This is a genomic window from Christiangramia aquimixticola (assembly GCF_048285835.1).
GTDB classification, from domain to species: Bacteria; Bacteroidota; Bacteroidia; order Flavobacteriales; family Flavobacteriaceae; genus Christiangramia; species Christiangramia aquimixticola.
Genome location: NZ_JBLVTL010000001.1, coordinates 739,510 through 780,723 on the forward strand (window position 1 = coordinate 739,510; position 41,214 = coordinate 780,723).

Here is a 41,214-nt window from a genome sequence, read left to right on the forward strand (position 1 = left end):
CAAGTATGATCCTTTTGAGATCTTCCAACAGTTTTGTCCTGGAAAGGGTATGAACCACATTGGAGTTAAAAGCATACGGATGCACCTTTAAAGGTGTGGTAACTTCCATATTAATGTCATAAAACAAAAACGGGCTACTGGTACCTGCTCTAAAACCAATCACATCTGGATAACCCATGGAATGGTCATTATTAATCTCGAGCTCGATAAGGTTATTATACTGGTCCGGTAAACGCAAGTTATATTTATGGTTCATCGCATGCTCTACAGAGCTGTGAATAACATCCTCCATTCTTAATTTTTCCTTTCTCAGGTCTTTTATATCATCCATAGCATAATAACCCAGCAATAAGCCCACTTTCGCATAATCTGCCACAGATTTTATTACTGCTCTATGCGGAATTCTGTTATGACTTATATTGCGATCATACTTAGAAAAATCACTCAACTGGAACATAAAAAGCATATATAATTTATGCTTTTTTATCAATTGAATAAGGTCTTCAAAAGTATCATGGGGATCCTGTTTTACCCGTATCCATACCTGTAACCTATCCAATACTTTCCCCAGGTTGAGCTGAAAAAGATCTGATAAAAGACCTATAAGGCTTCTAAGAAAGCCTTTATTTTTAAACATAAAAGTATGCTCCGCAGCTATAATGGTTCCGGTTTTATATTCCCTTTCACCGTGTTCAAAATTTGGGAACCTTTCGAGTAAAATTTTCCGGAATTTATACGCCCAGATATCTACAACCGGCTTGTGCAGGAAACTTTCCTGATACCCCAAACTTTCTGCAGCCGGAAATCTCCCATACTCATCTTTTACATGTGGAAGGTATTCCTCATATCTGCTTAATAAATAAAATGAAGCGGAAAAAATGTCAAACGGGAGATCGCTGCCTTCTGAAAGTGGAAAGAAACAAATGGTATCATCCCAGGGCTGCACTTTTATATCAATTTCTGAAAACCCCTGTTCCAGTAGGAGATCTGCCATTTGAATAAAAAATTCATTTCCCAGCGCCTGTTTTCCGTAGCTAAGTTTAGCTCCATCGTGCGCTATGAATTCTTCAATTTTAGATGTAAATTTTATGGAAATCCCCAGTAAATGAGTGCAAATATGCTTGAAAACATACGTTATTCTGGGAGTAATTTTTTGAGTATAGATCAATAACATTCAAGGGGAGTCTTAGAGCATTCCTTCATCAGCAAAGCTAAGGTATGACTTTTCAGTAACAATAATATGATCCAGAATTTTGATGTCAAGGCTTTCTGCTGCCGTTTGGAGTTTTTTGGTAAGCTGTTTATCGGCTTCACTGGCCTTTAAATTACCTGAAGGATGATTATGAGCAAGGATAAGCGATACCGCGCCTAATTCCAATGCTTTTTTCAGGGTAAGTCTTACATCTACCAGAGTTCCGGTAATTCCGCCTTTACTAACCTGATATTGTTCGACTACCTTATTACTGTTGTTCAAATAAAGGATCCAGAATTCTTCATGTTCCAGCTCTCCAATGATTGGTTGCATGATCTCATAAACTGAAGCACTTGAGGTTATTTTAATGCTTTCCAATGCTTCCTCCAACCTACGACGCCTACCAAGTTCCAAAGCTGCAGTAATTACCACTGCTTTGGCTGTTCCTATCCCTTTAAATTTGCATAGCTGACTAACAGAAAGCTTCCCCAACTTATTCAGGTTATTCCCTGAAGCTGAAAGGATACGTTTTGAAAGCTCCACTGCCGATTCGTTCTTGCTCCCGGAGCCAATGAGAATAGCCAGTAATTCAGAATCACTTAAAGCCTGTTTCCCCTTTAAAAGAAGCTTCTCCCGTGGGCGATCATCTTCTGCCCAATGTTTAATACTAAGATTTGTTCCCTGCTCCATATAAGTTTTAAAGATATATAATCAATTTAAAATTATGGAGGGTAATTTTTCGCTAAAGCAAAGATTTTAAATGATTTAAATCCAATCCGCCGTAATTCCCGCTACTCATCATTAATAACACCGAATTTGACAAATCGATGCTTTCCAATTCTAATTTGAATTCATCCGGATTTACAAAAACGCGAAGTCCCTCTTTTTGAAATGCCTCCTGCACCTGTTCTGTTGAAACCGATTCCAGTTTTTTGATGGCAACAGCATCTGGTGAATAGAACACAAGCGCGGTATCTGCTTTATCAAGCGTATTTTTATATCCTTTTAAAAATTCAGCATTCAGGCTTGAATACGTATGTAACTCCAGGCATGCGATTACTTTTTTATCTGCAAATTGTTCTTTTACCGCCGCAGTAGTAGCGGCTACTTTTGAAGGACTATGGGCGAAATCTTTAAATATTATGGAAGAATTAATTTCAGCGATTTTTTCAAGTCGTTTGGAAGCACCTTTAAAACTGGCAATAGCTTCATAAAAATCATCTTCATCTACACCCATGTGCTGGCAAACCCATTTCGCCCCGGCAAGATTATTTAGGTTATGTTTTCCAAAAATCTCCAAAGGCATCTCTCCTTCCGGTACGTCAAGAATAGTTGTATCCCCTTCGGTATGATAATCTGGTGTTTTATATGGATGTTTTCTTATAGGATTCTGACTTTCTTCAGCAAGCTTTTTTAATTCGGCATCTTCCTCATTATAAACCAGGATTCCTCCATTTACTATTGAATCAATAAAAATCCTGAATTGTTCCAGGTAATTTTCATAGGTAGGAAAAACATTGATATGATCCCACGCGATTCCGCTTAAAAGCGCAATATTTGGCTGATACAAATGAAACTTAGGTCTAGGATCTAAGGCTGAAGACAGGTATTCGTCCCCTTCAATTACAATAAAATCATTTTCTTCGGTAAGATGCACTGGATTGTCCAATCCTTCCAGAGTAGCCCCAACCATATAATCTATATCCCGGTCATGATAATTCATTACATGAAGTATCATAGAAGTAATACTGGTCTTTCCATGAGACCCGCCAATCACTACCCGGGTTTTATCCTTTGCCTGTTCGAATAGAAATTCAGGATAGGAGTAAATCTTTAAATCTAATTCCTTCGCCCTTTTAAGCTCGGGATTATCTTCCCTGGCATGCATCCCCAAAATCACAGCATCAAGCTGAGGAGTTATTTTTTCAGGGAACCATCCCATTTCGTGGGGAAGGATATTCATTTCATCTAAACGGCTTTTTGAAGGCTCGAAGATTGCATCATCACTACCTGATATTTCATAACCTTTTTGTTTAAGTGCGATTGCCAGACTGTGCATGGCGCTTCCACCAATTGCGATAAAGTGAATTTTCATAAAAAGAATTTGTACAAATATAAATTTTAAAGGTGGCTAGAAAGTTCTAAAGACGCTGGATTTTTTGTTTTTCTATAAGTGCCTTATCAAACCCGGGATCTATTTGAAGTGATTTGGTAATATGTTTTAAAGCAATCTCCTTATTATTAAGCTGTCTTTCAATTTGAGCCAGTCTAAGATAGGCCCATGCCGGTGTTTTAATATCCTTATAACCATAACTTTTGATATATTGCAGAAGAAATTTCTTCCCTTGCTCCATATGAATTTCGTAATTCGCAGAAACCTCTCCCAGTTCATACCGAAGGTAGTTTCTGGTAATTAAATCTGGTTTTTCAATAGCCAATCGGAGAGCTTCTTCATATTTCATCTTTGCCAATTCTTTATAATCATTAATTTTATAGATGTAAGCGTCAGCTAACAAAGCATCTATTCTATTAATATTTTTCAGATCTGAGGCATAACTTTCAGCAATGGTTTGACTCCCTCCTAAAAATCCCGGGATTTGCATATAGAGTTCTACCAGTGCCCTTCTGGCTTCCGCATGGTTGGGGTCAATCTCAGCTGCTTTTTTAAGGTAATCCTTTATGTCTCCAATCAGAAGTGCGGCTTGGAACTTAGAGCCATAATAGGCTTTCATCCCCATTGCTCCTCCCAGTTTGAAATTATTCATAGCGTTGTCCGGCTCCTGTTTTACCAAATTCTGGTAGTGATTTATTGCCTGATCCCAATTCTTTCTAAAACTTGCAATATCACCTAAGTATTCTATGGCTGATTTATGGTTTTCATATTTGAGGAATATCTTTTCGGCCTCATTTATCTCACCTTCATTTAATAAGATTTCGGCTCTTCTAATTTCCGATTGCCCAAAGCAAACGACCGTTAAAAGATAAAAAAAGCCGAGCAATGGTTTTAAATTTGTTAACATAGGTAAAATTTTTATACATTAGAGATGCTCAATGAGCTGTGATTCAGCATCATTAGGAGGCTTTTCTTTTAAATGTTAAGATGTTTCTTAATTTGCCTAAGCATATTAAAAATTATTTTAATATTTGTGCAACTTTTATTGAGTTTTTAACCGAATAATAATTTTTGAATTTAACACCTAGCCTATGCAAAATTTTACTACCGGGAGGAGGGGAATAAATTGGTTCCTTTTCACCTTTATTCTATTTGTTGGGAATTTGACCAGTTACGGTCAAACAGACTGCCCTTCTTCAGGGGATATCCCAGCATCACAGAGCTTTTGCTATCTGGAAACTATCAGCGACATTAATACTGGCGCCAAGAAATATCCAGTTTACCAAACAGATGACAATGCGACCGATACTCAGCCAATACCAGGTAATGAAGTTTTAACTGATGGTACTACTTATTATGTAGGTGGGACCTCAGCAACTTGCGACCGTGTTCCGGTTACTGTTAACGTGACAGCAACAAATACTCCAGATAATACACTTTTCCCTGAAAGAGATAATTTTACATTATCACCTTGTATTTCTTCTGATTATACTGTAGGGCAATTGAAAGGACTTTTTACTCCAAATTCAGGATTCACAATTAAAGTATACGAATCTGAATTTGGCGATGATGAATTGACAAACAATAACCAAAAATTAGTCCCTAACGCAAGTTATTATGTGGGACAAACAGCATCGGGAGAATGCCCTTCTACAAGAGCTGCAGTAGGTTATGACCCTGTAAAAGCTCCGGCACCGAATGCAGAGAACGAACAAACATTTTGTGAAGGTGCTACTGTCGCCGATCTAGAGGCTCAGGGCACTGAACCTAACACACAGTCAATTAGATTTTACAGATCTGCCACTGCTCCTTCACCATTAGCTTCAGACACCGAGTTAATTCATGATAGAACTTATTATGCAACTCAGGTTGTTAACAACCGAAACAGCAAATTCCCTCCATGTGAGAGTGAAGACAGAACCCCTATTAAGGTGACGGTAATTCCTTTTGATGCCGGTGCGGATGTTTCAGCAACATATTGCCAGCAGGAGATTGAAGATTTGCTTACTGGAGGACAAACTCCGGGGGAGATCTTTATTAGCATTTTCGAAGGAAGACCATTACCTGCTAATGTAACCTTTAATCCAAGTTTGGATCAAATTACTGCAGATTTCAATAATGATCCAACCCAGACCTTCAACACCGTTGCAACTTTCACAACAGAAGATGGTTGCCAGGATGATGCAGGAATCTCTTTAACGGTTACAGAAAATCCTGATGCCGGAGAGAATGGATCGGTTACGTTAAATTCAAACGATGCTCCAATCGATTTAATCGATTTCTTAAATGGAACTCCAGCTGCTGGGGGAACCTGGACGCCTGGAGATGGCACTTTTGACCCTGCTATAGATACTGCTGGCGACTTTAAATATGAAGTAACAGCAGGCAACTGCTCTGACAGTGCTATAGTAACTGTAATTGTTAACAAATGTGATCCTCCAAATGCAGGGAATGATGGCACAGGAATCGTTTGTTACCCTGATTGGAAGAGCACTTTCCCAAATGAAGACGCACTCAAAAATTATCTTTACACCCTACTTGATGATGGTGTTCCAACAGATGGTACTTTTGATCCAACTATCAGTGAACTTAATGACATGTATGAGGATGATGCAGATGGATTAGGAGACTTCTCTACTACCTACACTTTGGGAACAGATGGTTGCACAAATAGTACCCTTTTAACCATAAGCGTTGTAGAAAAAGACAAAGCTGAAGCAGGATCTTTCAAGAACATTAAAGATGTATGTTCCAATGACGAAATGATCGATCTTACTAAACTTGAAAACAATGATCCAGATGCTTCTAAAGGAGGCACATTTAGCGGGACAGGTGTTGATAATAATATGTTTAACCCTTCAATAGGAAACGGTGAATACACTATTACTTATACTGTAGATGGAGATACTCCGTGTGTTACAGGACAGGATGAAACTACATTTACTATTTCAGTAAATGATGCAGTAGTAGATACAAGCGTTAACAGAAATCTTTGTATCACTGAAGCTCAGGATTTAATTTCTAATCCAGCTGGAGGCTATGCTTATATCACCAGCCTTCTTGCTGAAGGTGGAGTTACTACAGTAGATCCTGATAATTTTGAAGACGGAACTATGGCTGAAGCAACAAGACTTGCTAATTATATCAACAGTCCAGATTCCAATAGTGAAAACTTCGAATTTAAATACACAAACGACTCCGGTAACATTTGTGAAGGAGGAACAGTTACAATTTCTATAACTATTACTACTGTTCAAGACGCTGAGGCTGGAACTATCCAGGACCAGACGGTTTGTACCAGTGATGGAATGATCGATCTTAATAATTATTTAGGTGACGATTCTACTCCGGGAGGAACTTTTACAGGACCGGGTGTTACAAATAACGAGTTCGATCCAACTATTGGAGCTAGTACAGATGGTTATGAGATCACTTACACTGTTGACGATTCTGCCGACTGTGTAACTCCTGGAACTTCAGATTCTACTACATTCAAGATTTTTGTAAATCAGGGAATAGAAGCTGGAAATTCTAACACTGTTGATCTTTGTCGTGAGGATGTAGATAGAATGTTCCCAACACTAGGAGCCGTTAAGAAATTCTTTTTGAACTTATTGGATAAAGATGTTAATCGTAACGGAACATTTAATCCTACTATGCAGGAACTTATTACAGATTATAATGAGAATCCAGATAAAGATGTTTTCACTACGACATACACTTTAACCAATGGAACTTGTACAGATACTGCTGTATTGACAGTAAATGTATATGAAGGTCTACCGGCAGAAACGGGAACTATCGAAAATCCTGCACCTGTATGTAAAAATGCAGATGACATTGATTTGTTCTCTTTACTTTCTGATGATGCAAATCCAAATGGGGAATTCGAAGGATATGAAGATGGAATTTTTAGCCCTGGAATGATGAGCGCAGGTGATTTTGTAATTACTTACACCCTTACCGAAGACTCTCCTTGTACTACAGGAAATGCTTCTACTTCTTTCACAATTACCGTTCTTGATTCGGCTTACGCTGGAACTGATATGGAATTAAGTGTTTGTGGAGATGCTGAAGTTCAAAATCTTTACGATTTCCTTTCAGTTGATGCTGATACAAATGGAGAATTTACTCTTGATGGCGAGATCATCGTAGATGGTATGATGGATCCAACAATGTATGACGCTGATGTTTATTCAGTAATCTATACTGTACCTGCAAGCAATGATTGTGGAGATGATACAGCTACTTTTGAGGTAACTATCCTTCAAGCTTCTGAAGCTCCGGCATTTGATGATGTTAACATCTGTGCTGTACTGGAACCAACCGGTGCCGATCTAATGGCAGGGAATGAAGACCTAACTTTCTATTCAGATGCAGACCTTACTATGATGGTTACTGAAGGTGAAGATCTGGTTTCAGGCTCTTACTATGCTACGCAGAGAAATGATTCAGGATGTGAGTCTATGGCTACTGAGTTTACAGTAACTCTGACCGATCCTGGAACTCCAACGATCGATAATATCAATCAGACTTTCTGTGAATTTGATGAACCAAGAATTTCAGATCTAAACGATGTAATTGACCAGACTTCAAATGTTACCTGGTTTGCTACAGAAGACAGTACAGATCCATTAAACACCGGAATTGCTTTACAAACCGGAACTTACTATGCTTCACTATACGATCCGGCAACAGATTGTGACAGTGCTGCAAGACTTGCTGTAAACGTAACTATTGAACGTTGCCCACTTGTATTCCCGGAAGGAATTTCACCAAACGGAGACGGCTTAAACGATACGTTTGACATTAAGAACATAGAGAAAGAATATCCTAGATATACAATTGAGTTCTTCAATAGATGGGGAGATTCCGTATACAAAGGAAATGCGAACACTCCAGACTGGGATGGTACCAGTAACCAAGGTTCTCTAGGCGGTGATTTATTACCGGTAGGAACTTATTTCTACTACTTGAACTTCAACGATGGTAGCACAGAACCAAGGAGAGGAACAGTATACTTAAGTAGATAATAGGATAAACACGAAAAGAAATGAAAAAAACAATAACAAAATACTTACTATTCGCAGGCATTATCCTTTTTTCTATAAAAGGTATGTCGCAACAAGATCCGCTCTTCACTCAGTACATGTATAACATGAGTGTAGTGAATCCTGCATATGCTACAGATGATCCGGGAATGTTAAATCTTGGAGGTATCTATAGAATGCAATGGACAGATGTTGACGGTGCACCACGCACCCTCAACTTCTTCGCCCACACTCCGGTGAGTGAAAGAGTAGAACTGGGTCTTACCGTAGTTCATGACGAAATTGGAAATGTTGAGAAATCAAACAACATTACTGCAGATTTCGCCTATGTAATTCCTACCAGCGATAACACTAAACTTTCTTTTGGCGCTAAGGCAGGTCTTACAACATTTGATGCAAACCTTTCTAGGCTTACTCTTAACGATCCTAATGATCCGGCATTCGAAAATATCAGTGAAATTTTTCCTGTATTTGGAGTTGGAGCATTTTGGTTTGGTGAAAAGCATTACTTAGGACTTTCTGCTCCTAACCTGCTTACTTCAAAACACCTTGACAACAGTCAATCTTTAAGAGACCGTGGAGCTGAAGAGGTTCATTATTATCTTACTGGAGGATATGTATTCGACCTGGGAGAGAACGTGAAGTTAAAACCTTCTACCATGCTTAGAGGCGTTGAAGGAGCACCTTTATCTGTAGATGTAAATGCCAACGTTCTTTTATACGACAGGTTGGAAGCTGGTGTTGGTTATAGATTCGATGAGTCTATTACCGGATTGGTTAATTTCAAAGTTACACCAGGACTACGAATTGGATATGCATATGATTATCCAAATTATGATCTTAGTAATGATGGCTCTCATGAGATAATGTTACTTTTTGATCTTGACCTATTCGGTCTTAAAAAAGGATACGATAAATCACCGAGATTCTTCTAAAATCAGATAAATATGAAAAATATATATAGTACACTTTTAATAATACTCGTAAGCATCTCTGCTTTCGCTCAAAAGTCTGAAGTTCGGGAAGGGAATAAACTCTTCGCTCAGGCGGCTTATATTGATGCGGCCGATGCTTATGAAAACGTTAATGAAAAATCTCAGGAGGTTTTACAAAATCTTGGAGATTCTTACTTCTACACTAACCAGATGGAAAATGCTGTAGAAGTATATGAATTGTTATTCCTAAGACATTCCGGAGCAATTGAGCCTCAATATCAGTTTAGATATGCTCATGCCCTAATGTCTCAGGGCAACTATGTAAAAGCAGATGAACTTATGAACGAATTAACCGGTGAAAACTGGGATCATAAAGAGTTCGCAAGCACCCTTGACACAATTGTACCACACAAATTCAAGTACGACCAGATTTTGAACAACGCTTCATCATCAGATTTCGGAATTGGCTTCTATGGTGACCGTGTTGCTTTTGCATCTACAAGAAATCAGGAGCGTCCAATTTACCCATGGAACAAATTACCTGCTTTAGACCTTTACAGCGCTAAGATGGATAAGGATGGTAAAATGGAAGACATCGTTCTTTTCCCTTCTGTGATCAATACAGATGAGCACGAAAGCTCTGCTACTTTTAGTAAGGATGGAAAAGTTATTTTCTTTGACAGAACAAATGAGAACCGTGTTAAGAATGAAAATGATGTTCGTGTAGCTCATATTAGTCTTTATCGTGCTGAAATGGTAGATGGAAACTGGACAAATGTCACCAAACTTCCTTTTAGCAGTGAAACTTATTCTGTAGAGCACCCAAGCTTAAGTGCCGATGGTAAAAAACTTTACTTTTCAAGTGACATGCCAGGTGGTAGCGGATCGTTCGATATCTATGTAGTAGACATCAACGAAGACGGAACTTATGGAACACCGAAAAATTTAGGCCCTGGTGTAAACACACCACATAGAGAGCAATTCCCTTTTATTAGTGATGAGAATATACTTTATTTCACATCTGATGGTCATCAGGGATTTGGTAATCTTGACATCTTCCGTTCTGAAGGAGACTTTTCAACTTCAGAAAACCTTGGAGGATCGATCAATAGCGGTCATGATGATTTCGCTTATGTGATCAAAGAAAATGAGGAGACTGGATTCTTTGCTTCAAACCGAAGAGGAACAGACAACCTTTACCGTTTCACACGTGAGGAAAATGAAATTATTGAGGCTCCAACTGTAACCGATGAAACAAGCGGACAGGACCTAATTCCTATCGACGGAAGTAAAATTTACTTCGATTTCGATAAGGCTACCATTAAGCCAAAATCTGAAGTAGTGCTTGACTCTGTTGTAACTTATATGAACGACTATCCTAACATCAAGGTTAAAGTTGAATCTCATGCAGATGCAAGAGGATCTGATAGCTATAACATGGCACTTTCTAAAAGAAGAGCAGCTGCAACTGTAGATTACCTTGTTAAGAAAGGAATAGACAGAGCCAGATTAACTTCTGAAGGATTTGGTGAGAGCAGACCAGTTAATGACTGTACGAAGCCTAATATGTGTACTGAAGCGCAATATGCTAAGAACCGTAGAAGTGCTTTTGTTGTAAGCAATAGAAAGAATTCATCTGATAAATCTTCTGAATCCCTGGATAAGGATAAGATGAAAGAAGTGATGGATGAAAATGAAGAGAACTAAGTTCTCTTTGAACTAACCAACCAATCTTAATAAAAAAGCCCTTGCAATTGCAAGGGCTTTTTTTATTGGAAGACTCCATATTTATTTACCGGGTGGATAATTATCAAGAGCTTTTCTCACAATCTTATCTAACTGTTGCTGCCTGTTCTCTGGTGATGATTTTAGGTTAAATGGACTTTCCACGATTGCCTGCCATACCAGCACATCTTTTTCCACATCAATAAAATCGAAGGTTAATTTGAGGTAAGTATCCATCTGCCCAACCGGGATCCCTCCGGAAACTCCTACCCCCACATTACCTCCTCCACCACCAATACCAAGTCCAACGCGACTACGATTGTCTCGCTCAAAACTTGTGGAATAAACATTTACATAGATATCAGGCTCTTCGGTTTTACTAAAACCCTTATTGATCATTTGACTATTCAAACTATTGAGTAATCGGCTCTGATTCAATTGACTCAAACCGGTTTGGAGTTCCGGGTATACTGAGTAAGTGGAATATTGTTGGAATTCTACATTTTGATCATAATCAATTACAGCGCGTGGAGAATTACAGGCCGTGATCAAAAGTAAAAGAATGGATATTTTAAAAAGTCGCATAACTGATTTTTACTAAAATTAGCAAAAATCAGTTGGAGCAACTTGCTGTTTAACAGGAATTAAACAGGCTTCTTATTAAGCATCTGCCATAATTTATCTTTCAATTCCTGCAAACCACTTTGGGCAACAGAGGAAATGAATAAATATGGCAATTTGAGTTCACGATCCAGCTCTGAGGCCAGTTCAGCTTTTAATTCATCATCCAGGAGATCACTTTTTGAGATAGCGATCAATCTGTCCTTATCTACAAGTTCAGGATTATACCTGCGCAATTCGTCCAGTAAGATATTATACTGCTCTTTGATATTTTTAGCATCTGCAGGAATAAGGAACAATAAAGTAGAATTTCTCTCTATATGCCTTAAAAACCGGTGACCCAGTCCTTTTCCTTCCGCAGCACCTTCAATAATTCCTGGAATATCAGCAATTACAAAGGTTTTAAAATCCCGGTATTTTACGATTCCAAGATTTGGTTTTAGAGTTGTAAACTCATAATCTGCGATTTTTGGTTTCGCAGCAGTAACCACCGAAAGTAAAGTTGATTTCCCGGCATTTGGAAAACCTACAAGACCAACATCTGCCAAAATCTTAAGCTCAAGAGTGACATCTATTTGCTGCCCGTCGATCCCTGGTTGAGCATATCTTGGAGTCTGATTGGTAGAACTTTTGAAGTGCCAGTTCCCTTTACCTCCCATTCCACCTTCAGCCACGATAAATTCCTCCCCATGTTCTGTGATCTCTTTTAAGATCTCATTGGTTTCGGTATCTCTAATTACGGTTCCTAATGGAACTTCAACATACTCATCTGCACCCTGCGCACCGGAGCTACGTTGCTTTCCACCATTTTCTCCGTGCTCAGCCTTTACGTGTCTTTTAAACTTCAGGTGATATAATGTCCAGAGATTCTCATTTCCCTTAATGATCACATGGCCACCACGACCTCCATCCCCTCCGTCAGGACCTCCTTTTGCGATATATTTTTCCCGGTGAAGGTGAGCAGAACCCTTTCCTCCTTTTCCGGAAAATACATGCATTTTTACGTAATCAACAAAATTCCCTTCAGTCATAGTTTCTTATTTCATTAAGTCATCAATCACACCGCTTAAACGCTCTGTGATCTCATGGATACTTCCAACGCCATCCACACCAAAATATTTATCCTGCTTCTGATAGTAATTTTTCAGAATCGCAGTCTCCTTATAATAAATGCTAATTCGGTTTCTAATAACCGCTTCATCTGCATCATCTGGTCTTCCCGATGTTTTTCCACGCTCCAGAAGTCTTTCAACCAGAATTTCATCTTCCACTTCCAGCGCAATCATTGCATGAACCTCTGTTCCTTTTGATTCAAGATAAGCGCTTAAAGCAACTGCCTGAGCTTCGGTTCTTGGAAAGCCGTCAAATATAAATCCATTCGCACCCTCATTTCTTTCCACCTCAGCATTCAGCATATTGATCGTTACTTCATCCGGAACCAATTGCCCTTTATCCATAAAAGATTTTGCACTAATTCCCAGCTCAGTATTGTTTTTAATATTAAATCTAAAAACATCACCGGTAGAAATATGAATCAGGTCATATTTATCTTTTAAAATTGTTGCTTGTGTTCCTTTGCCTGCACCCGGAGGGCCAAACAGCACGAGATTTGTCATTTTGGTTTCTTTGCGTTTATATACTTGAGTAAGATTACGTCCCAGACCATCATAATCCAGACCATAACCCACAATAAATTTATTAGGAATTTCTATACCTTTAATATGAACAGGTACATTTTTTTTATAGGCTTCCGGTTTAAAGAACAAAGTCGCCACTTTATAGCTGCGAACTTCTGCCTTTTTTAATATCTTATCAATTTCAACCAGAGTATTCCCCGTATCCACGATATCTTCCAGAAGAATCACATCTCTTCCTTTAAGATCCTGATTTAAGCCTAAGAGAGTATTTACATTACCGGTAGATTCAGTTCCTTCGTAGGAACCCATTTTCACAAAACTAATTTCACAATCCCCTTTAAATCTTTTAATCACTTCTGAAGCGAACATAAAAGATCCATTTAGCACCCCAATAAATACTGGTTTTTTATCCAGATATTCGGAGTTTAAAGAGTCTGAAATTTTATCTATAGCCCCGTTGATCTCTTCTTCATCAATGAAAGGTTCGAACTCAAGGTCATGTAGTTTTATCAAAATTTGGAAATTTTAAGTGGCAAAGATAATGAATCTTAGGAAGCCTGCCCTCCCGAATTCTTATGGAATATATATGGCAGGTATTAGGAATAAGTTATTTTTGCGAAAACCCGATTGAACTTATGGTAAATTATTTTTCTTCAGACTTTAAATTAGGAATTTTAGGGGGAGGGCAACTCGGAAAAATGATGTTATATGAAACCAGAAGATATGACATTCAAACCCTGGTTCTGGATCCCAGTGCAGAAGCACCTTCAAAGATCTCCTGCAATTATTTTGAAATGGGAGATTTGATGGATTATGATACTGTTCTGAATTTTGGAAGAAAGGCAGATGTTATCACTTTTGAAATTGAAGGAATTAATATCGAAGCCTTAAAACAGCTGGAAAAAGAAGGAAAAAAAACATATCCCTCTGCCGCAACCCTGGAAAAGATCCAGAATAAAGCCATTCAAAAGGAATTTTATATAGACAACAATTTACCAACTGCGCCCTTTAAAAGATTTGACGATCTTGATTCCTTAAAGGAAAGCATAAAAGCTGGTATGGTAGAACTGCCATTTGTATGGAAAAGTGCCACCGGAGGTTATGACGGGAAAGGAGTTTCAGTAATTAGAAAACAGGAAGATCTCAACGAACTTTCATCTGGCGAATGTATAGCAGAAAATCTGGTTCCATTTAAAAATGAACTGGCTGTTATAGTTGCAAGAAATCCTTCGGGGGAAACAAAAACATACCCGGTTGTGGAAATGGAATTTCACCCAACCGCCAATCAGGTGGAGTATGTAATTTGCCCGGCAAGGATCGATGATCATATAGCTGACAAGGCAAGAAAAACCGCTGAACTGGTTTCCGAAGCATTTGAACATGTAGGACTACTGGCCGTTGAAATGTTTTTAACTGAAGATGATGAAATCCTTATTAATGAAGTAGCCCCAAGGCCTCATAATAGCGGACATTACAGTATCGAAGCTTCTTACACTAATCAGTTTGAACAGCAAATAAGGGCAATCCTGGATTTACCTCTTGGTAATACCGATAGTAAAGTTGGAGGTATTATGGTAAATCTTGTAGGAGCTGAAGGTCATGAAGGGGAAGTTCAATATGAAAATATTGAAAAAATCATGAAAATGGATGGTGTGACTCCGCACATCTACGGTAAGAAGATCACTCGTCCTTTCCGAAAGATGGGCCACGTTACTATTGTGGATAAGGACCTGAATAAGGCCAGAGAAACAGCAGAAAAAGTAAAGAACAGCATTAGAGTAATCAGTAAAAAATAACAAATGGGAAAAGTTGCAATAATTATGGGTAGTACCAGCGATATGCCGGTAATGCAGGAAGCCATCGATATTTTAAAAGGTTTTGATATTGAAGTGGAAGTTGATATTGTATCTGCGCACAGAACTCCTGAAAAATTATTTGAATTTGGAAAGACTGCTCATGAAAGAGGAATCAAAGTGATAATTGCAGGTGCCGGTGGAGCCGCTCATTTACCCGGAATGGTCGCTTCCCTATCTCCGCTTCCTGTAATAGGCGTACCCGTTAAATCACGAAATTCCATTGACGGCTGGGACTCAGTGCTATCCATTTTACAAATGCCGGGCGGTGTGCCCGTCGCCACAGTAGCTCTGGATGGCGCAAAGAATGCAGGTATCCTGGCTGCCCAAATTATCGGGGTTGCAGATAAATGCATGCTGGATAAAATTATGGTTTATAAAGAGGGCTTAAAGCAAAAAGTAATAGAAGGAGCCGAAAGCCTGAAGAAATAGGAAACGTCTAAAAATGAGAAAGACCGCGTTAGCGGTCTTTCATCAAGTAGACTTCGTAATCTGTACTAATTATTTATTAACCATTCTAAATATTAAACCAGAACTCTGAAAACTACAAGGCTTTTCTAATCCATTAAGAATTAGTCAAGCGACGAATTTAAGAAAATTTCTTAAAATTAGCAATAACATCAATTTTATTTATCAATAGCGTTAAAAATCAGCCTTTATGAGCTCCAATAATATACTCCTCTCCAAATTTGAATATGCACCTTTTTCGAAAATATCAGATTCAGATTATAAACCCGCGATTACACAGGCAATAGAGTGGGCCAGAAAAGAAATAAATGAAATTGCAAATTCTAAAGAGGAGCCAACATTTGAAAATACTATTGAGGCTTTGGAATATTCAGGAAAGCCACTTGATAGAATTACAAGTATCTTTTTTAATATCAACTCAGCAGAGACTAATGAAGAAATTCAGAAAATAGCACAGGAAGTCTCCCCTCTTTTATCTGAATTTAAGAATGATATTATTCTGAACAAAGAACTTTTCCAGCGTGTAAAAAAGGTTTTTGAGACCAAAGAAAGTTTAAAACTCACTCCGGAACAAGATACTTTGCTCGATAAAAAATATAAAGCTTTCACCCGCAACGGAGCAAACCTACCTGAAGACAAACAAATTGAGCTTAGGGAAATAGATAAGGAACTTTCCAAACTCAAACTTCAGTTTGGGCAGAATGTACTTGCTGAAACCAATAAATATGAGCTTCAGGTTACCGACGAATCCAGATTAAAAGGTTTACCTGATAGTTTTAAGGATGAAGCCAGAGAAATAGCAAAAGAAAAGGGGAAAGAAGGCTGGATTTTCACACTTGATTACCCTAGCTACATTCCGTTTATGAAATACGCCGAAGACCGTGAGCTTCGAAAAGAACTCGCTATCGCCTTTGGATCTAAAGCATTTCATAATGATGAACTGGACAACCAGGAGAATGTACTACAAATTGCGAGATTGAGATATAAACGAGCAAAGTTACTGGGTTATAAATCTCATGCTCATTTTGTACTGGAAGAACGAATGGCCGAAACCCCGGAAAAGGTCGATTCCTTTTTACAGGAAATGCTGGAAAAAGCAAAACCGGCAGCTTTAAAAGAGTTTGCTGAATTGGAAGCCTTTGCAAAAGAGTTGGACGGGATCGATAAACTTCAAAAATGGGATGCTGCATACTATGGAGAAAAATTAAGAAAGAAATTATTCGATCTGGAGGATGAAAAATTAAAGCCTTATTTTCAGTTAGAAAATGTTGTGGAAGGCGTATTTACAATTGCCGGGAAATTATATGGCCTGAAATTTAAAGAGGTTCATAATATTGACAAGTACCACGAGGATGTAAAGACTTATGAAGTAACCGATGAATTTGGAGAATATGTAGCCTTATTCTATGCAGATTTTCATCCGCGCCCGGGAAAAAGAGATGGAGCCTGGATGACCATCTATAAGCAACAATACATTGAGAACGACAAAAATGAACGTCCTCACATTTCGATAGTTTGCAACTTCACCAAACCAACTGCGAAAGAACCGTCATTACTAACTTTTAATGAAGTAACCACCCTATTCCATGAGTTTGGACATGCGCTGCATGGAATGTTGGCGAACACTACCTATCCAAGCTTATCCGGAGCGAACGTATACTGGGATTTTGTGGAATTACCAAGCCAGGTCCTGGAGAACTGGTGTTATGAAAAAGAAGCACTGCAATTATTCGCCAGGCATTATAAAACCGGTGAACCTATACCTCAGCAATATATTGACAAAATAAAGGAGTCCGCTAATTTCCATGAGGGGATGGCCACTTTAAGGCAAATAAGTTTTGGCCTGCTTGACTTAAGCTGGCACGCAGGTGACACATCTAATATTAAAGATGTAAAATCACATGAAGTGGAGGCATTTGAATCAACCAAGCTTTATCCAGATGTAGAAACCAATTGTATGAGCACTGCTTTCTCTCATATTTTTCAGGGAGGATATTCCGCCGGTTATTATTCTTATAAATGGGCGGAAGTTTTGGATGCTGATACTTTCGAGTATTTTACTGAAAAAGGAATTTTCAGTAAAGAGATAGCTACTAAATTCAAGGAAAACATCCTAACACAGGGTGGAACAGAACACCCTATGGAACTTTACAAACGATTTAGAGGTAAAGAACCGCAACCCGAAGCATTGTTAAGAAGAGCGGGACTAATCGAGAAATAAATCTAATTGGGAAAGGAATGGTAAAACTTATATAATTCATATTATAAGTCGCCATTCTTTTCCTATTTTTGAGTAAACCCTACAATTTTAGATCATGCAGGCTCATACATTAGATCCTAATAAATGGGTGGACAGGTATTCAGATTATCTGTTCAATTACACGATCGTTCGCGTTAATGATCGTGAGGTAGCTAATGATCTTATTTCAGAAACTTTTCTTGCCGGATTAAAGTCGGCAAAATATTTTAAAGGCGAAGCAAGTGAGAGAACCTGGCTTATTTCTATCCTTAAACGTAAGATCATTGATCACTACCGGAAGATCAATTCAAGAAAAGGTAAGGCCGAAGTCAAAATTAATTATGCTGAAGATGGCAATGAAGGTGAATGGCTGGAGGAACGTGTAGCCGATCAATTTGACAAGACCGCTGAAGACGAAATGGAGAATAATGAGCTTGGCCTGGCGATTTTGGACTGTCTGGATTCCATTAACGAAAAGCACGCTGAAATTTTTAAAAGAAAAACTATTGATGGGGCTGATACTGAAGCAATTTGTAATGAATTTAATATCACGCCGTCTAATTTGTGGGTTATCATACACAGAGCCAGAACTGCACTGGCCGCTTGTCTTGAAAAAAACTGGTTCTAATTATGAGTAAGAAAAATAAATTCTTTTTTATGGATTGTTCTGCGGCAGCAATCTGCTGTGATAAAGCTCAGTACCAGGAAGCTAATTTTTTTGAAAAAATAAAATTGAGCTTTCATCTGCTGCTTTGTAAAACCTGCAGAAAATTTTCTTCCCGTAATCGAAGACTTACTGACCTTATGGAAGACGCTAAGCTTAAAACCTGTTCTGAAGAGCAAAAGAAACAATGGAAAGAGAATATTAAAAAAGAATATTCCGGTCAACGCACTTCATAGCTAAAAATATCCCCAGATAAAATATTGGTATTGCTTCTACCCAAAATGAAGAATAATATTTTGTTTGTTCCACCCTTGCCTTCCACAATAACCAGATAGTTAAAATCAAAGTAAAGGAAAGTGCCACAAAAGAGACTGAACTAAAATTCCATTGAAACATTTCCGTTAAAAAAATAATACCAATAAGGATAGTCCCAAATATTTTCGTCTTTCCAACCCCTAATTTTTGAGGAATTGTTCCTAAAGCTTCACTGTCAAAATTAAGGTCTCTTATTTCAAAAGGCAGAGTGAGTACTAATACCAAGGTTAACCTTTGCAAAAAGTCCACAATCAGGTTACCCCCTAAAACTTCCATTGCCGCTATCATTGGCAATAAAACACTACTTCCCGCCCATACAACTGCGATAATAAAAATTTTAAGTCCGGGTAAACTCCTAAGATTTCTGTCATTGCCCAATATTGGCACCGCGTAGAAAAGAGTTAATACACCTAATACCGCCGTTGCGATAAGTACCTCCACCCTCATTTGAAAAGAAAAATAAATAAGAGCCAAAAAGCTTAAAAGGGAAAATATCTGGATCAATCTCAGGTTGCCTGCAAGACTTAAGTGATGAAGTTTTGCGATCCCTGCATATTTCACAAAATTATATCCCGTTATAGAGGAGAAAAATACAAAACCAATAAGCTCAGGATTAATCGCTAAATCATATTCCAGGTAAGTTATTATGGTGAATGCTACTATTGCAAGCGCCACATGAAGACTACTGTTCACATAAAGTTCAAGACCATTTTTCAACAACTTCATTCAGCGAAATTAAGAATAATAAAAATTGCTTGTTTATCACTTTTAAAACTTAACAACTGTATACGTTTTAAGGCATATAAATTAGTTTGATTTTATGTATTTTCGCTGCACGAAAAACACAACTATCTATTTTAATGAGAACAGATTCTTTCGCATTACGTCATATAGGTCCTAAAGAAGATAATTTACAGGAAATGTTGGATACTATAGGCGTGGAGTCTATGGACCAGTTAATTTACGAAACTATTCCTGATGATATCCGTCTGGCCAATCCGCTTAACCTTCCAAAAGCGATGAGCGAAAACCAGTATGCTGAACATATTAAAAAACTTTCTGAAAAGAATAAGTTATATAAAACTTATATAGGTTTAGGTTATCATCAAGCCATACTCCCGGCGGTAATCCAGAGAAACATTCTGGAAAATCCGGGTTGGTATACAGCTTATACTCCGTATCAGGCAGAGATCGCTCAGGGAAGACTGGAAGCCTTATTAAATTTCCAGACGATGGTAAGTGATCTTACCGGCATGGAAATAGCGAATGCTTCGCTTTTAGATGAATCAACTGCAGCTGCAGAGGCTATGGCGCTTCTTCATGCAGTTAGAGACAGAAAGCAAAAGAAAGATAACGTAAATAAATTCTTTGTTTCTCAACAGGTATTACCGCAAACTATCTCTCTTATGGAGACCAGAGCGAATTTCCTGGGAATTGAAATGATCGTTGGTGATCACGAAAAATTTGATTTTAACGAAGATTATTTTGGAGTTTTAGTACAATACCCTGGAAAATTCGGACAGGTTTTCGATTATTCTGAATTTGTACAGAACTGCAAAAATGCAAACATAAAAACTGCGGTTGCCGCAGACATTTTAAGTCTGGTGATGCTTCAGGCACCCGGAGAACTGGGAGTTGATGTTGTTGTGGGAACCACTCAAAGATTTGGTATTCCATTAGGATACGGAGGACCACACGCTGCTTTCTTTGCAACAAAGGAAGAATACAAGCGTAATTTACCGGGAAGAATAATTGGGCTTACCAAAGATCTTGATGGGAACAACGCTTTAAGAATGGCGCTCCAAACAAGGGAGCAACATATAAAAAGAGATAAAGCGACTTCTAATATTTGTACTGCACAGGTACTGCTTGCTGTTATGGCAGGAATGTATGCAGTATACCACGGGCCAAAAGGTCTTGAATATATTGCGAAAACTGTACACAGTACTACAGTAGCCTTGGAAGATCAGCTAAAAGATCTTGGATTTGAACAGTTGAATTCCGCTTATTTTGATACTCTGCATGTAAAAGCAGATGCGAATAAGTTGAAAACTATAGCTGAGAAGCATGAGATTAATTTCTACTATCCGGATAGTGAAAGTGCATGTATTTCTATCAACGAAACTACAACGCTTGACGACCTTAACGCCATTGTTGAAGTATTCGCAGAACTTGCCGGGAATAAATCTGAAGAAGTAACTCAATTACCTTCAAGAACTGCTATTCCTGCTTCTTTGGAAAGAAAAACAGAATTCTTAACTCACGAAGTTTTTAACTTATATCATTCAGAAACTGAATTGATGCGTTATATCAAGAGACTTGAACGTAAAGATCTTTCTCTTAACCATTCCATGATTTCTCTTGGTTCATGCACCATGAAGCTTAATGCAGCTTCAGAAATGCTGCCATTGAGTAATCCACAATGGGGTAATCTACATCCATTTGTTCCCGTAGATCAGGCAGAAGGATATCAAACGGTTTTAAAAGAACTGGAAAATCAATTAACTGAAATTACCGGTTTTTCTGCTACTTCTCTTCAGCCAAATTCTGGAGCACAGGGAGAATATGCCGGGTTAATGGTTATAAGAGCTTATCATGAAGCAAATGGTGAAAGCCATAGAAACATCTGTCTAATCCCATCTTCCGCTCACGGAACCAATCCTGCATCTGCAGTGATGGCCGGAATGAAGGTGATCGTAACCAAAGCTACAGAGAACGGAAATATTGATGTGGAAGATCTTCGTGAAAAAGCCATAAAGCATAAAGACAATCTTGCTGCATTAATGGTTACTTACCCTTCCACTCATGGGGTGTTTGAATCTGCAATTCGCGAGATCACTAATATTATCCATGAAAACGGCGGACAGGTTTATATGGACGGCGCCAATATGAACGCGCAGGTTGGACTTACCAACCCGGGACGAATTGGAGCTGATGTTTGCCATCTTAACCTCCATAAAACTTTCGCCATTCCACATGGTGGAGGTGGACCAGGAGTTGGACCTATTTGTGTTGCCGAACAATTAAAACCATTTTTACCAGGTAACCCGGTAATAAAAACCGGAGGAGAAAAAGCTATTGGAGCAATTTCTTCAGCGCCATGGGGTTCTGCATTAGTATGCCTTATTTCTTACGGATATATAAAAATGCTTGGAACCGGCGGACTTCAAAAAGCTACAGAATATGCTATCCTTAATGCCAATTACATAAAGGAAAGATTGAACGGGCATTATGAAACTTTATATTCCGGAGAACGCGGAAGAGCTGCACACGAAATGATCGTGGACTGCCGACCTTTCAAAGAAAAAGGAATTGAAGTTACAGATATCGCTAAGAGACTTATCGATTATGGTTTCCACGCACCTACGGTATCGTTCCCGGTTGCAGGAACTATCATGATCGAACCTACAGAGAGTGAAAGCAAACCGGAACTTGACAGATTTTGTGATGCTCTTATTTCTATTAGAAAAGAAATAGATGAGGTTAGCGCAGATGATGCGAATAACGTACTTAAAAATGCGCCTCACACGATCCATATGTTAACTTCAGATGAGTGGAAATTACCATATTCAAGAGAAAAAGCGGCTTATCCTTTAAGCCACTTACACGAAAATAAATTCTGGCCAAGTGTTAGAAGAGTTGATGAAGCTTTTGGAGACAGAAACCTAATGTGTACCTGTCCTCCTACAGAAGAATATGCAGAAGCTTAATTTTTTACCGAATAAAGGAAAATTAAACCTGTCATTCGGCAGGTTTTTTTTCGACTAAAATTTTGTCTATTTTGAGCAGCTGTTAATACTATTTATTTAAATTGTAAACAATAATTACAAAGTCGGATGAATTTTAAAATTACCGGAACGGGAAGTTATATACCTAATGTCGTTACTACCAACGCTGATTTTGGCCAACATGAGTTCTACAACCTTGATGGTTCCAGTTTTCCACAGGATAACGGCACTACTATTAGAAAATTCAAAGCTATTACCGGTATTGAAGAAAGAAGGTATCTGGATAACAATTTAAATACTTCAGATATTGCGGCAATCGCGGGACAAAAAGCCATTGAAGATGCGGGCATTGACCCGGAAACTCTTGATTATATCATTGTTGCTCATAACTATGGCGATGTGAAATTAAATTCTAATCAGAGTGATACCGTACCCAGTCTTGCCACTCGTGTAAAAGCCAGCTTAAGAATTAAAAATCCTAAATGTGTGGGATATGATGTTCTTTTTGGTTGCCCGGGATGGATCGAGGGTGTGATTCAGGCCAATGGATTTATCAAAGCCGGAATGGCTAAGAAATGTCTTATTATAGGTGCAGAAGCTTTATCCAGGGTAGTTGATAAGCATGACCGTGATTCCATGATATTTTCTGATGGCGCCGGTGCGATAATTCTTGAAGCAAAAGATGAAGAGGGAGGAATTCTTTCACATGAGACAGGGACATACTCTTTTCAGGAAGCTGAATACATCTATTTTGGCAAATCAAATCATGCTGAAGCAACAGACGATGTAAGATATATTAAAATGCATGGTCGTAAGATCTATGAATTTGCTCTTATGAATGTTCCAAACGCCATGAAAACCTGTTTGGAAAACAGTGGTAAATCTATTTCAGATCTAAAAACTGTTTTCATACACCAGGCCAATGAAAAAATGGATCAGGCGATCATCGATAGATTTTACAAACTACATAAACTAACCCCACCGGAGAATGTGATGCCAATGACCATTCATGAATTAGGAAATAGCAGTGTTGCTACGGTTCCTACTTTATTCGATCTGGTGAACAAGGGGAAAATAAAAGATCAGAAACTTGAAAAAGGAGATGTTATAATGTTCGCCAGCGTAGGTGCGGGAATGAATATTAACGCCATCACTTATCAGGTCTAAAATGTACGAAAACAGCTTTCCGGAAAAACGCTTTAATAAAACCCTGGAATTTCTGACAAAACACGTTCCCACATCAGATAAAATTCTGGATCTGGGAGTCGCTAATCCGTTTTCTAAAATCATGCAGAAAAACGGTTATAAGGTCAGTAATACCAACGGTGAAGACCTGGATAACGATTTTAAAGCCGTCCAGAATAATGATTATGATTGCGTAACTGCTTTTGAAATTTTTGAACATTTACTGGCTCCATATAATATTCTTCGGGAAATCAAAGCCAATAAACTGGTGGCCAGCGTACCATTAAAATTATGGTTTGCTCCGGCATATAGAAGCAAAACCGATAAATGGGATAGGCATTACCACGAATTCGAAGCCTGGCAGTTTGACTGGCTTCTTGAAAAAAGCGGCTGGAAAATTAAAGATTCAGTAAAATGGTCCCACCCTGTTAATAAAATTGGGTTAAGACCTTTACTCCGGACTTTCACTCCGCGCTACTATGCGGTTTATGCCGAAAAGATCTAATCTTTATATCTTAGCGATATACTCAATATTTAGTCTTGAATATAACCATTGTCATTCCTGCACATAATGAGGCAAACTTTATTGCTCAAATGCTTCAGTCCCTTGTGCAACAAACCCTTTTACCAAAAGAAGTTATTGTGGTAAATGACAATTCAAGCGATAACACAGGAGAAATAGTTCAAAACTTCATCCCGGCTCACCCTTTTATAAAACTTGTAAATATTAGTTCTTCGGGAGAACATGCTCCGGGAAGTAAGGTTGTAAATGCTTTTTATCAGGGTTTTTACCAGATCAGGGAAGATTATGATATCCTTTGCAAGTTTGATGCAGACCTTATTTTTCCTGAAAATTATTTAGAACGAATTGCTGAGATCTTTAAAAGTGATCCATCCGTAGGTATGGCGGGAGGTTTCTGCAGTATTCAAAGAGACAGCGACTGGGTTCCGGAAAACCTTACGGGAAAAGACCATATTCGCGGTGCTTTAAAAGCCTATAGAAAACATTGTTTTATCCAGATTGGCGAGTTAAAGCCGGCTATGGGTTGGGACACTGCAGATGAACTTCTGGCAAGATATCATGACTGGAAAGTAGTTACCGATGAATCTTTACTGGTAAAACACTTACGACCTACCGGCATGAATTATTTTGAACATTCCGGCAGAAAACAAGGGGAAGCATTTTACAGATTGAGATATGGCACTTTTTTGACGCTTATAGCATCTGCAAAACTCGCAGCTTTAAAAATGAATCCATTTGCTTTTCTTCATTACCTCTCCGGATATTTTGCTGCTAAAAATAAAAAACGACCTTTCCTGGTATCTGAGGAAGAAGGTCGTTTTATAAGAGATCTACGCTGGAAGAATATCAAGAAAAAACTCGGCCTTTCCTAGTCTTCAAATAATTCCATTAATGGTTTTCCGCTTGCGGCATTAGGAAAAGAAATACCCAGCATTGCCGAAATTGTTGGAGCTATATCCGGAATATAAGACGGCGCCATGGTCTCTCCCTGTTTAATTCCTTTTCCATAGAAGATCAATGGAGCATGGGTATCGTATGTAAACCCGCTACCATGTGTAGTTCCTTTTTCAGGATAAACTATATAACCGGGATCTGTCACAAATATAATATCACCACTTCTTTTTTGATTGAAACCATTTTGAACCAGAGCTTCGATATTATTTACAAAAGCACCAGATTGCAACTGGGTACGTGTCAAAACTCTTGAGATCTGAGGCTGCTGAAGTACAAAATGTGCAATTTCATTTTCCACATCAAAGCGGGAAATCTTGGCCTTTTGAAGGCGGTCATAATTCAGGAATATCTGACTATTACTAACATTTTGGATCAAACTATCTGCTTTAAAGCGATTAGAAATGAATTTCCCTAGATTCTCTTTAAAGCTGAGTTCATCAAAATAGCCAGCAGGGATCTTCTGTGATTTTAGATATGCAGGCACATCAACTCCACCATGATCGGCAGTTAGGAATAAAGTATACTCTCCTGCCCCAACTTCAGCATCAAGGAATTTTAAAAGATCGGCCAGTGCAAGATCCAATCTTAAATAGGTATCCTGAATCTCTTTACTGTTTACCCCAAAATTATGCCCTACATAATCTGTACTCGAGAAGCTAAGGGTCAAAACATCGGTAATTTTATCTTTACCTAATTTTTCAGCTTTTATAGCGGCCTTGGCGAAATCAACGGTAAGATCATTTCCAAAAGGGGTTGCTTTGATCAATTCAAAATTACCATTCTCTGCCGCCAGTGCAGGCAGATCATAAGGAAACTCGGCAGTTTCCTTCCCGGTAAAACCAAATTCAAAGTCATTACGATCCACTCCGCTTTGAACATAAGTGGAAATATCCTTCAGGGGTTTCCACTCTTTTAAATAAGATTTCGCTTTGCCAGATGCATTAAAATCTTTGACCCATTGCGGTAGGTCCTGCATATAATAAGAACTGGTGATCCATTTAGCCTCATCTCCTCCCAGAAACCAATATGCCGCATTAGCAGTTTGCCCTGCCGGCAAAATTGCTCCTCTGTCCTTAAGAGCTATTCCAATGGTCTTTCCTTTCATCTGAGTCAACAGGCGGTTTTCATCAGCAAAAGTGGTGGATTTCATACGGTGAGGTGACATTTTCCCAGCCTTATCTCCTGTTCCAACAGGTGTCACCTCAGCATCACCCGCACAATACACATATTCATTATTAAATTTATCAAACCAGCTGTTGCTTATTATCCCATGACTTGCCGGAGTAGTACCTGTAAATACTGAAGCATGCCCCGGTCCTGTATAGGTAGGAACATAATTAAAATGGTTGTTTTTGAAGCTAAACCCTTTATTTACAAGTCGCTTGAACCCTTCTTCCTCAAACTGATCCCAGAATCTGGTAAGATAATCATAGCGCATTTGATCGACCACAACCCCAACTACAAGTTTTGGATTATCCTTAGAGTTTTGAGCAGATACAGGAGAAAAACCTGCTATAAAAATTAAAAGTAAAATAAAGCGTTTCATCAAGTATTCCATTTTATTGTTCTTCAAAAATACTAAACTTGAAACGCTAAAGTTTAATTAAGCCTTAAATACTTTCGAGGGAAATTTTAGTATTTTAGCTTTTCAAAATTCAATTAATGACCTACCTGCACTCCATTGGGGAATATTTTATAATGCTTAAGGGAGTATTTGGCCGAATGACGAAAGCTTCGGTTTTAAGAAATCTTATTTTTAAGGAGATCAATGAGTTGATAATGGGATCCATGGGAATCGTGGCATTCCTTTCCTTTTTTATTGGAGCAGTAGTAGCAATCCAGACGGCTCTTAACCTCAACAATCCGTTAATTCCAAAATCACTGGTGGCTTACGCGGCCAGACAATCGGTAATACTCGAATTCGCCCCTACCTTTATTTCTATTATCATGGCAGGAAAGGTTGGATCTTTTATTACTTCAAGTATAGGATCTATGAGAGTTACAGAGCAAATTGATGCACTGGAAGTAATGGGTATAAATTCAAAAAACTATCTCATATTCCCTAAGGTCATTGCCATGTTAACTTATCCATTCGTTATTGCAATATCCATGTTTTTGGGAATTGCAGGAGCTTTTACCGCTGCGGTAATGGGAGGATTTGTAACTATGGATCAATTTGTAACGGGACTTCAGGATGATTTTATAGGATTCCATTTAGTCTATGCATTTATAAAAACTATTTTATTTGCATTTATACTTGCCACCGTTCCCGCCTACCATGGTTATTATATGAAAGGTGGTGCACTTGAGGTGGGAGAAGCATCTACAACCTCGTTCGTTTGGACCAGTGTGGTTCTTATCGTGACTAATTATGTCGTAACTCAACTCTTATTAAGCTAACTCGATGATAGAAGTAAAGAATCTATATAAAGGATTTAATGATCAGCAAGTTCTTAAGGGAATTGATTATGTTTTTGAGCGCGGGAAGACCAATCTTATCATCGGGCAATCCGGTTCCGGGAAAAGTGTTTTCCTAAAGTGTATGCTGGGACTTTTTAAACCAGACAAAGGAACCATTGAATATGACGGGAAACCTTATTCCACTTTTACAGATGAAGAACAAAGGGAATTAAGGACAGAAATGGGAATGTTGTTCCAGGGTGGCGCTCTGTTCGATTCCATGACCGTTGAGGAGAACGTGATGTTTCCACTAATGATGTTTACCAATCACCGAAAAAAGGAAATGCTTAGCCGGGTGCACGAAGTTCTGGAAAGGGTAAACCTTGAAGGGAATGGAAATAAAATGCCCTCTGAAATTAGTGGTGGAATGCAGAAGCGGGTTGCCATTGCGAGAGCCATCGTAAACAAACCAAAATATCTTTTTTGTGATGAACCTAACTCCGGTTTGGATCCACAAACAGCAACGGTAATCGATAATTTAATCCAGGAGATCACTCACGAATACGACATCACAACAGTACTGATCACCCACGATATGAACTCGGTTTTGGAAATAGGTGAACGAATAGCTTTTCTTAAGGATGGAATCTTAGAATGGAAAGGTACCAAAGATGAGATCTTTAGAACCGATGACAAAACAGTAACCGACTTTGTTTATTCTTCCAATCTCTTTCAAAAAGTACGAGAGGCCCAGCTGAAGGGACTTTAATTATCTCACATTTTTTACGGCAAGGGTATCCAAACTAAGACGAACTTTCATCCAGTTACGGAATTTAGTTTGTTGAGTTTTTAGCTCTTCTCCTTTTAATTTTGGATTCCAGGTTACCGTGAAAGTCGGGATAGTATCAGTCTTTTGAAAATTGGTGGTAATAAGGTTTGAATAGCCTATTTCTTCAATATTTTCATAATTGATCTTCGCCTCTTTACTAAGGGCGGTAAAGGAAAAGACATCTCCACGGTATTTCGATAATTCCGATTCCAGCAGTTTTATTCGCTTGTCTTTATTTTCCAAAACCTCCTGATTCTTTACGTAAAGGTCTTCAAGTATCCCGCTTTTTAGCTGACTCGATAATTTGGCAATATCTTCAGACTGGTCATTCCCCTGATGGATGATAAGTTCAGCTTCCTTCAGAGCTTCAATATCTCCCATTTGTCGTCTCCAGGTATCAATGGTGGTTTCCGGCACAGGATTTCCAATTAGATATACATCAATAGATTTGGTTTTATGATCACTGGTATTCTTTATCACTTCAGCTCCGTTGAATTTGATATTGGTGGTTATAAACTCTTCAGCTTTACTTTGAAAAACCTGTTCCCTTAATAGCTTCACAAAAAGTATAACACTTGGAATTATAACAATAATGGCAATGGTAGATGCGATTTGAGCAATCCTTTTTCTCTTTCGGCTGTTGGCATACCTAACCAATGGGAAACCGAGCAATTTAGCTACGACAAAGGTCGAAAGAGCAATAAATACCGCGTTTATAGAAAACAGGTATAAAGCCCCAAGCGCATATTCCCATTTGGAATTCGCAATTCCATAACCCACCGTACACAATGGCGGCATAAGGGCGGTGGCTATCGCCACCCCAAGAATAACACTGGCAATAGTACCTCTCTTGGTTTTTGCTACAATCAAGGCAAGTCCACCAAAAATAGCTACCAGAACATCAAGAATTGTTGGATAAGTACGGGCTACCAGCTCAGGAGTTTCAATTTTAACAGGTGAAATAAAGAAATAGATGGTAGCTGTAAGCACACTTAAACCTACCATGATCCCAAGGTTTACAAAGGACCGTTTTAAGGTTTCAATGTCGTTAATGGCAACTGCCATTCCAATTCCTACAATAGGACCCATTAAAGGAGATATAAGCATGGCACCTATAACAACCGCCGTGCTACTAACATTAAGCCCAATAGAAGCCACGAAAATGGAAAATATTAGGATCCAGGCATTATGTCCCTTAAAGGAAATATCTTTTTGTACGGCTTCTACTGTAGATTCTCTATCTGTATCCGGACGAATATCTAATAGGCGACTTAAAAAATTCCTTGCCTTGGAACTAATTTGTTTGGCGTCATCTGAAAGTCTATCAGAATTACCATTCTTTTCCCCGGTCTTTGTACTATCCAAGTTTTCGTTATTCGTCATATTTATCCAAGCTGATCGCCGAAGTCTTTCATAACTTTTGCGCGCAATTGTTTTATTTCCTGTTCGTCTGCTTTTGGAATTATCAATAGAACATCTTCATCATCAACGATAATATAATCTGAAAGATCTTTCATTACCACTATCTTCTTTGAAGTTGTTGAAATAATATTTCCGGAAGAGTTTTCGGCTACCAGACGTGAATTTATAACCGTATTCCCTGCATCATCTGCAGGCAATTCGTGCTGTACAGACGACCAGGTTCCAAGATCATTCCAATCGAAACTTGCCGGTATCATTACCACATGTTCAGATTTTTCCATAATCCCGTAATCTATGGAGATATTGGCTGCCAATCCGTAATTAGCATTAAGGAATTCCACCTCATCTTTAGTGTTCCAGCTTTCTTTTCCTTTATCAAAGAGATAATGCATCTCTTTAAGATGAGACTTAAAGCTTTCAATAATAAATGATGCTTTCCAGATAAATATCCCGGCATTCCAGGCATAATTTCCGGCTTTGATAAATTCCTCAGCCTGAGATTTACCCGGCTTTTCGGTGAACTGTTCCACCTTTTTAAAAGCACCGGAATCTTCTTTTTTATATTTTATATAACCATATCCCGTATTTGGAGAAGTTGGTTTGATTCCTATAGTTATCAATCGATCCTCTTCGCCTACATGTTCAAAACCTTTTTCAACGGTTTCAATAAATGCGGTTTCATCTTTGATCCAATGATCACATGGCGCCACTAAAATGCGCGCATCTTTATTTGTTTTCTGAATTTTTAAAGCACCTAATAAAATACTGGGCGCCGTATTACGCATTTCAGGCTCTGCCACGATCTGGTTCATATGAATTGTGGGAACCTGATCTTTAATAATATCTACATAATCCTTATTGGTAAGTACGTAAATATTTTCTGCCGGGATTAGTCGGCTAAGTCTTCTAAAGGTCGCCTGGAACAAGGTCTCTCCTACTCCTAATATATCCTGAAATTGTTTTGGATTGGCTGCTTTACTGGTAGGCCAAAATCTGGAACCTACTCCTCCAGCCATAAGAATGGCATAGTAATTATCTTTCTTCGTGCCCATCATTCTTTCTATATTTTAAGTAAATGTACTTCGGCATTTGGCTGAAACAAAAATATTCTTCCGCTGTCCAGTTCAAGGCATTCAAAACGTTTTATTTTTTTAGGCCCTTTTTTAAAGGTTTTTCCGTTATGAATTTTGAATATACTCCCCATTGGTAATTCAAAAACGTAATTCTTTCCATTATCATCATCAAAGCTTTTTAATGCTACCGAAAGATTTGCGTCTGTATCACTGCTGGCTTTTGGATTCCGGAAGTGATTAGCGATTACCGGTAATAATGATTTAGGGAAAACTTCAGGTCTTATAAAAGGTAGCATAAGATTTCTGAAACAGTGTTTCCATTCCTGCCCGTGAGGCTTAATGCTTCTACCATATTTTTGAAACGCCACCAAATGTGCAATTTCATGAATGGTAGTAATTAAAAATCTGTATTTATTAAGATTAGCATTAATGGTTATTTGTTGCGAACCATCCGGCAGCCTGCGGTAATCCCCATGTCTGGTAACCCTTTCGTTTACGATCTTTAAATGAACTGAATTCATTTTGATCATTTCTGAAACCGGATCCACTGCCGTGGAAGGTAAATATTTCGCCAGGATCTCTTTCATTAATTTACGGCGTACTATTGGAAACCTGCAGGACTTTCCCGTTATACAACTTGTTCCCGGTCAGGCTGAAATTGGCAATATAATCTGCCATTTCTTTCGCCGATACCGGTGCTTTATAACCTGGAAAAGCTTCTTCCAGCATCTCGGTTTGTACTGCTCCCAAAGCAAGCACATTAAATGCAGGTCCATTTTCCTTATATTCCTCTGCAAGCAATTCGGTAAGAGTAATAAGAGCGGCTTTACTACTGCTATATGCAGCAAGCCCCGGGAACTTCATACTCCCCTGGATTCCACCCATACTGCTAATATTAACTACATGTGAATCCTTATGCATAAACCGAAGGAATTTTCTGGTAATACTGGCAACACCAAATACATTCACATCATATACCGCTTTAAAATCATCAGATTTTGTTTCTGAAAATGGTTTATTTAGCAGTGCTCCGGCGTTATTTATCAAAATATCCACTTTGGAATTCCAGTTTTCTTCGATAAGACTTTCTGCTCTCATGTGGCAGTCTTCATCTGTAATATCAAAAGAAAAGCATTGCACATTCCCTAAATTTTCAGCTAAAACTGAAGACGTATCACGGGAAAGAGCAAGAACATTATGCCCCATCTCAGAAAAGATCCTGACCATTTCAAAACCAATTCCTCTACTGGTTCCTGTTATAATAATATTTTTCATTTGCCTGTAAGTTTTATTTCCTTTTCAGGTGTATTCGCCATTTTTTGAATCCCGGGAACGAGACTATCGATTAGGTTAGCCATAAATTCAGCATCCATAAATGAAGCTTCATCATCTACATGATGATAATAAGGATAATTTGAAAAATCGAAAGTACAAATAGTTTGAGCGGGGATATTAAATATTTTATAGAACGAATAATTATCACTTCTTTTAAAAAGGTTCATTTGTTTGGCTTGCGGAAGAAAACCCAGTATTGAATCATTAGCAGAATATTCATTGAATTTTACCGCCAGATTGGAATTTTCGTAACCGGTAACATATGCGGTATAATTTTTCGCTTTCATGGGAACACCAATCATCTCAAAATTGACCATGGTATAAAGGTCAAGACCTTCATCCTTTAATTTCCGGGCCAGATGTTTAGATCCCTTTAAACCCATTTCTTCACCTGAAAATAAAGCAAAGATGATACTTCTCTTGTTCCCGCCTTCTTCCGCTAAATATTTAGCCAACTGAAGCACCCCAACAGTTCCGGCAGCATTGTCGTTTGCTCCATTGGCAATATCATCTCCATCTACAGGCCTTCCATGCCCAATGTGATCGTAATGCGCTCCTATTAGTATATATTCTTTTTTTAGTTTATCATCGACTCCTTCCAGGACTCCAACCACATTGTAAGCATCTTTATCACCTATCATAAAACTATCGCGATAAGTTTCAAATAACGGTTGAAGATTACTTTCCTTAAATTTATTTTCTATAAAAACAGCTGCCTTTTCAATTCCTGTTGTACCGGCTTCACGCCCTACCAGTTCATCTGAAGCTAAATAATTAAGGGCTTCCTGAATTTCTGCTGTATTTGGATTTTTATCACTTTGGGCAAAGCCACTGAAGAATACAAAAAAGGCTGCCAGACTCAGGCAAAACCTTGTATAGAAGAATTTATAACTCATACAGCTAAAGATAAAAAAATCCCGCGATAAAGCGGGATTCAATCTATTTATTAGAATTTGGAATTTAGGCCAGCATAGTAACCGGATTCTCCAAATAAGTTTTTAATGTTTGTAAGAAAGCTGCACCTGTTGCTCCGTCAACTGTTCTATGATCACAAGCAAGAGTAAGCTTCATGGTATTACCTACCACAATCTGACCATTCTTAACAACCGGTTTTTCAACGATAGTTCCAACAGATAGAATTGCAGAATTCGGCTGGTTGATAATACTTGTAAATTCAACTATCCCGAACATTCCAAGGTTGGAAACAGTGAAAGTACTTCCTTCCATTTCTGAAGGCTGAATCTTTTTGTTTCTTGCTTTTCCTGCTAATTCCTTCACATTACCACCAATTTGAGTTAGCGACATTTGGTCTGCGAATTTAAGCACCGGAACTACCAGTCCTTCTTCAACAGCTACCGCAACTCCCATATGGATGTGCTTGGCAATTTTTGTAGTATCACCTGTCCACTGGCTGTTAACCTGCGGATGCTTTCTCAAGGCCATTGCTGAAGCTTTTATAACCATATCATTAAAAGATACCTTAACATCTGGCATCTCATTGATTTGCTGTCTGGAAGCCATTGCATTCTCCATATCCACCTCGATAGTTAGATAATAGTGAGGCGCGGTGAATTTAGATTCTCCAAGACGCTTGGCAATAACCTTACGCATTTGAGAATTCTTACGGTCTTCAAAACTTTCTTCTCCTGCAGGAGTGTATGGTTGAGCTGCTGCAGTAGTTTGTTCAGCAGATTTAGATTTAGCTTCTGGTTCTGCCTTTTTCGCAAAGCCCTTGAAGTTCTCGATATCTTTCTTAACAATTCTTCCGTTCTCACCAGAACCTTCAACTTCAGAAAGATCAATCCCTTTATCTTCTGCCATTTTTTTGGCTAAAGGAGATACAAAAATTCGTCCACCATCCTTAGTTTTATTCTGTGCTCCGGAAGTCTGCTTTTCAGAATCTTTATTCTCAGATTTATCTTCAGCCTTAGATTCAGTTTTCTTCTTTTTAGAAGAACCACCGGTAGAATCAATTTTAGAAACATCTGTTCCTTCAGGGCCAATAATTGCCAACAGACTGTCAACTTTAGCCGATTCTCCTTCCTGAATTCCAATCTTTAATAAAGTTCCTTCATAGAAAGATTCGAATTCCATGGTAGCTTTATCTGTCTCGATTTCAGCCAGGATATCACCTTCTTCTACTTTATCACCTTCCTGTTTTAACCAGGCAGCAACAGTTCCCTCTTCCATAGTATCACTAAGACGTGGCATCTTTATGATCTCCACTCCTTCAGGAATATCACTATCACTTTCTTCTTCATCATCAGAATCTGATTCCTGAGAATCATCATCATCTGACTTGTCTTCTTTCTTTTCCTCTTTTTTATCGGAAGAATCTGAACCTCCACCACTAATAAGAGAGGAAATATCTTCACCTTCTTCGCCAATAATGGCTAGTAGTTCATCAACAGGAGCATTATCACCTTCTTCAACACCTATGTGAAGCAAAGTCCCTTCATAAAAGGATTCAAATTCCATTGTAGCCTTATCTGTCTCGATCTCGGCCAGAATATCACCTTCTTCTACTTTGTCTCCTTTTTGCTTAAGCCACTTCGCTACGGTACCTTCTTCCATGGTATCGCTCAATCGTGGCATTTTGATTACTTCAGCCATAGTTTAATCTAATTTATGTGCTAGAAACGGGTAGTTTTCCTGTTCGTAAACAACGTCATACATAACATTCTTATCCGGGAAATCTGACTCATCTGCAAATTTCTCACATTCAGAAACTTTATCCTTAACGCGCTTATCTATCTCTTTAATTTCTTTTTCAGTTGCATATTTCTTTTCCTTGATCACATCCAATACCTGAGTAATTGGATCAAGTTTTTGATATTCGGCAACCTCATCTTTGGTACGATATTTTTGAGCATCACTCATGGAGTGTCCTCTATATCTATAAGTCTTTAATTCAAGGAATGTTGGACCTTCACCTTTTCTGGCTCTGGTAATAGCTTCATCAAAAGCTTCAGCAACCTTCACCGGGTTCATGGCATCTACAGGTCCACATGGCATTTCGTAACCTCTTCCAAGCTTCCAGATCTCTGTATCTTTAGAAGTACGTGCTACAGATGTCCCCATGGCGTAACCATTATTCTCAACACAGAAAACAACCGGCAGATTCCAGTTTACGGCCATGTTAAGAGTTTCATGTAATGATCCCTGTCTTACGGCACCATCACCCATAAAAGTCAAGGTAACATTATCCCTTTTGTGATATTTATCGGCAAAAGCAAGTCCTGCTCCTAAAGGAATTTGACCTCCTACAATCCCGTGACCACCATAGAATCTTTGCTCTTTTGCAAAAATGTGCATAGAACCACCAAGACCCATAGAGGTTCCTGTTTTCTTACCGTAAAGCTCGGCCATTACTTTCTTAGGATCTACTCCCATTCCAATTGGCTGAACGTGATTACGATATGCAGTGATCATTCTATCCTTTTCCAGATCCATCGCATGCAACGCACCTGCCAGAATAGCCTCCTGCCCGTTATATAAATGTAAGAACCCTCTAACTTTTTGCTGAATATAAACCTGCGCAAGTTTGTCTTCAAATTTACGCCAGAACAACATATCCTCGTACCACTTTAAGTATGTGGCTTTTGTAATTTTCTTCATCTAAAATTTATATTTAAAAGGCCAGACAGATTGGTTTTGCCAAGCGGACCACAAAAATACTATTTTCGGTAAGAAACGAAAACAGTTTTATCGCAAAAAATCACGAAAACCTTATAGGCAGGTACTGTCGAAAACCAGAGGCAGAATTTCGCTCACAGATTTAGACCGGATCACCTTCCCTTTTTCACCCATAAAATAAAGCTCAATAGGCTCACTTTGTTTGATTTCATATTCCACTAAAGCCTGTCTGCATGCACCACATGGTGGCACCGGCGAATCAACAATATGTTTCATAGACTTAGCAGAAATTGCAATTTTCCTGATTTTGGAATCAGGATATATTGCTCCTGCAGAAAATATAGCGGTTCTTTCGGCACATAAGCCCGACGGGTAAGAAGCATTTTCCTGATTACTACCTACTACAATTTCCTCATTATCCAGTAAAATTGCAGCTCCAACTTTAAAATTCGAATAAGGAGCATAGGCATTATCTCTAACCTCAACAGCTTGTTGCATCAGACTTTGAATTTCCTCAGAAACTTCTTCAACTGAATCAAAAACCTCCAATTGTGAAGTAATAGTAAGTGGTTTCATATAATATTATTGGGCCGGCAAGATAATATAAACCTTAAGGGTTTCAAGGTATAATTTTGACACTTTTAAAGATAAACTCTTAATTATTATAGGCAGCTCCAAAATTATAGCTCAATCCAAATCTTAAAGTACCTTCCAATGGACTTGGCACACTTGAAGTAGAAAATAGATAAGAAGCATCTATCACAAGAGATTCATATGCAAATCCCCCACCTACTGCGAAGAATTTTCTAAAGCCCTTCTCTTCACTTTCATTAAAATACCCAGCTCGAAGAGCGACTTTGTCCCGGTACCAGTACTCGGCTCCTAAAGCAAAGGTTACTTCCTGCAATTCTTCAGAAAAACCATTGGGAGCATCCCCGAAAGATTTAAATATTCCGGCAATTGAACCTGTTTGATTATATTCCAGATCATCCTCTGCAGTAATTTGGCCATCTCCGTCAAAATCCTGAGGAGTTGGAACAAGCAGTTTATTAAATTCCAGGTAAGTTCCAAGACGGTTATCCACATCAAAAATAAAATCAAAACCGGCACCTAATTTTAAATTCGTTGGAATAAAATTTTCCTGCCCGGCATCATCATATTTCATCTTTGGTCCTATGTTAGCAATATTTGCTCCTAACCTCCATTTAGCATCAAACCCACTTAAAGTTAATTGTTCTCCTTCATAATAAGCCGCAACGTCTACTCCAAAAGTAGAGGCCGCACCTAAATCTTCGCTATCCTGCAAACCAAGGTCAGATCTCAAATACCTACCTGCAACCGCCATCGCGATTTGCTCACTAAGTTTAAGGGAATAAGACACATCAAAAGTAAGCTCATTTGGATTTACAAAAATTGGCTTCTCTTCAAAGGTATTCCGGGTTTCAATGGTTCCCAGGCTAAAATATCTCAAACTTGCAGCAGCCGCACTCCGGTCGTTTAATTTATGATAGTAATTAAGACCTCCAAGGAATATATCATTTACGATCTCACTTAAATAAGGAGTATAAGAAATTGCGATTCCATTCTCACTGGTAGCAAACGCATATTTAGCAGGATTCCAATGCTGTGAAAAAACATCTGGAGAAGTGGCAACACCCTGATCACCCAAGCCGGCTGCCCTCGCATCAACAGCAACTAATAAAAAAGGAACAGCAGTGGTTATAACCCTATCCCCGGAATCTTCCTGTGCAAACATGGAAGATTGAGCAAGCAACATAGCCGCGACAAAAAAAAGTATAGTTTTTTTCATTATAGTAGTTAATGATAAACAAATATATAGTATTATTCCTGTTAAGAAAGTACCATTTACTTAAAATACTTGCTCTTAACGCATAGTGCTATAGGAAAAGTGCAACATTTACAGAGTAAAATAATATAACCTAATTTATTAGAATTTATTGCCTTTTCCAGATGAAAGGCCTGCAATTTCGTTAAAAATTAAATTGGACTACAATAATCACTACCTTTACACGTTAAATTTACCTTGGGAAATAAGTAATATAAAAGCCTAATTATTAAACAAATATAAAGGACGGTTAGGACGAAGCATATCAGACAGTTATACGATAATTTGAATGGCCAGATTTAATAAAATAATCTTGTACATTTAGCGTTAATTAGTATATTGCGAAGCCTAAATTTTCTATCACAAAGAAGGGATTACTATGAAATTGAATGTAGCTTTAAAAGCAGTTATTGCTGTAGTTTGTGGCCTTAGCTTAGTAAGCTGTAACAAGTCGAACAATTACAAAAATACCTCACGCGCTACCGGTTGGGATATCAATTCGGATGAAGGAGGTTTTCAATACAATACAGATTACAAGGAGCAAAAAGCAGCTCCGGGTCTTGTTTTTGTAGAAGGAGGAACTTATACCATGGGTAGGGTTCAGGATGATCCTATGCACGACTGGAACAACACCCCTACTCAGCAACATGTTCAGTCTTTTTACATGGACGAAACTGAGGTAACCAACAAGATGTATTTAGAATACCTTGACTGGTTACGCAGAGTTTTCCCTCCAAGTGAAGACAAATACAAAAATATTTACAACGGTGCTCTACCAGATACTCTTGTTTGGAGAAACAGGTTAGGGTATAACGAGACCATGGTTACAAATTATCTACGCCATCCTGCCTATGCAGAATATCCGGTTGTTGGAGTTAGCTGGATCCAGGCTGTTGAATTCAGTAAATGGAGAACAGACAGGGTTAACGAAAGCAGACTTGAAAAAGAAGGATACATTAAAGAAGGAGCTCGCTATGCAGATGTAGATGCAAATTCAACTTTTAGCACAGATACCTATATTCACACCCCAAGTAAAGCATACGGCGGAAATACCGAAATTAGTCAGGGAGGTGATAAATCTCAGGATAGACTCGAAGATACTGATGAAGCCGGAAACCCAATCAAGAAAGTTTATGCAGGTCGCGAAAGCGGATTAATTTATCCGGAATACCGTTTACCTACAGAAGCCGAGTGGGAATATGCTGCTTTAGGTCTTACCGGAATAAGAAATTACAACACCTACAGAGGTAGAAAGAAATATCCATGGGACGGACAATACACCAGAAACGGTGATGTTAAGAAGATGGGTGACCAATTGGCTAACTTCAAACAAGGAGATGGTGATTATGGTGGGATCGCAGGATGGAGCGACGATGGAGCAGACATCACTGCAGAAGTTAAGTCTTACGAACCAAACGATTTTGGATTATACGACATGGCAGGAAACGTAGCCGAATGGGTTGCGGATGTTTACCGACCTATCGTAGACGATGAGTTTAACGATTTTAACTACTACAGAGGTAACGTTTATACCAAACACGCGATCAATGAAGACGGTACAGTTAAGGTTGTTGGAGTTGATGATATTGTATATGATACTTTAAGCAACGGTAAACTTGTCGCCAGAAACTTACCTGGAGAGATCGCTCAGGTTCCTGTTACTGAAGAGGACACTTACATGAGAACAAATTTCACTGAAAGTGACCAGAGAAACTTTAGGGACGGAGACAAGAGCTCAAGCAGATACTACCAGCCATTTCAGGAAGTTGACGATCCAAACAAAAGAATGTACAACTCCCCGCAATACAAGAACTTTGCGGCTAAGGATAGCAGTGCTGCTACTTCAGAAAAAATTACTTACGATAAAGAGAAAAGAACAACTCTTGTAAGCGACGAAGTTCGTGTATATAAGGGCGGTAGCTGGAGAGACAGGGCTTATTGGCTAGACCCTGCTCAGCGTCGTTATTTCCCACAGGATATGGCAACAGATTACATAGGATTCAGAAACGCCATGTCAAGAGTTGGATCAAAATCACTTGATAAAAACAAAACTGCGAGAAGCAACTAAACTTCTCTTTTTTAAAATAAACTTAAAGCCCTAATCTATTTAGGGCTTTTTTTATAGCTTTATTTCATGAATACAGCAAGACTACACCAACAATACCTACTCTGCTCCGGCGCAGATACAGACACGAGAAAGATTCGCAAAGACTCAATGTTTTTCGCTTTAAAAGGAGCCAATTTTGATGGAAATACTTTTGCAGCACAGGCACTCCTGGAGGGAGCACGATATGTGGTTGTAGACGATAAACGGTTTGCATTAGATAAAGAGGAATATATTTACGTTGATAATGTTCTGGACACTCTTCAGAAGCTTGCCAGATACCATAGAGATTACCTTAATATTCCCATCCTTGCCATTACCGGAAGCAATGGAAAAACAACCACCAAAGAATTATTGGATACGGTTTTGTCCCGAAAGTTCAAGACCGCTGCAACCAAAGGCAATCTGAATAATCATATTGGAGTGCCACTAACATTGCTTTCCATGGATAACCAAACCGAATTCGGAATTGTGGAAATGGGCGCTAATCATCCTTTGGAAATTGAGTTTTTATGCAAAATCGCTAATCCTGATTATGGTTATATCACCAATTTTGGGAAAGCCCATCTTGAAGGATTTGGCAGCCTTCAGGGTGTTATCAAAGCAAAAACAGAATTATACAGCTATTTACAGGAAAAGAAAAAAATGATCTTTCTCAATGTTGACGATGAGATCCAAAGGAAACATCTTAATTACAGTCATACTTTTGGGTTTGGAGAAAGAGAGGATGCTAATATTCAGGTTAAATACACCAAAGGTGTATCACTTGCTCAGGTTTTTTACAATCAAACTGTTTTCAAAAGTCAGCTTACCGGTCAATACAACTCTACAAATATGGCAGCAGCGCTTAGCATAGGCCTATATTTTAAAGTAGAGTTTGAAGAGATTAGAAAAGCTATGGATAGCTACAATCCAACTAATAATAGATCACAGGTGATCGAACACAACAGCAATACCATTATAATGGACGCTTACAATGCGAATCCCACGAGTATGCATGCAGCTCTCGAAAACTTTAGAAATATAAAGACTGAAAAGAAGAAAATCGCCATTCTTGGCGACATGTTCGAATTGGGCAGCGCAGCACCGGCAGAACATCAGGTGATCGTAAATTATATAGAAAATAGTGATTTTAACGAAACCTATCTACTCGGGGATAACTTTAAAATAACCGAAACCGGCAGCAATTTTATATTTAAGTTCAATACCATCGAAGATTTAAAATTACATTTAAAGGAATCGAGGCATGAGAACTGTTATTTCCTAATTAAAGGATCGAGAGGAATGGCTTTGGAAAGAGTGCTGGAGTCTATAACCGAAGAAAGCAAAAAAGACTAATACAATCACTGAAATTTATATGTGAGTG

34 protein-coding genes are annotated in these 41,214 nt (G+C 38.5%); 16 read left to right on the forward strand and 18 right to left on the reverse strand.

All coding sequences use genetic code 11. From position 1 onward, the window contains the following. From ACNKXV_RS03425 to ACNKXV_RS03440, 4 genes are all read right to left on the reverse strand, one after another. Positions 1-1,174, reverse strand: a 1,174-nt coding sequence (locus tag ACNKXV_RS03425; protein ID WP_417906285.1) for a polysaccharide deacetylase family protein, incomplete at its 3' end; no start/stop codon positions are given. A 12-nt stretch (positions 1,175-1,186) separates the two neighbouring features. Beyond that, on the reverse strand, positions 1,187-1,882 hold the full coding sequence (gene radC, locus ACNKXV_RS03430) for a RadC family protein (protein ID WP_417906286.1): 696 nt from the start codon (positions 1,880-1,882) through the stop codon (positions 1,187-1,189). A gap of 52 nt (positions 1,883-1,934) precedes the next feature. Continuing rightward, positions 1,935-3,287, reverse strand: coding sequence for a UDP-N-acetylmuramate--L-alanine ligase (locus tag ACNKXV_RS03435; RefSeq protein WP_417906287.1), 1,353 nt, complete (start codon positions 3,285-3,287; stop codon positions 1,935-1,937). Between the two features lie 46 nt (positions 3,288-3,333). Continuing rightward, positions 3,334-4,212 carry a tetratricopeptide repeat protein gene (locus ACNKXV_RS03440; protein WP_417906288.1) on the reverse strand — a complete coding sequence of 293 codons (879 nt, stop codon included), beginning with the start codon at positions 4,210-4,212 and terminating at the stop codon, positions 3,334-3,336. Between the two features lie 184 nt (positions 4,213-4,396). Here ACNKXV_RS03440 and ACNKXV_RS03445 point away from each other — a divergent pair, with 184 nt between their 5' ends. Genes ACNKXV_RS03445 through ACNKXV_RS03455 form a run of 3 tightly spaced genes read left to right on the forward strand, consistent with a single transcriptional unit; the run spans position 4,397 to position 10,998 of the window. Further along, a complete protein-coding gene (locus tag ACNKXV_RS03445; protein WP_417906289.1) occupies positions 4,397-8,338 on the forward strand; it encodes a gliding motility-associated C-terminal domain-containing protein in 3,942 nt (1,313 codons plus the stop codon). Between the two features lie 20 nt (positions 8,339-8,358). Then, complete coding sequence (locus ACNKXV_RS03450; protein ID WP_417906290.1) at positions 8,359-9,291, forward strand: PorP/SprF family type IX secretion system membrane protein; 933 nt, start codon at positions 8,359-8,361, stop codon at positions 9,289-9,291. Between the two features lie 12 nt (positions 9,292-9,303). Next, positions 9,304-10,998, forward strand: a complete 1,695-nt coding sequence (locus ACNKXV_RS03455) for an OmpA family protein (RefSeq protein ID WP_417906291.1) — start codon at positions 9,304-9,306, stop codon at positions 10,996-10,998. Positions 10,999-11,079: 81 nt separating this feature from the next. Here the strand turns inward: ACNKXV_RS03455 and ACNKXV_RS03460 are convergent, their stop codons facing one another. From ACNKXV_RS03460 to ACNKXV_RS03470, 3 genes are read right to left on the reverse strand one after another with little or no spacing between them, the layout of a single operon-like run. Continuing rightward, positions 11,080-11,601 carry a DUF4136 domain-containing protein gene (locus ACNKXV_RS03460; RefSeq protein ID WP_417906292.1) on the reverse strand — a complete coding sequence of 174 codons (522 nt, stop codon included), beginning with the start codon at positions 11,599-11,601 and terminating at the stop codon, positions 11,080-11,082. A 59-nt stretch (positions 11,602-11,660) separates the two neighbouring features. Continuing rightward, positions 11,661-12,668 (reverse strand): GTPase ObgE, encoded by a 1,008-nt coding sequence (obgE, locus tag ACNKXV_RS03465; protein ID WP_417906293.1) that lies wholly within the window; start codon positions 12,666-12,668, stop codon positions 11,661-11,663. 6 nt (positions 12,669-12,674) lie between these two features. Further along, a complete protein-coding gene (locus ACNKXV_RS03470; protein ID WP_417906294.1) occupies positions 12,675-13,787 on the reverse strand; it encodes an adenylate kinase in 1,113 nt (370 codons plus the stop codon). Between the two features lie 122 nt (positions 13,788-13,909). On the opposite strand from ACNKXV_RS03470, the gene ACNKXV_RS03475 reads away from it, so the two are divergent. The 5 genes from ACNKXV_RS03475 (at position 13,910) to ACNKXV_RS03495 (ending at position 18,734) form a co-directional block, all read left to right on the forward strand. Further along, positions 13,910-15,070 (forward strand): 5-(carboxyamino)imidazole ribonucleotide synthase, encoded by a 1,161-nt coding sequence (locus ACNKXV_RS03475; protein ID WP_417906295.1) that lies wholly within the window; start codon positions 13,910-13,912, stop codon positions 15,068-15,070. Between the two features lie 3 nt (positions 15,071-15,073). Further along, the gene (gene purE / locus ACNKXV_RS03480) at positions 15,074-15,559 is read left to right on the forward strand and encodes a 5-(carboxyamino)imidazole ribonucleotide mutase (RefSeq protein WP_417906296.1); all 486 of its coding nucleotides are present in this window, start codon (positions 15,074-15,076) and stop codon (positions 15,557-15,559) included. Between the two features lie 226 nt (positions 15,560-15,785). After that, positions 15,786-17,816: a M3 family metallopeptidase gene (locus ACNKXV_RS03485; RefSeq protein ID WP_417906297.1), complete on the forward strand. Its 2,031-nt coding sequence runs from the start codon at positions 15,786-15,788 to the stop codon at positions 17,814-17,816. A 94-nt stretch (positions 17,817-17,910) separates the two neighbouring features. Then, a complete protein-coding gene (locus tag ACNKXV_RS03490; protein ID WP_417906298.1) occupies positions 17,911-18,462 on the forward strand; it encodes a sigma-70 family RNA polymerase sigma factor in 552 nt (183 codons plus the stop codon). Between the two features lie 2 nt (positions 18,463-18,464). Beyond that, positions 18,465-18,734, forward strand: a complete 270-nt coding sequence (locus tag ACNKXV_RS03495) for a hypothetical protein (protein WP_417906299.1) — start codon at positions 18,465-18,467, stop codon at positions 18,732-18,734. Here the strand turns inward: ACNKXV_RS03495 and ACNKXV_RS03500 are convergent. Beyond that, positions 18,700-19,539 (reverse strand): UbiA prenyltransferase family protein, encoded by an 840-nt coding sequence (locus tag ACNKXV_RS03500; RefSeq protein ID WP_417906300.1) that lies wholly within the window; start codon positions 19,537-19,539, stop codon positions 18,700-18,702. The genes ACNKXV_RS03495 and ACNKXV_RS03500 overlap by 35 nt on opposite strands. A 134-nt stretch (positions 19,540-19,673) precedes the next feature. On the opposite strand from ACNKXV_RS03500, the gene gcvP reads away from it, so the two are divergent. From gcvP to ACNKXV_RS03520, 4 genes are all read left to right on the forward strand, one after another. After that, complete coding sequence (gcvP, locus tag ACNKXV_RS03505) at positions 19,674-22,523, forward strand: aminomethyl-transferring glycine dehydrogenase (protein WP_417906301.1); 2,850 nt, start codon at positions 19,674-19,676, stop codon at positions 22,521-22,523. Between the two features lie 126 nt (positions 22,524-22,649). Then, on the forward strand, positions 22,650-23,708 hold the full coding sequence (locus ACNKXV_RS03510) for a 3-oxoacyl-ACP synthase III family protein (protein ID WP_417906302.1): 1,059 nt from the start codon (positions 22,650-22,652) through the stop codon (positions 23,706-23,708). 1 nt (position 23,709) lies between these two features. Further along, positions 23,710-24,231, forward strand: coding sequence for a class I SAM-dependent methyltransferase (locus ACNKXV_RS03515; RefSeq protein WP_417906303.1), 522 nt, complete (start codon positions 23,710-23,712; stop codon positions 24,229-24,231). A gap of 35 nt (positions 24,232-24,266) precedes the next feature. After that, positions 24,267-25,121 (forward strand): glycosyltransferase family 2 protein, encoded by an 855-nt coding sequence (locus ACNKXV_RS03520; RefSeq protein WP_417906304.1) that lies wholly within the window; start codon positions 24,267-24,269, stop codon positions 25,119-25,121. On the opposite strand, the gene pafA is transcribed toward ACNKXV_RS03520, so the two are convergent. Continuing rightward, the gene (pafA, locus tag ACNKXV_RS03525) at positions 25,118-26,749 is read right to left on the reverse strand and encodes an alkaline phosphatase PafA (RefSeq protein WP_417906305.1); all 1,632 of its coding nucleotides are present in this window, start codon (positions 26,747-26,749) and stop codon (positions 25,118-25,120) included. The two genes, ACNKXV_RS03520 and pafA, sit on opposite strands and share 4 nt — an antisense overlap. A gap of 116 nt (positions 26,750-26,865) precedes the next feature. On the opposite strand from pafA, the gene ACNKXV_RS03530 reads away from it, so the two are divergent. Both ACNKXV_RS03530 and ACNKXV_RS03535 read left to right on the forward strand, forming a co-directional pair. Further along, positions 26,866-27,603 (forward strand): MlaE family ABC transporter permease, encoded by a 738-nt coding sequence (locus tag ACNKXV_RS03530; RefSeq protein WP_417906306.1) that lies wholly within the window; start codon positions 26,866-26,868, stop codon positions 27,601-27,603. A gap of 4 nt (positions 27,604-27,607) precedes the next feature. Then, complete coding sequence (locus tag ACNKXV_RS03535; RefSeq protein ID WP_417906307.1) at positions 27,608-28,372, forward strand: ABC transporter ATP-binding protein; 765 nt, start codon at positions 27,608-27,610, stop codon at positions 28,370-28,372. Here ACNKXV_RS03535 and ACNKXV_RS03540 read toward each other — a convergent pair whose 3' ends face one another. The 9 genes from ACNKXV_RS03540 to porV form a co-directional block, all read right to left on the reverse strand. Further along, positions 28,373-29,815, reverse strand: coding sequence for a DUF389 domain-containing protein (locus ACNKXV_RS03540; RefSeq protein ID WP_417906308.1), 1,443 nt, complete (start codon positions 29,813-29,815; stop codon positions 28,373-28,375). It lies immediately after the preceding gene. A 2-nt stretch (positions 29,816-29,817) separates the two neighbouring features. Then, complete coding sequence (locus ACNKXV_RS03545; protein ID WP_417906309.1) at positions 29,818-30,909, reverse strand: mannose-1-phosphate guanylyltransferase; 1,092 nt, start codon at positions 30,907-30,909, stop codon at positions 29,818-29,820. A 5-nt stretch (positions 30,910-30,914) separates the two neighbouring features. Beyond that, positions 30,915-31,514, reverse strand: a complete 600-nt coding sequence (locus ACNKXV_RS03550) for a SprT-like domain-containing protein (RefSeq protein WP_417906310.1) — start codon at positions 31,512-31,514, stop codon at positions 30,915-30,917. A 4-nt stretch (positions 31,515-31,518) separates the two neighbouring features. Beyond that, complete coding sequence (locus ACNKXV_RS03555) at positions 31,519-32,202, reverse strand: SDR family NAD(P)-dependent oxidoreductase (RefSeq protein WP_417906311.1); 684 nt, start codon at positions 32,200-32,202, stop codon at positions 31,519-31,521. Continuing rightward, the gene (locus tag ACNKXV_RS03560) at positions 32,199-33,158 is read right to left on the reverse strand and encodes a M20/M25/M40 family metallo-hydrolase (protein WP_417906312.1); all 960 of its coding nucleotides are present in this window, start codon (positions 33,156-33,158) and stop codon (positions 32,199-32,201) included. Before ACNKXV_RS03560 ends, ACNKXV_RS03555 begins: the two co-directional genes overlap by 4 nt. Positions 33,159-33,222: 64 nt before the next feature. Next, complete coding sequence (locus ACNKXV_RS03565; protein WP_417906313.1) at positions 33,223-34,875, reverse strand: pyruvate dehydrogenase complex dihydrolipoamide acetyltransferase; 1,653 nt, start codon at positions 34,873-34,875, stop codon at positions 33,223-33,225. Positions 34,876-34,878: 3 nt separating this feature from the next. Beyond that, positions 34,879-35,880 carry a pyruvate dehydrogenase (acetyl-transferring) E1 component subunit alpha gene (gene pdhA / locus ACNKXV_RS03570; RefSeq protein ID WP_417906314.1) on the reverse strand — a complete coding sequence of 334 codons (1,002 nt, stop codon included), beginning with the start codon at positions 35,878-35,880 and terminating at the stop codon, positions 34,879-34,881. Between the two features lie 111 nt (positions 35,881-35,991). Further along, a complete protein-coding gene (gene cdd, locus ACNKXV_RS03575; protein WP_417906315.1) occupies positions 35,992-36,474 on the reverse strand; it encodes a cytidine deaminase in 483 nt (160 codons plus the stop codon). Positions 36,475-36,553: 79 nt separating this feature from the next. Beyond that, entirely contained in the window at positions 36,554-37,708 is a 1,155-nt protein-coding gene (porV, locus tag ACNKXV_RS03580) for a type IX secretion system outer membrane channel protein PorV (protein WP_417906316.1), read from the reverse strand. 415 nt (positions 37,709-38,123) lie between these two features. Between porV and gldJ the strand changes: the two genes are divergently transcribed. Together gldJ and ACNKXV_RS03590 are read left to right on the forward strand one after the other, a co-directional pair. Next, positions 38,124-39,812 carry a gliding motility lipoprotein GldJ gene (gene gldJ, locus ACNKXV_RS03585; RefSeq protein WP_417906317.1) on the forward strand — a complete coding sequence of 563 codons (1,689 nt, stop codon included), beginning with the start codon at positions 38,124-38,126 and terminating at the stop codon, positions 39,810-39,812. A 66-nt stretch (positions 39,813-39,878) separates the two neighbouring features. Beyond that, entirely contained in the window at positions 39,879-41,186 is a 1,308-nt protein-coding gene (locus ACNKXV_RS03590; protein ID WP_417906318.1) for a UDP-N-acetylmuramoyl-tripeptide--D-alanyl-D-alanine ligase, read from the forward strand. Positions 41,187-41,214: the final 28 nt, after the last annotated feature.

Bases quoted from the DNA above. Each gene is read 5' to 3' on its own strand.
- radC (WP_417906286.1), bottom strand. From the start codon at position 1,882: ATGGAGCAGGGAACAAATCTTAGTATTAAACATTGGGCAGAAGATGAT.
- ACNKXV_RS03435 (WP_417906287.1), bottom strand. From the start codon at position 3,287: ATGAAAATTCACTTTATCGCAATTGGTGGAAGCGCCATGCACAGTCTG.
- ACNKXV_RS03440 (WP_417906288.1), bottom strand. From the start codon at position 4,212: ATGTTAACAAATTTAAAACCATTGCTCGGCTTTTTTTATCTTTTAACG.
- ACNKXV_RS03445 (WP_417906289.1), top strand. From the start codon at position 4,397: ATGCAAAATTTTACTACCGGGAGGAGGGGAATAAATTGGTTCCTTTTC.
- ACNKXV_RS03450 (WP_417906290.1), top strand. From the start codon at position 8,359: ATGAAAAAAACAATAACAAAATACTTACTATTCGCAGGCATTATCCTT.
- ACNKXV_RS03455 (WP_417906291.1), top strand. From the start codon at position 9,304: ATGAAAAATATATATAGTACACTTTTAATAATACTCGTAAGCATCTCT.
- ACNKXV_RS03460 (WP_417906292.1), bottom strand. From the start codon at position 11,601: ATGCGACTTTTTAAAATATCCATTCTTTTACTTTTGATCACGGCCTGT.
- obgE (WP_417906293.1), bottom strand. From the start codon at position 12,668: ATGACTGAAGGGAATTTTGTTGATTACGTAAAAATGCATGTATTTTCC.
- ACNKXV_RS03475 (WP_417906295.1), top strand. From the start codon at position 13,910: ATGGTAAATTATTTTTCTTCAGACTTTAAATTAGGAATTTTAGGGGGA.
- purE (WP_417906296.1), top strand. From the start codon at position 15,074: ATGGGAAAAGTTGCAATAATTATGGGTAGTACCAGCGATATGCCGGTA.
- ACNKXV_RS03485 (WP_417906297.1), top strand. From the start codon at position 15,786: ATGAGCTCCAATAATATACTCCTCTCCAAATTTGAATATGCACCTTTT.
- ACNKXV_RS03490 (WP_417906298.1), top strand. From the start codon at position 17,911: ATGCAGGCTCATACATTAGATCCTAATAAATGGGTGGACAGGTATTCA.
- ACNKXV_RS03495 (WP_417906299.1), top strand. From the start codon at position 18,465: ATGAGTAAGAAAAATAAATTCTTTTTTATGGATTGTTCTGCGGCAGCA.
- ACNKXV_RS03500 (WP_417906300.1), bottom strand. From the start codon at position 19,539: ATGAAGTTGTTGAAAAATGGTCTTGAACTTTATGTGAACAGTAGTCTT.
- gcvP (WP_417906301.1), top strand. From the start codon at position 19,674: ATGAGAACAGATTCTTTCGCATTACGTCATATAGGTCCTAAAGAAGAT.
- ACNKXV_RS03510 (WP_417906302.1), top strand. From the start codon at position 22,650: ATGAATTTTAAAATTACCGGAACGGGAAGTTATATACCTAATGTCGTT.
- ACNKXV_RS03515 (WP_417906303.1), top strand. From the start codon at position 23,710: ATGTACGAAAACAGCTTTCCGGAAAAACGCTTTAATAAAACCCTGGAA.
- pafA (WP_417906305.1), bottom strand. From the start codon at position 26,749: ATGAAACGCTTTATTTTACTTTTAATTTTTATAGCAGGTTTTTCTCCT.
- ACNKXV_RS03530 (WP_417906306.1), top strand. From the start codon at position 26,866: ATGACCTACCTGCACTCCATTGGGGAATATTTTATAATGCTTAAGGGA.
- ACNKXV_RS03535 (WP_417906307.1), top strand. From the start codon at position 27,608: ATGATAGAAGTAAAGAATCTATATAAAGGATTTAATGATCAGCAAGTT.
- ACNKXV_RS03540 (WP_417906308.1), bottom strand. From the start codon at position 29,815: ATGACGAATAACGAAAACTTGGATAGTACAAAGACCGGGGAAAAGAAT.
- ACNKXV_RS03545 (WP_417906309.1), bottom strand. From the start codon at position 30,909: ATGATGGGCACGAAGAAAGATAATTACTATGCCATTCTTATGGCTGGA.
- ACNKXV_RS03550 (WP_417906310.1), bottom strand. From the start codon at position 31,514: ATGAAAGAGATCCTGGCGAAATATTTACCTTCCACGGCAGTGGATCCG.
- ACNKXV_RS03555 (WP_417906311.1), bottom strand. From the start codon at position 32,202: ATGAAAAATATTATTATAACAGGAACCAGTAGAGGAATTGGTTTTGAA.
- ACNKXV_RS03560 (WP_417906312.1), bottom strand. From the start codon at position 33,158: ATGAGTTATAAATTCTTCTATACAAGGTTTTGCCTGAGTCTGGCAGCC.
- ACNKXV_RS03565 (WP_417906313.1), bottom strand. From the start codon at position 34,875: ATGGCTGAAGTAATCAAAATGCCACGATTGAGCGATACCATGGAAGAA.
- pdhA (WP_417906314.1), bottom strand. From the start codon at position 35,880: ATGAAGAAAATTACAAAAGCCACATACTTAAAGTGGTACGAGGATATG.
- cdd (WP_417906315.1), bottom strand. From the start codon at position 36,474: ATGAAACCACTTACTATTACTTCACAATTGGAGGTTTTTGATTCAGTT.
- porV (WP_417906316.1), bottom strand. From the start codon at position 37,708: ATGAAAAAAACTATACTTTTTTTTGTCGCGGCTATGTTGCTTGCTCAA.
- gldJ (WP_417906317.1), top strand. From the start codon at position 38,124: ATGAAATTGAATGTAGCTTTAAAAGCAGTTATTGCTGTAGTTTGTGGC.
- ACNKXV_RS03590 (WP_417906318.1), top strand. From the start codon at position 39,879: ATGAATACAGCAAGACTACACCAACAATACCTACTCTGCTCCGGCGCA.